This is a genomic window from Chryseobacterium sp. CH21, from assembly GCF_004119445.1.
Classification (GTDB): Bacteria; Bacteroidota; Bacteroidia; order Flavobacteriales; family Weeksellaceae; genus Chryseobacterium.
On the sequence record NZ_QICI01000036.1, the window covers coordinates 57,672 to 115,342 of the forward strand.

Annotated in this window: 50 protein-coding genes, 1 tRNA gene and 2 pseudogenes (1 of these 53 only partly in view); 21 read left to right on the plus strand and 32 right to left on the minus strand. The window is 35.6% G+C overall.

The annotated features are described in order from the left end of the window. The first annotated feature begins 545 nt into the window (after window positions 1-545). Complete coding sequence (locus BOQ62_RS06330; protein ID WP_129038034.1) at window positions 546-830, plus strand: hypothetical protein; 285 nt, start codon at window positions 546-548, stop codon at window positions 828-830. 88 nt (window positions 831-918) lie between these two features. On the opposite strand, the gene gap is transcribed toward BOQ62_RS06330, so the two are convergent. The 4 genes and pseudogenes from gap to BOQ62_RS06350 form a co-directional block, all read right to left on the minus strand. Then, window positions 919-1,923 carry a type I glyceraldehyde-3-phosphate dehydrogenase gene (gene gap, locus BOQ62_RS06335; RefSeq protein ID WP_047096698.1) on the minus strand — a complete coding sequence of 335 codons (1,005 nt, stop codon included), beginning with the start codon at window positions 1,921-1,923 and terminating at the stop codon, window positions 919-921. Window positions 1,924-1,955: 32 nt separating this feature from the next. Beyond that, window positions 1,956-2,941 (minus strand): annotated as a pseudogene (gene pfkA / locus BOQ62_RS06340) (6-phosphofructokinase). Window positions 2,942-3,024: 83 nt separating this feature from the next. Next, a complete protein-coding gene (locus tag BOQ62_RS06345; protein WP_129038035.1) occupies window positions 3,025-3,903 on the minus strand; it encodes a DUF4846 domain-containing protein in 879 nt (292 codons plus the stop codon). Between the two features lie 65 nt (window positions 3,904-3,968). Next, a complete protein-coding gene (locus BOQ62_RS06350; protein ID WP_129038037.1) occupies window positions 3,969-4,319 on the minus strand; it encodes a winged helix-turn-helix transcriptional regulator in 351 nt (116 codons plus the stop codon). 95 nt (window positions 4,320-4,414) lie between these two features. Here BOQ62_RS06350 and BOQ62_RS06355 point away from each other — a divergent pair, with 95 nt between their 5' ends. Both BOQ62_RS06355 and BOQ62_RS06360 read left to right on the plus strand, forming a co-directional pair. Next, window positions 4,415-5,053: a peroxiredoxin-like family protein gene (locus tag BOQ62_RS06355; RefSeq protein ID WP_129038039.1), complete on the plus strand. Its 639-nt coding sequence runs from the start codon at window positions 4,415-4,417 to the stop codon at window positions 5,051-5,053. Beyond that, window positions 5,050-5,850 (plus strand): DNA alkylation repair protein, encoded by an 801-nt coding sequence (locus BOQ62_RS06360; RefSeq protein ID WP_129038041.1) that lies wholly within the window; start codon window positions 5,050-5,052, stop codon window positions 5,848-5,850. The genes BOQ62_RS06355 and BOQ62_RS06360 overlap by 4 nt, the downstream gene beginning before the upstream one ends. 321 nt (window positions 5,851-6,171) lie before the next feature. Here BOQ62_RS06360 and BOQ62_RS06365 read toward each other — a convergent pair whose 3' ends face one another. From BOQ62_RS06365 to BOQ62_RS06370, 3 genes are all read right to left on the minus strand, one after another. Next, entirely contained in the window at window positions 6,172-6,642 is a 471-nt protein-coding gene (locus BOQ62_RS06365) for a TIGR03915 family putative DNA repair protein (RefSeq protein WP_262708311.1), read from the minus strand. A 46-nt stretch (window positions 6,643-6,688) separates the two neighbouring features. Then, a complete protein-coding gene (locus BOQ62_RS23010) occupies window positions 6,689-6,928 on the minus strand; it encodes a hypothetical protein (protein WP_228413768.1) in 240 nt (79 codons plus the stop codon). 166 nt (window positions 6,929-7,094) lie between these two features. Continuing rightward, window positions 7,095-8,354 carry a putative DNA modification/repair radical SAM protein gene (locus tag BOQ62_RS06370; RefSeq protein WP_129038043.1) on the minus strand — a complete coding sequence of 420 codons (1,260 nt, stop codon included), beginning with the start codon at window positions 8,352-8,354 and terminating at the stop codon, window positions 7,095-7,097. Window positions 8,355-8,510: 156 nt separating this feature from the next. Here BOQ62_RS06370 and BOQ62_RS06375 point away from each other — a divergent pair, with 156 nt between their 5' ends. From BOQ62_RS06375 to sucC, 5 genes and pseudogenes are all read left to right on the plus strand, one after another. Next, a complete protein-coding gene (locus BOQ62_RS06375) occupies window positions 8,511-9,839 on the plus strand; it encodes a hydroxymethylglutaryl-CoA reductase, degradative (protein WP_129038045.1) in 1,329 nt (442 codons plus the stop codon). A gap of 166 nt (window positions 9,840-10,005) precedes the next feature. Then, complete coding sequence (locus BOQ62_RS06380; protein ID WP_129038047.1) at window positions 10,006-11,076, plus strand: hypothetical protein; 1,071 nt, start codon at window positions 10,006-10,008, stop codon at window positions 11,074-11,076. Window position 11,077: 1 nt separating this feature from the next. Beyond that, a pseudogene (locus tag BOQ62_RS06385) lies at window positions 11,078-11,463 on the plus strand (DUF423 domain-containing protein). Window positions 11,464-11,465: 2 nt separating this feature from the next. After that, window positions 11,466-12,743: a chloride channel protein gene (locus BOQ62_RS06390; protein ID WP_129038051.1), complete on the plus strand. Its 1,278-nt coding sequence runs from the start codon at window positions 11,466-11,468 to the stop codon at window positions 12,741-12,743. A 131-nt stretch (window positions 12,744-12,874) separates the two neighbouring features. After that, on the plus strand, window positions 12,875-14,065 hold the full coding sequence (gene sucC / locus BOQ62_RS06395; RefSeq protein ID WP_034694875.1) for an ADP-forming succinate--CoA ligase subunit beta: 1,191 nt from the start codon (window positions 12,875-12,877) through the stop codon (window positions 14,063-14,065). A gap of 465 nt (window positions 14,066-14,530) precedes the next feature. Here the strand turns inward: sucC and BOQ62_RS06400 are convergent, their stop codons facing one another. Continuing rightward, window positions 14,531-15,418: a mechanosensitive ion channel family protein gene (locus BOQ62_RS06400; protein ID WP_129038053.1), complete on the minus strand. Its 888-nt coding sequence runs from the start codon at window positions 15,416-15,418 to the stop codon at window positions 14,531-14,533. Window positions 15,419-15,513: 95 nt separating this feature from the next. Here BOQ62_RS06400 and BOQ62_RS06405 point away from each other — a divergent pair, with 95 nt between their 5' ends. After that, window positions 15,514-16,149: a peroxiredoxin gene (locus BOQ62_RS06405; protein ID WP_129038055.1), complete on the plus strand. Its 636-nt coding sequence runs from the start codon at window positions 15,514-15,516 to the stop codon at window positions 16,147-16,149. Window positions 16,150-16,244: 95 nt separating this feature from the next. Here the strand turns inward: BOQ62_RS06405 and BOQ62_RS06410 are convergent, their stop codons facing one another. From BOQ62_RS06410 to BOQ62_RS06420, 3 genes are all read right to left on the minus strand, one after another. Beyond that, a complete protein-coding gene (locus tag BOQ62_RS06410; protein WP_047379061.1) occupies window positions 16,245-16,835 on the minus strand; it encodes an outer membrane beta-barrel protein in 591 nt (196 codons plus the stop codon). 267 nt (window positions 16,836-17,102) lie between these two features. After that, window positions 17,103-17,618, minus strand: coding sequence for a hypothetical protein (locus BOQ62_RS06415; protein ID WP_129038057.1), 516 nt, complete (start codon window positions 17,616-17,618; stop codon window positions 17,103-17,105). A gap of 95 nt (window positions 17,619-17,713) precedes the next feature. Then, window positions 17,714-19,987, minus strand: coding sequence for a TonB-dependent siderophore receptor (locus BOQ62_RS06420; RefSeq protein WP_129038059.1), 2,274 nt, complete (start codon window positions 19,985-19,987; stop codon window positions 17,714-17,716). A 180-nt stretch (window positions 19,988-20,167) separates the two neighbouring features. On the opposite strand from BOQ62_RS06420, the gene BOQ62_RS06425 reads away from it, so the two are divergent. After that, the gene (locus tag BOQ62_RS06425) at window positions 20,168-21,223 is read left to right on the plus strand and encodes a Gfo/Idh/MocA family oxidoreductase (protein ID WP_129038061.1); all 1,056 of its coding nucleotides are present in this window, start codon (window positions 20,168-20,170) and stop codon (window positions 21,221-21,223) included. A 157-nt stretch (window positions 21,224-21,380) separates the two neighbouring features. On the opposite strand, the gene BOQ62_RS06430 is transcribed toward BOQ62_RS06425, so the two are convergent. Then, complete coding sequence (locus BOQ62_RS06430; protein WP_129038063.1) at window positions 21,381-23,273, minus strand: ABC-F family ATP-binding cassette domain-containing protein; 1,893 nt, start codon at window positions 23,271-23,273, stop codon at window positions 21,381-21,383. 206 nt (window positions 23,274-23,479) lie between these two features. Here BOQ62_RS06430 and BOQ62_RS06435 point away from each other — a divergent pair, with 206 nt between their 5' ends. Next, the gene (locus BOQ62_RS06435) at window positions 23,480-23,992 is read left to right on the plus strand and encodes a 5' nucleotidase, NT5C type (RefSeq protein WP_129038065.1); all 513 of its coding nucleotides are present in this window, start codon (window positions 23,480-23,482) and stop codon (window positions 23,990-23,992) included. Window positions 23,993-24,066: 74 nt separating this feature from the next. Here BOQ62_RS06435 and BOQ62_RS06440 read toward each other — a convergent pair whose 3' ends face one another. After that, a complete protein-coding gene (locus BOQ62_RS06440; RefSeq protein WP_129038067.1) occupies window positions 24,067-24,930 on the minus strand; it encodes a glycoside hydrolase family 25 protein in 864 nt (287 codons plus the stop codon). Window positions 24,931-24,994: 64 nt separating this feature from the next. On the opposite strand from BOQ62_RS06440, the gene BOQ62_RS06445 reads away from it, so the two are divergent. From BOQ62_RS06445 to deoC, 5 genes are all read left to right on the plus strand, one after another. Continuing rightward, window positions 24,995-26,257 (plus strand): NAD(P)/FAD-dependent oxidoreductase, encoded by a 1,263-nt coding sequence (locus BOQ62_RS06445; protein ID WP_129038069.1) that lies wholly within the window; start codon window positions 24,995-24,997, stop codon window positions 26,255-26,257. Next, window positions 26,254-26,925: a tRNA (guanosine(37)-N1)-methyltransferase TrmD gene (gene trmD, locus BOQ62_RS06450; RefSeq protein ID WP_129038071.1), complete on the plus strand. Its 672-nt coding sequence runs from the start codon at window positions 26,254-26,256 to the stop codon at window positions 26,923-26,925. The genes BOQ62_RS06445 and trmD overlap by 4 nt, the downstream gene beginning before the upstream one ends. Window positions 26,926-27,286: 361 nt before the next feature. After that, window positions 27,287-28,222, plus strand: coding sequence for an endonuclease/exonuclease/phosphatase family protein (locus tag BOQ62_RS06455; RefSeq protein WP_129038072.1), 936 nt, complete (start codon window positions 27,287-27,289; stop codon window positions 28,220-28,222). A gap of 27 nt (window positions 28,223-28,249) precedes the next feature. After that, window positions 28,250-28,720, plus strand: coding sequence for an Lrp/AsnC ligand binding domain-containing protein (locus BOQ62_RS06460; protein WP_047096673.1), 471 nt, complete (start codon window positions 28,250-28,252; stop codon window positions 28,718-28,720). 4 nt (window positions 28,721-28,724) lie between these two features. Further along, window positions 28,725-29,468, plus strand: coding sequence for a deoxyribose-phosphate aldolase (gene deoC / locus BOQ62_RS06465; protein ID WP_129038074.1), 744 nt, complete (start codon window positions 28,725-28,727; stop codon window positions 29,466-29,468). Between the two features lie 49 nt (window positions 29,469-29,517). Here the strand turns inward: deoC and dusB are convergent, their stop codons facing one another. Then, entirely contained in the window at window positions 29,518-30,513 is a 996-nt protein-coding gene (dusB, locus tag BOQ62_RS06470; RefSeq protein ID WP_129038076.1) for a tRNA dihydrouridine synthase DusB, read from the minus strand. Between the two features lie 197 nt (window positions 30,514-30,710). On the opposite strand from dusB, the gene BOQ62_RS06475 reads away from it, so the two are divergent. After that, window positions 30,711-32,678, plus strand: a complete 1,968-nt coding sequence (locus tag BOQ62_RS06475) for a T9SS type A sorting domain-containing protein (RefSeq protein ID WP_129038078.1) — start codon at window positions 30,711-30,713, stop codon at window positions 32,676-32,678. Window positions 32,679-32,751: 73 nt separating this feature from the next. Here the strand turns inward: BOQ62_RS06475 and BOQ62_RS06480 are convergent, their stop codons facing one another. Next, the gene (locus BOQ62_RS06480; protein WP_129038080.1) at window positions 32,752-35,979 is read right to left on the minus strand and encodes a hypothetical protein; all 3,228 of its coding nucleotides are present in this window, start codon (window positions 35,977-35,979) and stop codon (window positions 32,752-32,754) included. A gap of 151 nt (window positions 35,980-36,130) precedes the next feature. Between BOQ62_RS06480 and BOQ62_RS06485 the strand changes: the two genes are divergently transcribed. From BOQ62_RS06485 to BOQ62_RS06495, 3 genes are all read left to right on the plus strand, one after another. Further along, window positions 36,131-36,922 (plus strand): T9SS type A sorting domain-containing protein, encoded by a 792-nt coding sequence (locus BOQ62_RS06485; protein WP_129038082.1) that lies wholly within the window; start codon window positions 36,131-36,133, stop codon window positions 36,920-36,922. Window positions 36,923-36,965: 43 nt separating this feature from the next. Beyond that, window positions 36,966-37,850: a lamin tail domain-containing protein gene (locus BOQ62_RS06490; RefSeq protein ID WP_228413770.1), complete on the plus strand. Its 885-nt coding sequence runs from the start codon at window positions 36,966-36,968 to the stop codon at window positions 37,848-37,850. A 158-nt stretch (window positions 37,851-38,008) separates the two neighbouring features. Beyond that, on the plus strand, window positions 38,009-38,818 hold the full coding sequence (locus BOQ62_RS06495; RefSeq protein ID WP_129038086.1) for a T9SS type A sorting domain-containing protein: 810 nt from the start codon (window positions 38,009-38,011) through the stop codon (window positions 38,816-38,818). 64 nt (window positions 38,819-38,882) lie between these two features. On the opposite strand, the gene BOQ62_RS06500 is transcribed toward BOQ62_RS06495, so the two are convergent. From BOQ62_RS06500 to BOQ62_RS06535, 9 genes are all read right to left on the minus strand, one after another. Continuing rightward, complete coding sequence (locus BOQ62_RS06500; protein WP_228413772.1) at window positions 38,883-41,705, minus strand: aminopeptidase; 2,823 nt, start codon at window positions 41,703-41,705, stop codon at window positions 38,883-38,885. A gap of 53 nt (window positions 41,706-41,758) precedes the next feature. After that, complete coding sequence (gene pyrF / locus BOQ62_RS06505; RefSeq protein ID WP_129038088.1) at window positions 41,759-43,138, minus strand: orotidine-5'-phosphate decarboxylase; 1,380 nt, start codon at window positions 43,136-43,138, stop codon at window positions 41,759-41,761. A gap of 121 nt (window positions 43,139-43,259) precedes the next feature. Beyond that, window positions 43,260-43,601, minus strand: coding sequence for a YkvA family protein (locus BOQ62_RS06510; RefSeq protein WP_129038090.1), 342 nt, complete (start codon window positions 43,599-43,601; stop codon window positions 43,260-43,262). A gap of 83 nt (window positions 43,602-43,684) precedes the next feature. Further along, window positions 43,685-44,224 carry a TlpA family protein disulfide reductase gene (locus BOQ62_RS06515; RefSeq protein ID WP_062676250.1) on the minus strand — a complete coding sequence of 180 codons (540 nt, stop codon included), beginning with the start codon at window positions 44,222-44,224 and terminating at the stop codon, window positions 43,685-43,687. 9 nt (window positions 44,225-44,233) lie between these two features. Next, complete coding sequence (locus tag BOQ62_RS06520) at window positions 44,234-44,797, minus strand: thioredoxin family protein (RefSeq protein WP_129038092.1); 564 nt, start codon at window positions 44,795-44,797, stop codon at window positions 44,234-44,236. A 17-nt stretch (window positions 44,798-44,814) separates the two neighbouring features. Then, complete coding sequence (gene aroC, locus BOQ62_RS06525; RefSeq protein WP_129038094.1) at window positions 44,815-45,885, minus strand: chorismate synthase; 1,071 nt, start codon at window positions 45,883-45,885, stop codon at window positions 44,815-44,817. A gap of 50 nt (window positions 45,886-45,935) precedes the next feature. After that, on the minus strand, window positions 45,936-46,235 hold the full coding sequence (locus BOQ62_RS23015) for a hypothetical protein (protein ID WP_228413774.1): 300 nt from the start codon (window positions 46,233-46,235) through the stop codon (window positions 45,936-45,938). A 157-nt stretch (window positions 46,236-46,392) separates the two neighbouring features. Then, window positions 46,393-47,505 (minus strand): LIC_10190 family membrane protein, encoded by a 1,113-nt coding sequence (locus BOQ62_RS06530; protein ID WP_228413776.1) that lies wholly within the window; start codon window positions 47,503-47,505, stop codon window positions 46,393-46,395. A 117-nt stretch (window positions 47,506-47,622) separates the two neighbouring features. Continuing rightward, a complete protein-coding gene (locus BOQ62_RS06535) occupies window positions 47,623-48,177 on the minus strand; it encodes a YMGG-like glycine zipper-containing protein (RefSeq protein ID WP_129038096.1) in 555 nt (184 codons plus the stop codon). Window positions 48,178-48,421: 244 nt separating this feature from the next. Here BOQ62_RS06535 and BOQ62_RS06540 point away from each other — a divergent pair, with 244 nt between their 5' ends. Beyond that, entirely contained in the window at window positions 48,422-48,862 is a 441-nt protein-coding gene (locus BOQ62_RS06540; RefSeq protein ID WP_129038098.1) for a hypothetical protein, read from the plus strand. Between the two features lie 1,151 nt (window positions 48,863-50,013). Here BOQ62_RS06540 and BOQ62_RS06545 read toward each other — a convergent pair. The 8 genes from BOQ62_RS06545 to thrA form a co-directional block, all read right to left on the minus strand. Continuing rightward, a complete protein-coding gene (locus BOQ62_RS06545) occupies window positions 50,014-50,283 on the minus strand; it encodes a hypothetical protein (protein WP_129038100.1) in 270 nt (89 codons plus the stop codon). Window positions 50,284-50,560: 277 nt separating this feature from the next. Then, window positions 50,561-50,631: transfer RNA gene (locus tag BOQ62_RS06550), tRNA-Cys, on the minus strand. A gap of 58 nt (window positions 50,632-50,689) precedes the next feature. Then, on the minus strand, window positions 50,690-51,196 hold the full coding sequence (locus BOQ62_RS06555; protein WP_129038102.1) for an RDD family protein: 507 nt from the start codon (window positions 51,194-51,196) through the stop codon (window positions 50,690-50,692). Window positions 51,197-51,239: 43 nt separating this feature from the next. After that, window positions 51,240-52,604 (minus strand): DUF4403 family protein, encoded by a 1,365-nt coding sequence (locus BOQ62_RS06560; protein WP_129038103.1) that lies wholly within the window; start codon window positions 52,602-52,604, stop codon window positions 51,240-51,242. A gap of 36 nt (window positions 52,605-52,640) precedes the next feature. Continuing rightward, window positions 52,641-53,009: a dihydroneopterin aldolase gene (gene folB / locus BOQ62_RS06565; RefSeq protein WP_129038105.1), complete on the minus strand. Its 369-nt coding sequence runs from the start codon at window positions 53,007-53,009 to the stop codon at window positions 52,641-52,643. 4 nt (window positions 53,010-53,013) lie between these two features. Then, window positions 53,014-54,318 carry a threonine synthase gene (gene thrC / locus BOQ62_RS06570; RefSeq protein ID WP_129038107.1) on the minus strand — a complete coding sequence of 435 codons (1,305 nt, stop codon included), beginning with the start codon at window positions 54,316-54,318 and terminating at the stop codon, window positions 53,014-53,016. 15 nt (window positions 54,319-54,333) lie between these two features. Then, complete coding sequence (locus BOQ62_RS06575) at window positions 54,334-55,260, minus strand: homoserine kinase (RefSeq protein ID WP_129038109.1); 927 nt, start codon at window positions 55,258-55,260, stop codon at window positions 54,334-54,336. Window positions 55,261-55,271: 11 nt separating this feature from the next. Then, window positions 55,272-57,671, minus strand: the 3' portion of a protein-coding gene (gene thrA / locus BOQ62_RS06580; protein WP_129038111.1) for a bifunctional aspartate kinase/homoserine dehydrogenase I. Its footprint extends 48 nt past the window's final position; the window shows 2,400 of its 2,448 coding nt (coding positions 49-2,448); its start codon lies off the right edge, out of view; the stop codon is at window positions 55,272-55,274.

Here is a 57,671-nt window from a genome sequence, read left to right on the forward strand (position 1 = left end):
GTATTGTAGTTTTAAATAAAACTAATGACCATTTCAAAAAAACTTTAATCTGAAAAATAAATAACCATGAAAACAAAAATTGTATTACTGTTTCTGCTTGGATGGGTGGGGATGGTTTTTGGACAAAATTTAATAAATGAGAGTAGAATATTATTGAATCCAACAGATTTGTTTCAATATAGTGCTTCCTCAGCCTCAAAGAAATCAACATCTACTGTTCCTATTATCGGGAATTCAAAATTGTAGGTGAAGAAAATGAATATTATAGGATTTATTTTTGGCCTTGGAAAGAAGGTTCTGACAATTATAATAAATATAATATTGACATTATAACAAAGGAGCAGAAATATTTTTTAATTGAAAAGAGATTAATTGATAATTATTCCTCGAAGATCTATAATCGTTTTGCTCCAGCCTGGGGTACGTTTACTTATCCTTTTAAATGGAGACCAAATGATGGTAGTTTTGAACCTACATTTGCCCTGACTATTGCTGGTGGTATAAAATTTAATCCTTGGTGGACAAATAAGCATGTTTTATCATTATTGGTTGGAGTTGGTCCTTCATCTGTAAATCTAGACAAATACAATACTACAATATTAGAAAAACCTCTTGAGAACAAAATAACAGTTGCTGCAGTTACTTTTTCACTGAATTTAATGTATCAATATGAATTTGTGCAATTTGGTATTTCAGGGGGAATTGATAATATATTTGACAGTAATGTATATAATTGGAAAAACCAAGGAAAACCTTGGGTTTCTTTTGGGGTTGGTATAGGTATTTTTAAAGATAATGATAAAACAGCAACACCAGCATCAAATCCTTAATATATAAGAATATTATTATCTGAAACAATAAAAAAACCTTCCCATCAGGAAGGTTTTATATTACTCATTGCTTATCGCTCATTACTTATTATAAAGAAGCAGCGTGTACAAGCATATCTACTAACTTGTTAGAGTAACCCATTTCGTTGTCATACCAAGAAACAAGTTTCACGAAGTTAGGAGAAAGCATGATACCAGCATCTTTGTCGAAGATAGAAGTTCTCTTATCTCCTACGAAGTCCTGAGATACTACTGCCTCTTCAGTATATCCTAGGATCCCTTTCAATTCACCTTCAGAAGCAGCTTTGATTACTGAACAGATTTCTTCATAAGAAGCAGCCTTTTCAATTCTCACAGTTAAATCTACTACAGAAACATCAACAGTTGGTACTCTGAAAGACATACCTGTTAATTTTCCGTTTAGTGAAGGGATTACTTTTCCTACTGCTTTAGCAGCACCTGTAGAAGAAGGGATGATGTTGTTTAGAGCAGCTCTACCACCTCTCCAGTCTTTCATTGAAGGACCGTCAACAGTTTTCTGAGTAGCTGTTGTAGCGTGTACTGTTGTCATTAAACCTTCTACGATTCCGAAGTTATCGTGGATTACTTTAGCTAAAGGAGCTAAACAGTTTGTAGTACAAGAAGCGTTTGATAAGATTTTGATATCATCAGTAAGTTCCTTGTGGTTTACACCCATTACGAACATTGGAGTATCATCTTTAGAAGGAGCAGAAAGGATTACTTTCTTAGCACCTGCAGTAATGTGTTTTGCAGCGCTTTCTTTATCTAAGAATAAACCTGTAGATTCTACTACATAATCTGCACCAATTTCATTCCACTTTAGGTTGCTAGGATCTTTTTCAGCAGTTACTCTGATTTTTTTCCCGTTTACTACAAGATCATTTCCTTCTACAGAAACTTCACCTGGGAAAATACCGTGTACAGAGTCATATTTTAACATGTAAGCCATGTATTCTGCATTGATTAGGTCATTGATTCCTACAACTTCAATGTTGTCTCTTTCAGTCATTGCTCTGAAAACAAGACGTCCAATTCTACCAAAACCGTTGATACCTACTTTAATTGTTGACATAATAGTTTGTTTTTATTAGATTATAAAAATAATTAGATTGCTAAAATTTCTGAAATCAGTAAAAGATCCTTATTGATTTCGTTATGTTTTTTAATGGCTTCTTCTATCGGTGTATACGTCAGATCATTAGAACGCATTCCTGCCATTACATTGGTTTGTCCTTCCATAAGTCCGGTTACTGCTCCATAACCTAGTCTGCTTGCCAAAACTCTGTCTGCACAGCTTGGAGAACCTCCTCTCTGCATATGCCCCAAAATGGCTACACGAATATCATAGTCCGGGAAAGTCTGTTTTGTTTTTTCTGCAAGTTCGTAAACATTAGCCAGTTTTTCACCTTCTGCTACGACTACGATGCTGGATGATTTTCCTGTTTTTCAGCATTTCTGAATTTCACGAAAAGCTCATCAATACTGTCTTTCTTTTCAGGAATTAAAATATCCAGAGCTCCGGCAGCCAATCCACTGTTTAGTGCAATAAAACCAGCATCACGACCCATTACTTCCACAAAGAAAACTCTGTTGTGGGAAGTTGCCGTATCACGGATTTTATCAATAGCATCCATGGCAGTATTCAAAGCAGTGTCATAACCGATGGTATTATCCGTACCGAAAATATCATTATCGATTGTTCCCGGGATACCGATCACTCTGATTCCGAATTCTTCATTAAAGATTTTTGCACCGGTAAATGTTCCGTCTCCTCCAATACATACCAACCCGTCTATTCCAAGTTTTACGCAGTTGTCGTACGCTTTCTGACGGCCTTCTTTTGTTCTGAACTCAGCGGATCTGGCAGATTTTAGAATCGTTCCACCCTGGTTGATTATATTTTTTACGGAACGGGCTCCCATTCTCAGGAAATCATCGTTGATAAGGCCATTGTAACCTTCTCTTACTCCGTAACATTCGATATTATAGTAATTGGCGGTTCTTACTACCGCTCTTAATGCCGCATTCATACCCGGAGAGTCACCTCCTGAAGTAAGAACTGCAATCTTTTTTACAGCACTCTCTTTCATCAAGTAAAAAATTTCGAACACAAATTTACAAAAACAAGTTCAGATTATCGTAGTAACTTTCCAATAGTTTTGAATATAAATTATTAAAAGGTTCTGAAGTTTGTAGGTTTAAAAAAATATCGCGCAGTTTTCGTTTCCGAAGCATTCACGTCAAGGTCGTACCAAGGCGTAAAATAGGGATTAAATGGATTAGAGAGCACATGAACCGACTGAGCGGGTGTGAAACCTTCACTTAATAAGAACAGTCTTTTGCCTTCCGGATTTTTGCAGACTCCTGAAATAAAAACGATATGTCCCGGACTGCCTGGCGTGATCAGAATATCTCCTGTTTTCAGATCAGAATTCTTCGTTACTGGCTTTGTTTCTTTGTTTAATGAAATGGTTCCGGCATAATTAAAAATCAGATCCAGATAATTTCTGAAACTCTGGTAAGAATCATCAAAAGCAGCCGTTTTTCTGAAGCTGACCGAATTTCCACTCACAACAGCTCTCATTCCACTTTTATAATCGTTCCAGCTGAGAAGATCACCGCTTGTAAAATGAAACTTAATTTCGTCGAATTGTTTCGTGTTATAAAGATATTCTGCTCTTATTCGAATAGCGGCATCAGCACACTGCTGTAAATCTTTATTTCCAGTATCGATATCAAAAATAGCTTCATGAAGATGCTGGTTAGAAATAGGAGTTCCTTCATATTTTATAATCTGGCTGCCGTAAGGTTTCAGCTTAAAATGTTCAATAAAATATCCGAAAGAATCCGGTTTTTCTTCAATCCATTCATAACCTTCCGGAGGAGAAAATCGTTCCCTGATGGTATTTTTTTCTTTATTGATTTTTAAAGCATTTTCTGTAATTAAATGCTCGTTCTTATCTGGCTCAGGCAACAGACGGTCTGATAATTTTTCTTTTGTACAGCCTGCGAGCATTAAAAATGCAGTGATTCCGGTGATAACTTTTTTCATGTGTTTTTTTAGTTCACACAAATATCATTTTTTTTAGCTTACCTGCCAATATATTATATGAAAACTTATTGTGTCAATAGCTCATCTTTTTCTGGAATCAATAATTTTCCCCAGTCATTCAGTTGCCAAAGAATTTTCACAAGCTGTTCACCAAGTTCTGTCAAAGTGTATTCTACCCTTGGAGGAAGTTCATTGAAAGATTGTTTGGTTAAAATACCATCTTCTACCATTTCACTCAGCTGCTGATTGAGAACTCTCCGGTCAACTTTAGCAATACCCCGCAGAAATTCACTGGGCCGTTTTTTTCCTTCATTGATCTGCCAGACGATAGGAATTTTCCATTTACCACTGATGGTATTCACTGCAACTTCCAGCGGACAAATTTTATTTTCTTCAACTTTTCCCTTTGTTTTCATAAAATTGACTTTTTTATCCCTATGGGCGAAAAATATGCGGTATTGCCTATTCTTAAAGGCTTTTAGACCTTTGTAAAAATAATAAATTAAAAACAATGAATACACTGGCCATGCAGATTGAACAATTGAATCATGAACTATCATCCCAGCTTCCACAAGAGGTTTTAAGCGCATTCGAAAGTTCTGTTGAAGATTTAAAAACAAAGAATATAGAAGAAAATAGTATTCAGATAGGGGAAGAAATGCCCGGATTTTCTCTGCCCAACGTGTATGGCAAAAAAATAAGTTCCGGAGAAATCCTCAAAAACGGAAAAATGATTCTGGCTTTTTACAGAGGTCGCTGGTGCCCCTATTGTAATCTTGAATTAAAATTTTTGCAGGAAAGGATTTCAAAAATGCATGAGAAAAATGCAGTTTTAGTAGCTATTTCTCCACAAAGTACTGATCAGTCTCTCATGATGGCGGAAAAAAACAATCTTGAATTTGAAGTATTGACTGATTATAACAATGAGTTTGCTAAAAAACTTGGAATTGTATTTCAGCTGCAGGATTTCGTATTGCCTTATTATCAGAATTTAGGGATTGATCTTTCGCTTTTCAATAAAAACAATGAAAACACGTTACCTGTTCCGGCTGTTTTCGTTGTAGATGAAAATAGTAAAGTGGTATATAAATTTTTAGAGGTAAATTACATAAGTAGAGTAGATGTTGAAAAATTAATACAATCATTATGACAGAAAAACGAAAAGGAGCCCGTTCCATCAAAGATATTCCAACTGATATTTTAGAACAGCTGAATAAGGGAGAAATTGAAACCGCCAATCTCACAGAATGGCTTGCAGTAGATCAAAGGTTGCTATTAGAAAACTTACTGTTGCAGAATAATCGCAAAGAATATTTAAAACCCATTTTAGAAAATGTAGACCAACTGAAAAAACAAACGGTGAATACCATTAATGAAACCATTGGTGTTGGACTTCTTCATCTGGCCATAAAAAATAAAGATGATGAATTTCTTCAAAAACTTGCAACCCATCCAGCAGATCTTGTACGGTGTTGGGGAGCTTATACCATTGGCCGAAACCATAATTTAAAATTGTCTGAAAAACTAGACAGAATTCAATCTTTTGCTTCGGACTCTCATTTTGGTGTGAGAGAAATCTGCTGGATGGCGGTACGTCCGGATATTACTAAAAATCTGGAGGAAAGTTTATCTATTTTGTCAGCATGGACAAAGCATGATCATGAGAACGTGAGACGTTTTGCCAGCGAATCTACAAGACCAAGGGGAGTCTGGTGTGAGCATATTAATGTTTTAAAGCAAAACCCAGGACTGGGACTGGAAATTTTAGAACCTTTACGATCCGATTCTTCCAGATATGTACAGGACAGTGTTGGCAACTGGCTGAATGATGCCAGCAAATCACAACCCGAGTTTGTTGTAGAAATCTGTGATGAATGGCTTCGGGAAAGCCCGACAAAAGAAACACAGTATATCGTAAAGAAAGCTCTGCGAACCCTTAAAAAGTAAGAGTTATCCACAAAAGGCAAATGTCTATTTGTTTTTTACTACATATACTACAGATTTTCATGTATTTAAATGATTTTTTCAAACCCATTATTCTTAATGGGAAAGTAATTTTCTGCTCAATTTTCTTTAAAAAGTGACATTGAAAAAATTTCAATATTAACGGAATGTTAACTGAAAAAAGTTATCCACAATATGAGTTTTCGATGAATGTGAGTTATATATTTCACGAAATGAGCGGGTTAAATAAATAGCTTCACAGAAGAACCGAAAATAATCTATTTTTTAGTCGAAATAAAAAGTTATCCACAATATGGAATTTGATTACCATTTTTCAGTCAGATATTTCCAGTATCTTTTCGGAACATGTTGAATATGGAGTTTCATATTTTTTCTTTCCACGATATTGGTTTTCGTGAAATAACGTTGCCAAAGCACTTGATAACTTTTTTCTTCATCATGGAACTTTTGCTGATAATGATTGAGATCAATTTTTTCATCGGGGTAGAAAAATTCACAATCGTCCAGATCATATAGCAGTCCATAGTTTCTTCGCAGATCGTAGATCATCCATTTCTGATCCTGATATCGGTCCTTAAAATGTTTTCTGATTAAAGGAAGAACATTGAAGTCGGGATCTATTTTGGAGAAAAAAACACCATCCTGCATTTTCTCAAAGCGGACAAAAGCAGTCATCCTATGCCTTTCCCGGTCTACCGATTTGCATATTTTTGAAATTTTTAAAACATCAGAATCAGCAAAATTTTCAAGAATATTATTTTCAGGATTTTTCACAGACTGCCTTACCGTAGATAAGATGAGGTTTTCCAGATCCGGATCTTCAGATAAAAAACTTTAAAAGTTGATAAACGCCTTGTTTACCGATATTCTGTTCCAGTTTATTCAGAACTCTTTCAGATTTGTCATTCTGGGTAATAACTTCGTGAATCTCTGCAAAAATATTTTCCTGATAGAACCTTTCCCTACTTTTAATCTCTACCTCTTTATATCGGTATTCGAAAACTTCAAATACTGCAGTGAAAAGACCATCGAAACTTCCATCGTAGAGTAGGGTTGTCATGTATTGAGTTTAAAAATTAAAAAATCAGTTGTGTCATTCTGAAAAATTAAAATGAAGTGAAGAATCTGGTTGATTGAAGAGATTCTTCCTTCGTCAGAATGACAGCAATGTTGCATTATAAATTTGTGATCATTTGTGAAAATATTAGTGTCATTTGTGTTTAAAATCAAAACAAAGTCAGCTGTTGCGAAAACTGGTTGTGAAATTTGGATGAGCTTCCGCCTACTAACAACTTCCTGAAGTTTTTATCCGTTAAATATCTCAGATAGGCATTTCCCGCATTAAAATCAATGAAATATTTTGCCCGGTTAACAGCCGCACCCAGTTTTTTCAAATGATCCATCGTTAAGATCTGAAAACGCCTTGCACTCACAATTTTCTGAGCCGTTTTCACTCCAATCCCCGGAATTCTTAAAATCAATTGATATTCTGCGGTCTGGAGATTAATAGGAAATTGATCAAGGTTTCGCAAGGCCCAACTTAATTTAGGATCTACTTCCAGATCAAGGAAAGGAACACGGGGATCTAAAATCTCTTCTGCTTTAAAACCATAAAATCTCATAAGCCAATCCGACTGGTACAATCGGTTTTCCCTAAGCATAGGAACTTCCGTTGTTAAAGAAGGCAGTCTCTGATCTTCCAAAACCGGAACATATCCGGAATAATACACTCTTTTCAGATTAAAATTTTTGTAAAAATGATCAGCAACTTTGATAATTTGTAAATCGTTTTCATTAGTTGCACCCACAATCATCTGCGTAGACTGTCCCGCCGGAGCAAACTTGGGAACTTTTTTCAGAATTTTCTTTTCATCTTTATATTGAATGATCCCTTTTTGGATATAGCGCATCGGGCTGATCATATCCTGTCTGTTTTTTTCTGGAGCCAGTAATTTTAATCCGCTTTCGGTCGGGATTTCAATATTTACCGATAACCGGTCTGCATACAAAGCAGCTTCCTGCATCAGATCATCACTTGCCCCCGGAATGGATTTTAAATGAATATACCCGTTAAAATTTTCTTCCAATCGTAACTTTTTGGCAACTCTTACAAGCCTTTCCATCGTGGTATCGGCATTTTTGAAAATTCCTGAGCTCAGAAATAAGCCTTCAATATAATTTCTGCGATAAAAATTGATGGTAAGATCTACCACTTCTTCCACTGTAAAAGCAGCTCTTTTAATATCATTGGAACTTCTGGATACACAGTAAGCACAATCATAAATACAATGATTGGTCAGCAGAATTTTAAGCAAAGAGACACATCTTCCGTCTTCCGTATAGGTATGGCAAATTCCGCTTGCAGAACTGTCTCCCAAAGCTCCTTTTTTATTCTTCCTCGTGCCTCCGCTTGATGAACAGGAAACATCATATTTCGCTGCATCAGCAAGGATTTCAAGCTTTTCTTTAAGGCGGTCAAAATTCATATTTTAAAGCGGTTGATCTGTTTTGTATCAATATTGTAATTTAATATTGTTCAAATTTAGTTCCAAAATTGATAAAAGTCAATCTTTTTTCATAGAAGTTATCAACAAAAAAGAGTCTCAAAATCATTATATTTACGGCTCATTAAAGTTTATATCATGAATCATAAACCAATCGAAGGTTTTTCCAAGCTACCAAAGCAGGGGAAAATCGAATGGCTCGTAAACGAATATCTTGAAGGAAACCAGGAATATCAAAATATATTAAAACAATACTGGAATGATAATGCAAATCTTCAGAAGCTTCACGAAGAATTTTCTGAAAATACCATCTCCAATTTTTATATGCCTTACGGAATTGCTCCGAACTTTTTGATCGACGGAAAACTATTGGCACTTCCAATGGCTGTTGAAGAAAGTTCTGTAGTGGCAGCTGCTTCCAAAGCCGCTAAATTCTGGATCGACAAAGGAGGTTTCAAAACAACCATTATCAACACAGAAAAGTTGGGACACACCCACTTTATTTTTAGTGTGGAACCCCACAAATTATTACATTTCTTTAATTTCAGTTTAAAGAAAAAATTATTTGAAACAACGGAAGATATTACTTCCAACATGAGAAAGCGTGGTGGAGGTATTCTTAATATCAGTCTGGTGGATAAAACAGCAGAAATGCCGAATTACTATCAGCTGAAAGCAAGCTTTGATACCGTAGACTCAATGGGGGCGAACTTTATCAATTCTTGTCTTGAGCAGTTTGGAAAAACGCTGAGACAGGAAGTAGCTACCAGCGAGGATTTTACGCAGGAAGAAAAGAATTCACTGCAGATTGTAATGAATATTCTTTCCAACTTTACCCCTGACTGTATCGTAAGAGCTGAAGTTTCATGTAAAATGGAAGATTTAAAAGATGACAGCGGAATTTCTCCTGAAGAATTCGCTGCTAAATTCAAACAGGCTGTTACCATTGCAGAAATTGAACCTTACCGCGCAACCACTCATAATAAAGGAGTAATGAACGGAGTAGATGCTGTTGTCATTGCTACCGGAAATGATTTCAGAGCTACAGAAGCCTGCGCACATGCTTATGCTGCAAGAGACGGACAATACAGATCTTTGACCCACTGTACAACAGATAACGGTGTTTTCAGATTCTGGATTGATCTTCCTATTTCTGTAGGAGTAGTAGGAGGGCTGACCAATCTTCACCCTCTGGTAAAATTCTCTCTGGCTCTTCTTGGAAAACCTTCTGCACAGGAATTGATGAGCATTCTTGCCGTTTCTGGTCTTGCACAGAATTTTGGAGCACTACGTTCTTTGGTAACTACAGGGATTCAGAAAGGACATATGAAAATGCACTTGTTGAATATTCTGAACCAATTAGGAGCTACCGAAGAAGAAAAGCAGCACTTTGTAACGTATTTTAAAGATAAGACGGTGAGCCACCATGAGGTGATCAATGAATTTAACAGAATGAGAGGAAACTAATGTTACAGATCATTTTGCCCATTGTATTCCTTCTTTTTGGATTTTTTCTGAAGAAAACAAACAACGAAGGTTTCAGAAGTTCCAAGAGATTCGCCAATATGTTTATCATACTGGGGATTTCTACCTTGGTGGCCAAGTTCATTTTAATGTACTTAAAATCAAAATAGTGAAAAAGAGTATTGTATTTTTCTTATTGATTTCAGGGTTAAGTTTTTCACAACAGCAAAAAGTGAAAATAAGTAATCTGCAGCCTAAAACTGAAGATACCGTTTTTCCGGTTGTTTCTTATTCGGAAAATCCCAGGGTAGAAAATAAAATCAATACATTTCTGCAGGTAGATCAGTTGGAATATGTTCCGGGATCTGGCGGAAATCCTTTTAAACTGGCTTCTACAGCAACCAATTCCTATTCCAATTATCTTTATTTTTATCGTTGGGATAAGATTGAAACTCCCAAGAATATTCTCAGTATTGCCATAGATGGTGAAGCTTCAGGCGCTTATCCGGAAGGCTTTTTGATCTGGAAGAATTTTGATCTGAGAACAGGAAACTTTATCAATGCCAAAGATTTATTTCAACCCAGCTCAGTGAAGACTGTTGAGGGGATTATTCAGAAAAGAGTAAAGAAAAGGATTTCTGATTTTCTTGTTAAACTGAAATCTGAGAAAAATCCTGCGGAGGAAACTCAGGATCAGATCGCTATGTATGAAGACTGTTTTACGGAACATAGTTTAGATGGTATCAGGTATTTCTTTGGAAAAGATAAACTGACTTTTGTTGCCGGAAGATGTTCTAATCATGCCATGAGAGCTTTGGATGAGCTTGGCAGTCATGAAATAGAATTTTCCTACAAAGAGCTGGAAAAATACTGGAGTCCTTACGCAAGAAATTTAATTTCCGGTTCTGAAAAAACAGAGATAACCAGTCTTACTAACAAATTGTATAAGGGAAAGATCGATGGAAAGTATTCCATTACTGTTTTGATCAGTGAGGTATATGACGATGGTTCTTTTTCTGCAAAATACTGGTATGATAAAAATAAAAAGCTGATTGAGTGGAACGGAAAAATAAAAGGTAATCATATCTCCATCATAGAAAACGATTATTATAGCGAAGAGACCAACCAGTGGATTTTCAAAGCCTTGGTGGAAGCGGATCTGCAAGGCAGGAAAATTATGGGAACCTGGCAGGATTATAAAACAAAAAAATATTTAACCCTAGAATTAGAAGAGTTATAAAATGAAAACAATTACTTTAGTTTTGGAGCAGTTTACGGAATGGTGTCTGTAATCTTGGGTGCATTCGGAGCACACGCTTTAAAGAAGATATTAGCTGTGGAAAGACTGGAAAGTTTTGAAACAGGAGTAAGATATCAGATGTATGCAGCTTTTTTCCTGCTGATCATTGGGTATATCTTAAAATTTGAAACTTCTGCTGAGAAATGGACTTCCATTTTAATGATTGCAGGAACCCTTTTATTCTCAGTAAGCATCTATTTCCTGAGCATGCAGGATTATCTGGGAATGAATCTTAAATTTTTAGGCCCTATCACTCCGCTTGGTGGTTTGATGATGATCTTAAGCTGGGGAATGCTGATCTTATATTTTGCTAAAAACAGAATTTAAGAATGAAAATTAATAGAAGAAGACATCTAATACGAACATTCAATCTCTTAGACCAACCTATCAGATTCAATCCGTTTGTGTTCAGCCGTACTTTTTTTATGTGGGCTGTTACAGGTCTGGTAGGCGGTGTCATCGCTGGAGGATATTGGATCGTACTGGAACATTTTACAGAGTTTTTAGCTGAATTTCAAGGCTGGCAGGTGATTCCAACCATGGCAGTCTGTGGATTGCTGGCAGGATTGGTGATTCATTTCATTGGAGATCCGGGAGAAATTCATTTGATTGTTAATAATATCAGATTCAATAAAGGGAAACTGGAACCTAAGAACAATCCATCAATGATCCTTTCTTCTCTTTTTTGCGTAGCATCTGGAGGAAGTTTAGGTCCTGAAGCACCATTGGTACAGGTTACAGGATCTACGGGAACGTGGCTTGGCAAGATTTTCAGACTGAAAGGTGAAGAGCTGAGGTCTTTGAGTATTGCAGGGATGGCTTCAGGCTTTACGGCGTTATTTGGGGCTCCGCTTGGAGGAAGTCTTTTTTCTCTGGAAATTTTACATCACAAACATGCGGTAGAATATTACAAAGCTATTATTCCGGCATTGGTAGCAAGTTGTTTCAGTTATCTGATGTTCGCATTGATTATTCATTTGGGAATCGGGGCAACATGGGATTTGAAGGCTTACCATTATACCGGAGTATACGATTTTGCCTATGCAACGGCTTTTGGAATTGTGGGAACTTTATTCGGATGGATTTTTATTTTTGTAGTCAAATTTTTCAAAAAGATTTTTGAATACAGAAAATTCCCGATTTATATTAAAACCTTAGTAGGAGGAATTATTTTAGGAATTATCGCCTATAATTTTCCTATTACGAGATACTTTGGACATAACGAGATCAATCAGTTGATCGGAGGTAGTTTCGGACTGAATTTTTTAATTTTGATCCTTGTTTTTAAAATACTGGCCATCGCTATTACAGTGACTTCCGGATGGAGAGGAGGATTTATTATTCCTCTGTTTTTTGTAGGAACAACATTGGGATTAATTATTCATAATCTATTTCCAACTGTAGATACTACACTGGCCATTGTAAGTTGTATGGCAGCAATCAATGCGTGTGTAACGAGAACTCCAATGAGTACAACAATCATTTTGGGAACACTTACAGGGTTTACCTATTTTGTCCCGATATTATTTGCGAGTCTTACCGGATATTTCCTGGCTCCGAAAATTCCGTTTATCGGATCTCAGTCTGAGAAATTAGCGGAAGAATAGGGGAAAACAGAAAGATATGTTAAAAATCAAGTCCATCAGACTTTAATTTTTAAGTCAATAAACTTGAACTTCCGTGTCTTTTTAGTAAATTTGTCAACCTTTAAATATTAAAATAAAATAATAAAAATAATATGAATCTTCACGAGTATCAATCAAAAGAGATTTTATCAAAGTATGGAGTAGCTATCCAACGTGGTTTCGTTGCAAACAACGTAGATGAAGCTGTAGCAGCTGCTGAAAAATTGACTGCTGAAACCGGAGCACAGGCTTGGGTTGTAAAAGCACAGATTCACGCAGGTGGTCGTGGTAAAGGTGGGGGTGTTAAGTTTTCTCCAAACATGGATAAGCTTAAAGAAAACGCTCAGAATATCATCGGAATGCAGTTGGTAACTCCACAAACTTCTGCTGAAGGTAAAAAAGTACACTCTGTTTTGGTTGCAGAAGATGTTTATTATCCTGGAGAATCTGAAACTAAAGAATTTTATGTTTCTATTCTTTTAGACAGAGCTGAAGGGAAAAATACAATCGTATATTCTACTGAAGGAGGTATGGATATTGAGCACGTTGCTGAAGTAACTCCTCATTTGATCCACAATGAATTGATTGATCCTGCTATTGGTCTTCAAGGATTCCAGGCTAGAAAAATTGCTTTCAACTTAGGTCTTGAAGGAAATGCATTCAAAGAATTTGTGAAATTTATTTCATCTCTTTACAATGCTTACACAGGAATTGATGCTTCTCTTTTCGAAATCAACCCTGTATTAAAAACTTCTGATAACAAGATTATCGCTGTAGATGCTAAAGTAACTTTGGATGACAACTCATTGTTCCGTCACAAAGACTTAGCTGAGCTTAGAGATACAAGAGAAGAAGATCCAATGGATGTTGAAGCTGGTGAAGCGGGTCTTAACTTCGTAAAACTAGACGGTAACGTTGCTTGTATGGTAAACGGAGCTGGTCTTGCAATGGCAACTATGGATATCATCAAATTATCAGGTGGTAACCCTGCAAACTTCCTTGACGTAGGAGGTACTGCAGATGCTCAGAGAGTACAGACTGCTTTCGGAATCATCTTAAGAGATCCAAACGTAAAAGCTATTTTGATCAACATCTTCGGAGGTATCGTAAGATGTGACAGAGTTGCTCAGGGTGTTGTAGATGCTTACAAAGCAATGGGTAGCCTTCCGGTTCCATTGATCGTAAGATTACAGGGAACTAACGCTGTAGAAGCTAAAAAATTAATTGACGAGTCTGGTCTTCCGGTACACTCTGCAATTACTTTAGAAGAAGCTGCAAACAAAGTAAAAGAAGTTTTAGCGTAATCTAAAATTTTAAGATAAATAAGAAAACCGTTTCATTTTTTGGAACGGTTTTTTTGTTTCAAACCTGAAGACAGAAAGTTTTTTTAAGATTTTTCTTGGATTAAATTTTCCCGCAGATTACACAAATTACACAGATTTTTTATTAATATTTATTCCATCTGTAAAATCAGCGTAAGATATGTGTTGGGTACAATTTTATCGGAGGTAAAATCTTTGCGTCTTAAAATATTAAATAGCAATGTGGAGGAATTGCGCCTTTGCGAAAATCCAACCTTTAAATGATACTTTATCTGTAAAATCAGAGTGAAACTTTAAAAACTTTAAAAAAAATGTTTTTGCAAATTCCAAACCTTATAGGTTTTTAAAACCTATAAGGTTTATGTGTAAATATCTTCCGTCAATTACCAAAAGAAGACCATTTCAATAGCTGAAATGGTCTTTATATGTTTTATATGTGAGTAGTTCTTATTTGTCCTGATGAGTTTCAGGTAAAATATTTTCACCGCTGGTAATACTGATGCTTGTAGGTGTTACCAACTGAATTTTATCAGTATCAAAACGTTCTTTAATCCCTAAATAAGCCTTGCTCCTTACCTGTGCAAGATTAGAACCTACCTTTATCCAAAACTTCACCTGAAGGTTAAATGCCCCTTGTTTAAGGTCTGTAAAAATCACTTCTATAGTGTCCAGCTTATCCACATTATCAAGATTTTTAATCACATCAAGAATGCTTTTCTGTGCTTTGCTAATATCTTCATCTGCCGGAATTTCAAAATTTAAAATAATCCTGCGCTGTGGGGAAGCTGTAATATTGTAAAAAGGTGCATTAAAAACAACCTGATTGGGAATATAGGCCTTCTTGCCATCATCAGTAAGAAGTTTTGTGGTTAAGAAACCAATTTCCTGTACCGTACCGGAGTGTGCTCCGATGGTAATATAATCTCCTACTTTGTAAGCTTTGTCAATACCAATCAGCATTCCTGAAAAAATACTGGAAACAAGGTCTTTCAAAGCAACCCCGGCAATAACCCCCGCAACTCCTAAACTTCCGATAAACTTCCAGAGAAAGCCACTGAAGCCCATTATTTCAAGAGCGATAAAGGTTCCCATCAGCATAATGAGGAATCTGAAGATACTGATTAAAGTAACTAATGAGCTCTCTTTATGGCTTTTCGGGAAAAATTTATGGAACAATTTTACAGCTCCTTTACTTAAATATTTACTCGTAATCAGGAAAAATGTAAACACTAAAACTCCGACAATCAGTTTGGGAGTAAGCGCAGCAAATGTTACATACCAACTTTCCAATACCTTATAAACTACGTCTACATACCTGAGGCCCGTTTTCTCCATGAATAAAAATTTTAATTAAATATATAAATTTTCATCAAAAAATTTGCCATTTCCAAAAAGTCTACTAAATTTGTAGACTATAAAGAAAGAACAGTATGTCAATCAAACTAGGAGATACAGCACCCAATTTTCAGGCAGAGTCATCTGTAGGTGACATTAATTTTTATAACTATCTGGGAGATTCCTGGGGGATTTTGTTTTCGCATCCTGCAGATTATACCCCGGTATGCACTACAGAACTGGGCTATACTGCAAAATTGCAATCTGAATTCGATGCCAGAGGAACCAAAGTGATTGCGTTGAGTGTAGATGGAGTAGAAGATCATCAAAACTGGGTGAAAGATATTAATGAAACTCAAAACACTAATGTTCAGTTTCCTGTTATTGCTGATAAAGACAGAAAAGTTTCAGAACTGTATGATTTTATTCATCCGAATGCTTCTGTAACGGCAACTGTACGTTCTCTTTTGATTATTGATCCTTCCAAAAAAGTAAGACTGATTATTACCTATCCGGCCTCTACAGGAAGGAATTTTGACGAGATCCTTAGAGTGCTGGATTCTTTACAGCTGGTGGATAATTATCGCGTGGCAACGCCTGTGAACTGGGAATATGGAGAAGATGTTATTGTTCCTCCTACCATTTCCACAGAAGAGGCCCGAAAAATATTCCCGAAAGGTGTGACGGAAATAAAGCCGTATTTACGATACACTCCTCAACCCAATACATGATTTATTTGATTTTTTATAGTTTAGTTTTAATTTGTACGAAAATCGCCTCGAAAATATTTCGAGGCGATTTCATTTTTTTATAAGTATTTCAGTGATTACTTAACGTCGTTGATGATTTGCTTAGCTTTAGATGTTGGAAGATAAATCTGGAATCCTAAACCAAATGTAATTTTGTTAGTATATCCACCGCTTCCGAATCCTGCGTTAGCATCATATTTCACTAAACCTTCCAGTCCTATGTTTGGAGTAATAAAGTAAGAATAACCAGGTCCAAATCCGAAGTTAAGTCCGTTAGATGAAGAACCTCCTTTAGAGATTGACATTCCTCCAACACCTACATTACCTTCGAAGAACCATCTTCCGTGGTGTAGTAAGTTGTTTACACCTTGTTCTCCTGGGTTAAGATAGTAACGTCCTAATGCTCCTACATTATAAGTAAAAGTAGTTGGTGCATCTTTAGCTCCTTTGAAACCTAAATCTACATATCCCCCAACTGCAATATTATCTTCAATGAAATAGGCTCCTTTTGGCTGAATTGCAAAGTCGTATCCTGCTCCCTCATTTAAACCAAAATTTGCTCCTGCAAGGTTACCCCCTACCATCCAATTACCTTTTTGAATCTGAGCGTTGGCAGTTGCTGTTAAGCCTGCTACGGCTAATATCCCTGTTAAAATAAGTTTTTTCATAATTTATTATTTTAATAATTAAATGTTTATTATTCACGAATTATAGAAAAAACAATAAATGTGCCAGACTCTTAATTTTAGGTAATTTTTCTAAATAAACGTTAACATAATCAAGAGTATATATATTATTTTTTTAACATAATCTTTGAGAATTCTGTAAACATAAAGAAAATAAAACAGAGGTTTTAAAATGAAAATGATAAAATTAGTTGCCAGATCATTAACCCTCCAAAATGCTGTTTTTCTTTGTGTAATTTCCTGATTATTTTAAATAAATAAAAGAATAAGAGAGATAATTAATCCTGCAATAGTAAATTTGATACCACGTTTGAAGGCTTTTGTTTTAGGATTAAACATCCAGAAACTGGAGATCACAAAAAAGAAAAGAGAAATTCCAAAGAATACGCTTAAAGGCGATATAGCATCTTTAGACTGCGATTTGTGAAGAGAAACCATTTTATCCAGTACAAAAGGCAATTCCTTTTTGGTATATTTTGCTTTTCCGGTGGCACTGTCATAAGTTCCTTGTTTAAAGTAAAGCACGCTTCCTTCTGTTTTTTCCACTTCAAGACCTTTCATTTTAAGCTCTTTTTTAAGCTCTTTCTCTGTAAGATTGGCAGCGATGTTTTTTTCGTATTTCTTTTCGTTCTTTAGAAAATCGGTGTCTCTGTACACCAGAAGAATTCCACTTAACGAATATACAGCCATAATACCTGCAAGGAAATATCCCAGATAACGGTGTGTGATTCTCATGAAACTTCTTGTGTCTTTAATCTTATCCATATCTTATTGTTTTGTTTTTGTTTTAAAATTTCAAAAGTGGAAAATGCAAAAATGCAATTTCCACTTTTAATGAAAGAATTATTATATAAAGAATTCTAAAGTCTGTATGTAAGTGTGAAATAGTAGTTTCTAGGTGTGATTGGATTCACTGAATAATTCTCGTGAACATTGTAGTTTACGACATCAAACAGGTTACCCACTCTTCCTTGAATAGAGAATTTGTTCCACTCGTAGCCAACGGATACAGAAACAGTGGTGTAATCTTTTAGATCAAACATTCTGCTCACGTTGTTTCTACTTGTGTTGGTAGATTTTGTATCATTCCATCCAGCGATTCTGTCTCCGATGTAGTAAACTCCAGCTCCTATTTTCAACCCTTTTACATAGTTTGTAAATTTATAGAAAACGGAAGCGTTGGCTGTTGTAGCCGGTGTTCTTACCAGTCTTTGGTTTTCAACGTATCCTTTTTCAGGAGTGTCAGTATAAACGGAATTGTTATAAGAGAAACCTCCGATGATGGATAGGTTTTCTGTAGGGTTTCCTGTAATGTCAAGCTCCACACCACGGCTTCTCATATTTCCTGCAAATTCTTTAAGATTCGTATCTGTTGAATTTACCGGAGCTCCGTTCGGAGTAGAAGCAAACCAATAAGTCTGATAGTAATTATTGTACATAATCTGGTAAGCCGTTAAATTAACAGCCAAAGCATTGTTCCAGAAATTCTTTTTAACCCCAATTTCGTATTGATCAACGGTTGATGGCTTTATGCTTTGTTTTGATAAATTATTTAACTGATTTTGAACTTGTGAAGCAGATTGGTTGGTATTTACTGTACCAAATTGATCTGAAGTATATCCTGCATTGGAAGCAAATGAATTTGTATACGTTGCAAATACTGAAAGGTTTTCATTGGGTGCATAAACCAAACCTACTTTTGGAGAAAATGCATTATCAGAAGTTGAAGAATTCGCTACTGCAATTTTATCATTTAATGTGAAACGAGTGGTCAATGTAGGCATATTTTCTACATAAGACCATCTTAAACCTGCAATAACTTTAATTTGTTTTGTTAGGCTGATAAAATCCTGTGCATATATTCCGATTCTTCTTGTGTTAATTCTATTTCTTGTATTAAGAGTAGAATTTGGCATGTTAATGCTTCCCCATGTTGAAGGATCATCTAAATATAAAATATTAGAAGTTGCAGCTAAAGTATAGGTATAAGCATCTGCCTGACTGTAATCTGCATCAGAACCAATCAAAACTTTATGGTTGATTTTTCCTGTATTGAACTCACCATTGATGTTTACCTGTGCAGAAGTATAGTTTTGTTCGTTGTATGTTTTACCAAAAGGTCTGTTCCATGATAGTCTGGTAGCAGCTGGTGAGCTGTAGCCCCATTGTACTCTTTCAGAAGAGAAATAATCTTTAGTATAGTTTTGGTAAGAAGCAGTAGCATTCAAAGACCATCTTTCGTTAAATTGATGATTAAACGTTACGTTGGTAGAAGCTTGCTGTACATTTTGATATTGCCAGTCAGTTCCGAAGAAAACATTTCTGGAAATATTATCATTCAATCTGTAGCTTTGGTCTTTTTCAGTAATAGATCCAAGGCCGAAATCTGGAGTGAAATTATTTTTAAGATAATCTGCCTCAACAATTAATTGAGATTTATCACTTAAATTGAATAAGAATGAAGGGTTGAAATAATATTTTTCAGATTGTACAACATCTCTGAAACTTTCAGCATACTCATAAGTTCCGTTTATTCTGAAAGCAACATTCTTAGATAATGGGCCGTAAATATCTACTGTTGGTTTATAAGAATTCCAGCTTCCGCCATTTAATCCTATACTTCCACCAAAATTGAATTTGGGCTTTTTCGTAATCATGTTGATAATACCACCAGCAGCAGTATTTCCGTAAAGCATTGCGTTTGCTCCTTTTAAAACTTCTACTCTTTCAAGACCACTTACTTCAGGGAAAACTCCACTGTTTATTCTAGAACCATTCTTGAAAATATTGTCATTTCCTAAGATAAAACCACGCCCACCAAAGCTGTCCTGAGAATTTCCTCTTGAAGAGGTAACGTACATTCCGTTTATATTCTGTAGAACATCACTCAATTGTTTTGCCTGCTGCTGTTCAATAATTTCGTGAGTAACAATAGCAATAGGCTGAGGGGTTTCCATGACAGTCAGACTTGATTTTGTCGATAATGGCCTTGCCTGGTTAGGATTTCCGGTTTTATGAAGATTAATATCTTCAATAGTCTGGGTTCTGATTGTATCTGCTTCAGTATTTTTCATCTGAGAACTCACTGAAACAGCGATAAATAACAGCCCTAAAGAAAGTAGTTGTCTTTTCATTTTATTTTTATGTAGAACAGTTTTAAATAAGCCGCAAAAGTAAGTATTTGTTTAGAATAGATAAAAATAAATTTATGATTTAAATCATAAATTGTTAATAATGGCATGGATTATTTCTATACCTCCTTTGGTGTAGGGAATGAAGTGTTTTTTATGAATATATTTGTTAAAAATTTTAATATGCAATTGGTAAAAGCTGGGCTTTGCGCCTTTGGAATGAGCGGAAAAGTATTCCATGCTCCCTTTTTAAAGGAGCATCCGGGATTTTTCATTTCTGCCATAGTGGAAAGAAATAAAGAAGAGTCAAAAGAGAAATATCCGGAAGCAACCATTTACCGTTCTGTGGAAGATATGCTTCAGAATGCAGATGTGGAGCTGGTCATTATCAATACTCCGGTTCAGACACACTATGAATATGCGAAAAAAGCGTTGGAAGCAGGGAAAAATATTATTGTGGAAAAACCTTTCACTGTAAATGTTTCCGAAGCTGAGGAACTGGTGCAACTGGCCAAAGAAAAAGGATTGTTCCTGAGTGTGTATCAAAACCGAAGATTCGACAGGGATTTCTTACAGGTTCAAAAAATTTTAAATGACAGAAAAATAGGAAATATTAAAGAAGCTGAGATCCGTTTCGATAGATTTCGTACCACTGCTAGTGGGAAACTGCATAAGGAAAGTCCGGATCAGGTAGGTTCAGGATCACTCCATGATTTGGGAGCACATCTTGTAGATCAGGCTGTACAATATTTTGGATATCCTGAAAAATTGTTTGCCGATGTCTTTTCAATGAAAGGGAAAGAATTTGCGAATGATTATTTCGAAATCCTCTTATTTTATAAAAACGATCTGAGAGTAAGACTAAAAACATCAGTTTTCAGTAAAGAAGGTCACTATGCGTATACTATTCATGGTGACAGAGGAAGTTTCTTACAGGAAAGAACAGATAATCAGGAGAACGAATTGGTGGCAGGTGCTATACCTGAATATGGAAAAGAATGGACACAGCCACTAAAAGAACCGGATGGAATTTTAAACTTCCTGAATGATCATTCTGAAACAGACAGAATTCTAAATTCCAGTGAAGCCGGAAATTATATGGATTATTACCAGCAGATCTATGAGCACATTGTTTTCGGGTATGCATTGCCATCTCCGGGGGAAGAAGTTGCCCAGAATATGAAAATTATTGATGCTTCCCTGGAAAGTGCAAAAGAAGGAAAGATCATTCAGTTATAAAAGGGTTATTCAATTATAAATGATGAGTTATAAATTATGAATGAATTCAATGAGTTGGAGAGTTTGAGTGTAAAGGAGTTGGAAATTTCTAATCCCAATTACTATTAACCTTAAACCTTAAATTTTGAACCTTGAACTCATTCATAATTCATCCTTATTAAAGGATTTCCTGAAGTTCCAGCCATCTCATTTCATGGTTTTCCAGTTTTTCTGAAACGGATTCCAGATCTGCAGAAAGCTTGGCTATTTTTTCATAATCAGCCTCATTGTTGAGCTGATCCAAAATTTTGGAACGCTGATCTTCCAGTTCAGGCATTTCTTTTTCTATGGTTTCCAGTTCTCTTTGCTCCTTAAACGTTAATTTTCGTTTAGGATTGGAAGATGTAGTATTTTCTGTTGTGGAAACGGCTTCTTTAACAGGTTCAGGTTTTACCGCTGCATTTTTTTCTAATGCTTCCTCACGGCTTCTTGCTTCTCTGTACTCTGAGAAATTTCCTACAATATCTCTGATTTTTCCTTCTCCTTCAAAAGCCAGAACATGGTCTACAATTCTGTCCATAAAATACCTGTCGTGGGAAACAATGATCAAAGATCCCTGAAATTGCTGAAGGAAGTTCTCAAGAACTGTTAATGTAGGAAGGTCAAGATCATTCGTAGGTTCATCAAAAATAAGGAAATTAGGATTCTGATATAAAATATACATCAGGTGAAGTCTTCTCTTTTCACCACCCGAAAGTTTGGAAATAGGAGAGTACTGCGTCTGATCATCAAATAAGAATAATCTTAGGAACTGTGATGCAGAAAGACTTCTTCCATTAGCTAAAGGATAAAATTCTGCAATCTCTTTAATGAAGTCAATCACACGTTCATCCTCCTTATAAGTAAGCCCTTTCTGAGCGAAATAACCAAAAGAGATCGTTTCTCCCGTTTCAATTTCACCCTTATCAGCCTTTTCAAAACCTTGAATAATATTAAGCAGGGTAGATTTTCCTGCCCCGTTTTTTCCAATGATTCCTACCTTTTCACCACGCTGAAACTGGTAACTGAAATCTTTTAAAAGGACTTTCGGACCAAAACTTTTATCAATATTTTTAAGTTCAAGAATTTTATTTCCCAGACGTTTCATCTCAAAATCCAGTTCAAGTCCATCTTTTCTGGTGTCGGTTTTGGCTACTTTTTCAGTTTCGTAGAACGCATCAATTCTGCTTTTAGATTTTGTAGTTCTGGCTTTGGGTTGTCTTCGCATCCATTCAAGCTCCTTTCTGTAAAGGTTGTTGGCCTTATCAATAGTAGCATTAAGATTCTCCTCACGAATCATTTTGTTTTCAAGATAAGTAGCATACGAACCATTGTGAACGTATAGATTCCTGTCTTCCATTTCCCAGATAATGTCACAAACGCTGTCCAGAAAATATCGGTCGTGGGTTACAAGCAATAAAGTGATTTTTGCTTTGTTCAGATAGTTTTCAAGCCATTCTACCATGTCTACATCAAGGTGGTTGGTAGGTTCGTCCATGATAAGAAGGGTGTGTCTGTGTTCAGCTCTTGTTTCCGTTAAAAGTTTAGCCAGGGCTACACGTTTGATCTGCCCTCCGGAAAGGGTTCCCATTTTGGCTTCCAGATCAGTAATTTTAAGCTGGGAAAGAATCTGTTTCATTTCATTTTCCAGATCCCAGGCTTTATGAACTTCCATATCAGCCAATGCTTTCTCTATAAAATCATGATCCGTAGAGTGAAGTGATTTATGGTAATTCTTAAGAGCGAGAATAGGCTTGGAATCCAATGTCATCATGAATTCCTCAATGTTGAGCTTAGGATCATAGTTAATTTCCTGGTCGAATAATACCACCTGGATATCTTTATTGATGATTGCAGTTCCGCTGTCTGCAATTTCTTTACCCATTAATATTTTCAGAAGGGTAGATTTTCCACTTCCGTTTTTGGCAACAATAGCAATTTTATCTCCTTCATTGATGTGAAAAGAAATGTTTTCAAACAAAACTTTAATGCCGTAAGATTTGGTAAGATTTTCTGCAGAAACGTAATTCATTGGAAATTAATGGTTTGATTTTAATTTTGAATGGAACCGCAAAAGTACGAAAATGTAGCCTAAAATTTTCCGTAACAGCTTTTATAAAAATGAAGATTTATGATTTTTTAATAGACTGTGTCCATCATCTGAAAAAACTAATCAGTAAATTTGAGATGCTAAAATTTACATAGTATAAATATTAATACAAAAATCTGATTGAAGTAATGAAAAAAGTTATTGTCGACATGGATGGGGTAATGGCGGATGTATATCATCAGCTGGTACAATTTGAAAAAAGAGATACAGGAAGAGAAATTGAAATCAGTGATTTGGCAGGAAAGCCTGAAATAGAATCTTTTCCCAACGGAAAAAAACATGTGAATGAGGTGGGATTTTTCAGAACTTTACCTCTGATGAAAGGAAGCCGTGAGGCCATGGAATATCTGAATAATAAATATGATCTTTATATTGTATCCGCAGGAATGGAGTTTCCGAACAGCTTAAGAGAAAAATATGACTGGCTGGCAGAACATTTTCCATTCATTACCTGGGAGCAGATTGTTCTTTGCGGAAGTAAAAAAGTTGTGGCAGGAGATGTGATGATTGATGATTATCCTAAAAACTTAGACCATTTTAACGGACAGAGACTTATATTCACTCAGCCTCACAATGAATTTATCGAAAATGAATCGTACGAAAGAGTGCATTCGTGGGAAGAAGTGATGAATATTCTTTAAAAGCTGGAAGGAGGAAGCTGGAGACTGGAAGCTATTAATGTGATTGCATCAACTTCCATCACCCTTTCTTTTCCCTAATCCAGTGTAAGTCTCTTCAATGACCAGGAATTACCATTGTAAATATCAAGATCCACTTTGGTATTGATGCCATGAACAATTCCGTTTTCTGTAAACTGCCAGAAATCCCACTGGTCATCGGGAGAAGGGGTTGGTACATCATTGTAATTGGCCAGCCATAAAGGATAGCCTTCAAACTCGCTTTTCAGGAAATCTTTATAATAATGATAATAGGTATAAATGATAGGTTTCTCACCATAAGTTTCCTCCACAATTTTACACCATACTTTCAGATCTTCAATTAATTTTTTATTGGTTTTACGCTTTGGTATTTTTTCAATATCAAGAATAGGAGGAAGGTCACCGCTTTCCAGTTTTACATTCTCCAGAAAATTATTTGCCTGAATGACAGGATCTTCATCTGCTCTGTAGAAATGGTAGGCACCCCGAATAAGATCGTGCTTTTTAGCACTTTCCCAAAACTCATCAAAATGCTTGTCGGCACTCCGGTTTCCCATAGTAGCACGCATCACTACAAACTCCAGCGGAATAGTTTTATTACCAATGCTTAAGCTGTCCCATTTGATGTCTTCTCTGTTTTGATAATGAGAAATATCAAAACCATAAGTTTTATCAAGATTACTGCTTAATATTCTCTGGATTCTTAAAGATTCCTTTTCGGTGTTATGAAGTTTTTTGTGTCTGAATTTATTAAAGTACAACGCATAATAGTAGCTTACGGACTGCTTCAGATAAAGGCCTGTCCCCACCAATGCTATGATTAATATAGCCAATATTACCCATCTTCGGAAAAAATAGTTCTTCCGTCTTGTTTTGTGGATTTGTTTGGCAGTTTTTTTGGTGTACTTTTTAGGTGTCATAAAGTTTTGCAAACTAACTTTTTCACTACGAAATGCTAAAATAAAATCAGTAAATTTGTGTATTATGGAAACACGCGAAAAAATCATCATTATTGGAGGAGGATTTGCGGGGCTGCAGCTTGCAAAAACATTGAATAACAAGAACAAAAAGGTCATTGTTCTGGATCGGATGAATCATCATATGTTTCAGCCGCTTTTTTATCAGGTAGCCTCAGGAAGGATAGAACCTTCCAACATTTCTTTCCCTTTCAGAAAGATTTTTCAACAATCCAGAAACACACAGTTCCGTATGACGGAGGTCAAAGAAATAGACCCTGCCAACAATAAAGTCATTACTGACGAAGCAGAATTTACTTATGATAAACTCATTATTGCTACGGGCTGTAAAACTAACTTTTTCGGAAATAAAGATCTGGAAGGAAAAGCTTTCGGGATGAAAAATACTCAGGAAGCCATCAGCATCAGAAATCATGTCCTGATGACCTTTGAAAAGCTGATCATTGAAAAAAGCCGAAGTGATGACGGAAACTGGAATATCGTTATCGTGGGAAGCGGACCTACCGGAGTAGAGCTGGCAGGTGCTTTTGCTGAAATGAAAAAAGATATCCTTCCAAGAGATTATCCATACATGAATTTTGACCATCTGAAGATTATTTTAGTAAGTTCTACGGAAAAACCACTTGCTGTAATGAGCAGTGAGGCTCAGGAGAAATCTGAAAAATACCTTAAAGACCTTGGGGTAACTTTTATGAGCGGAGAAGTAGTTACGGATTATGACGGAGATAAAGTTCATTTGAAAAGCGGTAAAGAAATTCCATCCAATAATGTCATCTGGGCAGCTGGCGTTACAGGAAATGTTGTGGGAGGTTTTCCGGAAGACAAATTAGTACGAAACAGATATATTGTAGATCGATATAATAAAATACAAGGCTACGATAATATTTATGCCATCGGGGATATTGCCTACATGGAAACACCAAAATATCCACAAGGACATCCTCAGGTAGCCAATGTGGCCATTAATCAGGCAAAAAATTTAGGTAGAAATTTATTAAAGAAAAATCAGAGTGAATGGGCTGAATATGAGTATAATGATAAAGGTTCATTAGCAACTATTGGGAAGCACAGAGCCGTTGTTGATCTACCATTTATAAAATTCCAGGGATTTTTGGCGTGGTATTTCTGGATGTTTCTCCATTTAATGCTAATTTTGAGCGTTAGAAATAAGCTGGCCATATTCTTCAACTGGATGTGGAGCTATATCAATAAAGATTCTTCTTTAAGATTAATTATTATACCTACTAAGAAAAACGGAACATTACAATGAGAATTGACATAATAAGCGTACTTCCGGAATTGATGGAAAGTCCGTTCCAAGCTTCTATTTTAAAAAGAGCAATGGATAAAGGACTGGCAGAAGTACATTTTCATCAGTTGAGAAACTGGGCTATCAATAAGCACAGACAGGTTGATGATGAACCCTACGGAGGTGGAGCAGGAATGGTAATGATGATAGAGCCGCTGGATAAATGCATCTCAGAGCTTAAGTCCCAAAGAAATTATGATGAAGTAATCTATCTGACACCGGATGGCATTACCTTAAATCAGAAAATAGCCAATACCCTTTCTATAAAAGAGAATTTGATTTTTCTTTGTGGGCATTACAAAGGAATAGACCAAAGAGTAAGAGATCTTCATATCACAAAAGAAATTTCGATTGGAGACTACGTTCTTACAGGAGGTGAGCTGGCGGCTTGCGTTCTTGCAGATTCTGTGATAAGACTGCTTCCCGGAGTTTTGAATGATGAGCAGAGTGCTTTGACAGATAGCTTTCAAGATGATCTTCTTTCACCACCCATTTATACCAGACCTGAAAGTTATAAAGGATTAGATGTTCCTAAAATTTTATTGAGTGGAAATTTGGGAAAGATTGAAGAATGGCGTCATGATGAGGCGGTAAGAATCACCAGAGAAAAGCGTCCCGATTTATTGTAACCCCAAAATAGAGAGCTTTATTTAATTCCATTTATCATTAGGGTAAATGGAATAATATTTGTTATAGGTCTAACATATGTGGAAGATATTAATGTTTTTGATTTTAAATTGAAGTTTTATCTCGATTATTCTCGATTTTGATTATTGTCTCAATTTTGACTAATGTTGTAAAACTCTCAAATAATTGAAAAATTAATTCAATACAACTGATTTCATTAGTATTTTTTACTATATTTGAATTGTTTTTTGTTGGAAATTGATTTGCTTCTATGGGAGTGAATCTGACATGTATGAAAAAAAATATAAATTTGAGACCCTAAAGAAAAGAACATAATAAATTAAAAGTATAGAAATTAGGTAGATGGAACTGTTCTCTTTTTATAATGTCGAAAATTTATTTTTACCCGATCCGAAACCTGTCCACAAATTAGATCCTACCCGGTCAGGACTGAGGAATTGGGATGAAAAGAGATATAAAAACAAGCTTTTTAAAATCTCACACGTATTTCAGTTAATGAAAGAAGATAATGGTGTATTACCATTTATGATTGGATTATCTGAAGTTTCCGGAAGAAAAGTTTTGGAAGATCTCGTGGAGATGGAGCCCTTTAATTCGCAGTATGGAATTGTACATTACAATTCTATGGATGAAAGAAAAGTGGATGTAGCAATGTTATATGATAAAAATAAAGTAGAGGTAATAGATTCTGAAACCATTACTTTCTTTTTTGAAATAGAAAATAAAAACACAGGAAATTACGACACAACAAGAGACGTACTTTTTTCAAAAATAAAATATAAAGGGGAAATTATTAATGTCTTTATCGCCCACCTTCCCTCTAAGCGAGAAAAAGATATTAATAAACCTAAAAGAGCCTTTATATTGAATGAGGTCCGGGAACGGATTATGAAAATTGTAAATGCTAATGAAGAGCATGTCATATTGTGTGGTGATTTTAACGAAAACCCCGATGATGAAAATTTAGTACAGATTCTCTATGACAATGATCATGAGAAGGTTTTAATGAACCCTTTTCAGAAATTGTTTTCTACAAGAAATTATTCTACTTTTCATTATAAATCTGGATTGTTGTATGATCAGATCATTATGTCAAGATCTTTGCTTGATAATAAGACGCTGGCTTTTCAGGATGCCCATGTATTTAATTCTGAAAAAATCCGCAGCAGAACCAGAAATTTTGAAGGAAGACCTTTCCGAACATATGCTGGTACGCGGTATTTAGGAGGATATAGTGATCACTTTCCGGTTTTTGTAAAATTTAAAAATTTACAGTAAAAAACATAAATAATAAAAAAGTAGAAAATGAAAAATTCGAGCAACACAAGCTATCATTTAGATTCTATTGACAAAGAAATTATCTACATGTTGATGGATAATGCTAAAACTTCTTTAGCCCACATTTCCAAAAATGTTGGTATTTCTACCACTGCAGTGCATCAAAGAATCAAAAAACTCGAACATGCAGGAGTTATTGAAAATTCAATATCATTTCTTAATCCTAAAAAGATAGGATATAAGGTGATTTCCTACATCGGTGTATTTCTGGATCAGCCAAGCCATTATCCGGACGTAGTAAAATCTTTACATGACATTAATGAAGTAGTGGAAGCCCATTATACTACAGGAAATTATACAATATTCCTGAAAGTTCTTTGTAAAGATAATGATCATTTAATGCAGATTCTTAATAAGCTTCAGAAGCTGAAAGGAGTAACAAGAACAGAAACTTTTATATCTTTGGAACAAGGTATTTACAGACAATTGAAAGTATAACGATATGAACATAGCCCAATATTTGGATTCAACCTACCTGAAAACACCCGAACAGTCAGGTATTTCCCATGAAGAAACACTTCAAAAAGATAAAGAACTAGCTCAGGAAGCAATAGATAAAGGTATTTTTGCAGTGATGATTCGTCCCGATTACGTATCTGAAGTTAAGAAATATATTCAGGAAAAAAATTCAAATGTTGCAGTAGGAACTGTGATAGGCTTTCACGAAGGTACATATTCTATTGAAGAGAAGCTTGCAGAAGCATCAAAAGCAATAGAAGACGGCGCAGATGAACTGGATTTTGTTATTAATTATACCGCTTATTTACAAGGAGATATAGCATTGGTAAAAGAAGAATTTGTACAATGTACAAGATTATCTCTTGAACATCACAAAGTAGTAAAATGGATTATAGAAATTGCTGCTTTGACTAAAGAACAAATTGCAGATCTTACTAAGAATATTTCTACCTGGGCAGAAGAGAGTTTTTCTGAAAATGACCTGCCGAAAATTTTTGTTAAATCTTCAACAGGGTTTTATGAAACTACTGATGGCAAGCCTAACGGGGCCACCTTTGAAGGGATAACAATCATGCTTAATAATGCAGGAAAACTTCCTGTAAAAGCAGCAGGTGGTGTAAAAACTCCCGAAGATGCTGAGAAAATGATCAGCATGGGAGTAAAAAGAATCGGAACCTCTTCAGCATTAGCTCTGATTGAAAACAAATCTTCATCCGAAGGATATTAATTAAATTTTAAATAATAAAAAACCATCAGTTTTGCTGATGGTTTTTGTTTTATATCTGTGCCTGATATTCTTCGTAGAATTGTTGCGTTTCCTGAATTAAACTGTTCATCTCTTCCAGAGTGAAAACTTCCAGGAATTTTTTTCTGAATTCTTTAAAGTGAGGGATTCCTCTGAAATAGTTGCTGTAATGCTGTCTCATTTCTACCAATCCTAACCTTTCACCTTTCCATTCTACGCTCCATTCTGCATGTTGCCGAACAGCCAGTAATCGGTCTGATATGGTAGGTTCAGGTAAATGTTCTCCTGTTTTAAAGAAATGTTTAATTTCATTAAATATCCATGGATAACCAATAGCAGCACGTCCTATCATAATTCCGTCACAGGCATATTTTTGTTTGTATTCTAATGCCTTTTCAGCAGAATCTATATCGCCATTTCCGAAAATTGGAATCTCAATATTGGGATTTTGTTTGATTCTGGAAATATGCTCCCAATCTGCTTCACCTTTGTACATTTGAGCCCGGGTTCTGGCATGGATAGTCAAAGCTTTGATCCCTGTTTCCTGCAGGCGTTCCGCTACTTCGTCAATATTAATGGTGTGACTGTCCCATCCTAAACGGGTTTTAACAGTTACAGGCAGATGAGTAGAGCTCACAACGGCTTTTGTAAGACGAACCATTAGGTCAATATCTTTCAAAACACCTGCTCCGGCTCCTTTGCAGACAACTTTTTTTACAGGACATCCAAAATTGATATCTACCAGATCGGGATTTACCGTTTCCACAATTCTTGCGGACATAGCCATTGCTTCTTCGTCTCCACCGAAAATCTGGATACCAACAGGTCTTTCATAATCGAAAATATCAAGCTTTTTACGGCTTTTGATAGCATCACGAATCAACCCTTCGGAAGAAATAAATTCCGAATACATTAAATCTGCGCCATGCATTTTACATAAACGTCTGAACGGAGGATCACTTACATCTTCCATCGGAGCCAACAAAAGTGGAAATTCCGGCAGTTCTATGTTGCCTATTTTTATCATGGTGCAAATTTACGAAATTCTGAAAAAACAATTTTTTTAAATTAAAATAGGGTATCATGTTTTATTTGTGTTTGTTTATTTAAGGGATTTTATGATATTTTGTTTAGTTTTAATTTGATATATATGTTTTATTTTCAATGATTTGTGGTTATTATTGAAAATTATTCTCTATATTTAGTATAATAAAAATTAATGTCATGAGAAAAATTCTATTTTGTTTGATGGTAATTTTGGTTTCATCAAATTTTTATTCACAAGTGAATATCTCTGCTACAGCAGGAACAGCTACAGGAACTTACACTACATTAAAGGGAGCATTCGATGCTATTAATGCAGGAACACATCAGGGAGCCATTTCAATCAGTATCACAGCCAACACTACAGAAACAGCAACGGCAAGCCTAAATGCAAGCGGTGGAGCAACAAGTTATACTTCTGTTGTGATTAAACCGGCAGTAGGAGTTACAGCTACTATTTCAGGTGATATTGCCAGTGCGCCTTTAGTGAGAATACTAGGGAGTAACATTACTCTGGATGGAAGCAATGCTGCTTCAGGAACAACAAAAGACCTTACCCTTACCAACATTTCTGTTACAGCACCGCAGGTACTTACATTTATTGCAACTTCTGCAGCTGCAGCAAACACTAATATTATGGTTAAAAACCTGAATATTGTAAATGGTATCAATACTTCCTCAGCATTTGTAATGTATGATGGAAATACCACTCCTACAGGAGGTTTCTTCAATAATGTTACTATTCAGAATAATTCTGTGAAGAAAGCTTATATGGGAATGTATTTATTTGCTGCCACGGGTGCTGGTAATGGAGCGAATACATTGGTGACGGGAAATGATTTATCGGCTTCAGGTGCAGATGCTATACGCCTTGGCGGGATCTATGTACAGGGTGCTGATGGAGTGACAGTAAGCAATAATACAATTGGAAACTTTGAAACAGCCAATGCTGAGATCAAAAGAGGAGTCTGGCTGGCAACTTCAACGATTAACTGTTCTGTTATTTCCAATACTATTACCAATCTCGGATATGCAGGTACTTCTTCAGGAGGAGCATCGGGAATAACCGTTACCTCAGGGAATACAGGAGCATCACCAACAGCTAATATTATTGTAAGAGCGAACACAATTTCCAATTTTACTTCCAGTGGTACAGGAGGTGTTTTTGCGGGGATTTATGCAGGAGCAGCAACATCCGGATTAATTATAGATAATAATAAAATTAATGGCATAAAAAATACCAACACATTAGGATATGGAGCACAGGGAATTCATCTGGCATCAACAAGCCTTACCTCCAATACATTAGTTGCCAATAATATTGTGAGTGGTGTAGCGGGTTATGGATATGCTACAACCGGAGGAGTGAATGACAACGGAAATGGTCTTGTCATTGTTGCCGGAGGAGGATATAAAATATACTATAATACCGTGGTGATGGACGTAAGTCAGACTATTGCAGGAAGACCGGCTGCTTTAAATATCACCAATGGAGTAACCGGTTTGGGGGGTATTGATGTAAGAAATAATCTTTTTGTCAATACACAGACCCAGGCAGGGGATAAATATGCTATTTATGCCGGAGCAGCCAGTACGGTTTTTTCAACTATTAATTTCAACAACTTTTATTCTTCAGGCACGAATCTGGGATATATCGGAGGTTTGGCGAAAGCTACACTTGCGGATATTCAGGCTGGATTTGGAGGAAATGTAAACTCGCTGAATCTTCTGCCGGTATTTGTTTCAGCTACTGATTTCCATTTGTCTGCGACGGGAAATGCAGCTCTTGATAATAAAGGAACTCCGGTGGCTGAAGTGACATTGGATGCTGGTGGTACTATCAGAAATGTTTTAACACCGGATCTTGGAAGCTTTGAGTTTACAGCTGCTATACTAGCTGTTAATGAATCTGCGAAAAAGAATAGCATAAATGTTTATCCGAACCCGGTTGTAGACTATATTTATATCAATAATGACAGTAGAATCAAAGAGGTGGAAGTATACAATGCTTCTGGACAAAGAATTCTTAGCGAAACAATCAATGCTGAAAAAGGATCTGTAGATATGAGACGTGCACCTGCAGGAGTTTATATCTTAAAAGTAAATGCAGAAAAAGGATCACAGTCACTGAAAATTATTAAAAGATAAAATTAAACTGATAACCAATAAGAATCCCCAATATCACTATTGGGGATTTTTATGTAAATAATAACCGTTGATTTTAGAAACTTGCCTTCACCTGCATACTTCCGATATGAATCGTTCTGTCACCAGAATTTCTTCCTTCGTAATTAAGATTCAGCTGAATAAATGAGTTGATCGCCTGTTGGATGAATACACTCCATACCTGGTTTTTCCCTGGTTTCAGACCATCCAGCATCTGGTTTCCTACAATGCTGAAATTGTTTCCGGTGAAATTGTTGCTGATGAATGAGAAATTTCCACGGATTGATGTTTTTCTACGCTCCCATTGAATAGTTCCTGTAACATCAAACGCTTTAAGAAGTTCCTCACCATCCAGTCTTTGTTTCTGACGGAAAGCCGAAGACAATTCAGCCTGGATGGCATCTGTAAATTTATAAGTTGCCTTAGGCTTTGTTTCAAAATTATTAAGACGGTAATCTCTCGTTCCAAATAATTGTGAAGAGTTTTTGATATCATGAACAGAATTTTCCCAATCTACCCTGAACTCTTTATTGAACCAATATCCTACATTTAGGAAATGAGAGGTCTGCTCACGTTCTTCATTACTGAAATTGGCATTGATAAGGTTATCGTTGGTGATGAATCTGTAGTTTCCGTTCCAACCTGATTTGTCAGTGGGATTGAACTGTACAGAAGCCAGGATATTTTGATTTTTAAGGATCTGATCACTGTTCTTTTCAAAAGGATTCAAAACAAGTACTTTATCTTTTTTATAGAATGAGTTTTGGGAATTCAATGAAATATTGAAATTCCAACGCTTTAAAAATCCATTCTCTGAGTTGAAAACAATGGCTGGATTGACAAATAAAGCCAACTGTAATTTATTTTTATTGGAAGGGATATATCTTACAGAATTCGTATACACACGAATATATTGCGCAAGATCGGAATATTCAGCAATTTCAAATTCATCCAGCTGCTGAACACCGTCTCCGTTATAATCCGTCCATTTGTACACACCCTGCCCATCAGTTACTTTAATGTATTGGAATTCTCTCTGTGCTTCCTGACCATTTCCAAGTTCATAAAAAGCCTGAAGACGCATTCCGTTTCTGAAAAGCTGTTGATTGTATAAGATATTTCCAACCACAAAGTCATTATTTCTGGTTACATCACCTTCAGCTCCGGAGTAGAAAAATTTTCTGTAATGGATTAAAGCATTTAAAGTAGTTCTTTCCGTTTTGATGATCTGGCTTTCTGCCATGAATCCCAAAATATTGTTCATGTTCTGAAGCCTGTTATCACGCACAGAGTCATTATCCCTCATGTATACTTTAGCCAATAACTTTGTTCTTGTACTGTCACCGATTTTCTTTTGCAAAAATATTTCTTTCCAGCTGAAACTTGTGACATCCATAAGCTGAGTGTCGTTGTATTTTTTCTCATTGTGCTCCATGCTTCCACCAATTGCCCAGCTTCCTTTTTTACCCGTAAATTCAGTTGAAACTCCACCACGGATGAATTTAGTATCCTGAAGAGTAGCATTGGTGTTCAGAAAGGATAAATTCCCTTTCGTAAAGAATTTTCCTGTGATCCAGCCAAAATCCAAATCGTTTTTAAGCCCTTTGTAAGAATTTTGTTCATTCAGATAATTGACACGGTAATTTAAAGTAGATTTATTATTCCATTTATTGAGGAAACTGAAAATAAATCTGTTTTGAGTCTTCTTATTAAATTCCTGCGCAAGGTTGAAATCTCTTGAGAATTCCACATCATTGATACGGTCAAGGATATGAAACTGTCTGTCTATATATTGATATTCGAAACTAGGCGTTCCTTTCCATGCGTTCTTTGTAAAACTTTTATTTCCGAAAATACGCCATGCATAGCCCATATTCTGATTAGAATCTTTGGATGAAAATAAATTGACATCATAATTGCTAAGGGAAATATCGGCTCCTATTTTTCCCTCATTCAATAGATATTCTGAGTTTAGAGAGTATACCTGAGATTTTTGTGGGGAAGGGAGTTTTCTTACCGCCCTGTAATCTCCGGCATTAGGCCCTACGTATTCGAAAACACGTCCGTTGTTAGTCGTCTGAGCTATTTTATAATCTCCCAGATTAGCTCCGAAATAAGTAAAAGAAACCTGATACAGTGTTAAGCTGGAATCTGTAGAGAATTCATAGAAGTTTCCGGCGGTGTTTAATTTGTATAAAATTTTATTGACATCATACTCCGTCACTACTCCTGACGGCGCATACATCAGGTTAGGATCATTGCCTGCTTCTGCAAGAATTTGTTCATCCTCTTTGGAAAGATTTAAAGAAAGAGGTGCATTCTTGTTGTCATTTTCCATGAACCAGTTAAGCCCCACTTTGAATTTTTCTCTCTGGTGTTCAACCTTTCCGGTAAATAAATATCTTGAATAATTTCTATTGGCGTAGTTATAAGAAATCGTAATGAAATTCTGTTGGAAAATAGGACGGAAACTGGTAAAAGTAACTTCACCCGTATTATAATTGATGATATAATCCTGGTTTTCTCCTCGTTTCATCAAAATCCCATCAATGAAAACCTGCTCGGAACCGGAGATCAACGTGATAAACTGTTCACCATTCTTACCTGTCAGACGATAAGGTCCCTGGTTACCTTCAACACCCTGAAAACGGATTCTGTGAAATTCACTTCGTGCAACACCGGCAGAAATATCTACTAATGTTTTATTCTCCTTCCCAAATTCTGTCTGGAACTGAAGCCCCATACTCCTTCTCTGGTATTTGGCAAAATAATTTTTAGCTTCTACAAGATCAAGATGCCCGGCCCTGAGGATAGACTTTTCCTTGATGTTAAGCTGCATATAGATCTTGTCAAACTCCTCCAAAGTCTGGGTATAACCATCCGCCTGAATAGGAAGATTATGGTCTGAAATACTTGCTAAAATGGTAACATCTTTGGATAGTCGTCCTGAGATCTGCAGATCCATAGAACTTTGTACAGATTGCCCCTGGTTATTTCCAAAAGTAATCCCACGGATAATGGAACCCTTCGAATTAAGCTCACCTAAAAATCTTTTTTTATCATTTTTTGCCAGTACAGCTTCATCAATAACAATTTTATTGTGTGTTCTTATGAAATCAAGGGTATCTTTTGCAAAGATATCCTGCTCAAGTCTGGCGGCAAGAATACTGTCTCTTTTTATGCTGTCTTCGGGGATGTTGGGATTTTTCCACGAGAATACCTGAGCATTTCCTGAAAATATGCCTAAGAAGAAAAAAATGATTACAAGAGTAAAATTCCGCAAGTCCTCAAAAATAATTCGTAAAAATAGCTAAAAAATGTTAATACTAAGAGGTTTAGAATTATTAACAGAAATTTAATGCAAATATTGTGAAGTCATAAAAAATCATAGTAATTTAGCCCTCGAAATTATTAATAACAGAAAATCTTAAATCATGAAAAAACTTTATTCGTTCGTAGCGGTTGCTATGTTGGCGGCTACTGCCTTTGGACAAACAACTCTTTTGTCAGAAAACTTCGGAACTACCAATAATACATTACCTGCAGGCTGGATAAGTACAAATACTACCAATGGATGGAATGGAAGTACAGCTTCTGTATCTGGTACATATGCCGGAGCATCAGGGGGTGCAAATGCTTTATTTGCTGGAAACGGTTCTAATGGAGCTACTCACACTTTAACTTATTCTTTATCAACAGTTGGGTATAGTAATATCAATATTATCTGGGGAGGAAGAGGAACTACTGCTTTTGCTCAGAATGTTAATTTTCAGTGGAGCACAGATGGCTCTACATGGAACGATGTAACTTACACTTATACCAAAAATGGTAACAGTTGGGCTCTTGTAAACGGAGGAGTAGCTATTCAATTGCCGGTACAGGTAGAGAATGCAACAACGTTAAGCCTTAGATGGTCATCTGTTGCAAATAATTCTGGAAACTATAGAATTGATGATGTGAAAATAGTAGGAACTTCTGCAACATTAGGAACTTCAAACTTAAATATATCTAAAAACGTTTTCGTTAAAAATACAGTTGTAAACAGTGATATTACTTTCGGAGCTAAATCTGATGTTAAAATCTTCAATATTGCTGGTCAGGTTGTCAAAACAGCAACTGTTTCTGAAAACCAATCATTGAATGTTTCGGACCTTAAAGAAGGAACTTACATTGTAACCGGAACGGTAAATGGTAAAGCTGTTTCAGAGAAAGTTATTAAAAAGTAAAATTGCTAATTAACTTATTGTTAAATATATAACGCTGTTCAATTTGAATAGCGTTTTTTTTGTAGTTTTACGATGTATTAAAAAAATTATTTATGAAAAGATCTTTACTATTTTAGGATTGGTTTCGGCAACTGCATTAATGAATGCCCAAATCGTAATTAATGAAATTTATGGTGCTGGTGGAGGAAGTACAGCTTCCATTCTATACAAATATGATTTTGTAGAATTAAAGAATATTGGATCAACAACAGTTACTTTAACAGGGGCTTATTTACAATATGCATCTGCAGCAGGAACTTTCAATGGAGGTAACAGTAATCATGCACTACCAAGTATTACTTTAGCTCCTGGACAGACTTATCTTCTTCAGGAAGGAAGTGTCGGTACTGCTGGTGGTGATCTTCCTACTCCCGATGCTATTGGAACGATCAATTTATCAGGAAGTGCGGGTAAACTTGCTTTGACTTCTGATAATACAGCACCTACTGCTGCTACAAGTGCAAATGTCATTGACTTTTTAGGATATGGAACAACAGCGAGTTATTTTGAGGGAACGGGTCCTGCTCCTGCACCATCAAACACAACCTCAATTGCAAGGCTTGCGGGAGATACAAATAACAATTCTGTAGATTTCACTGGGGGAACGCCTACTCCTCAGAATTCAAGTAATGCAACTTTAGCAGTTGTTGATGTTAAGAACAAAAAAGCAGGAAGTTTTGTAAAAAACTCTTTCGTTAAAAATAACGAGATTGTTTTCGGATCTGATGTAAAAGACGTAAAAGTTTTCAATACGTTCGGACAGCTTGTAAAAGAAGCTTCTGTAAAACAAAACGGAACTGTAAGCGTTGCTGAACTGGTAAAAGGAAACTATATCGTAACAGGTACAGTAAATAACCAACCGGTTTCTCAAAAAGTTCTTAAAGACTAATCTCTTTACAATAAAAATACAAACAGTCGCTTCATTGAAGCGGCTGTTTTTTGTGGGATTATTTGTTGATTTTTAAACCTTTGTATCATGTTTATTTCTTAATTTGGTGGTATTGTTTTTGATATTTTTATTTCAAATCCATTTCTAAAATTAGTACGATGAAAAAAATCTTTACTCTTGCAGGGCTTTTATTAGTAACAGCCTTTTCGAATGCCCAAATTGTGATCAATGAAATTTATGGTGGTGATGTCAACTCAGGTGCTGTATTGAAAAATAATTATATTGTGCTCAAAAATATCGGTACGAACCTGGTTTCTTTGACGGGAGCCAGTATACAATATGGACCTGCTATTGGTGCTTTTACTGAATATCATACACTACCTGATTTGACTTTAGGACCGGAAGAAACCTACTTAATTCAGGAATCAGTAATTGAAGGGGGAACTGAAGATCTACCGACACCCAATTTCATTGCCACTACAATAACGAATTTTGACGGCACACCCAACAAATTTTCCGGTTTGAGGATTTCCAGTGTTTCAGGAAAAATAGCTTTAGCTGGAAATATAGTACAGGTGAGTGGACCTTCTGCATCCAATGTGCTGGATTTTGTAGGGTATGGATCCAATGCAGATCAATTTAAAGGTGATGGACCGGCTCCTTCTCCCACTACAACCACTGCTATCAAAAGAACATTAGTGAGTAATAATGATAATATGGCGGATTTTTCCCTTGAAGGAAGTGTAAGATCCGGCTTTGTGCAAAATCCTTTTATTAAGGATAGTAAAATTGTCTTCGGAACAGAGGTGAAAGACGTGAAAGTTTATGATACCTTCAGACAGGTTGTTAAAAAATCACCCACAAAATTAGCCTCAAGCCTTGATATTGCTGAGTTACCCAAAGGAACTTATATTGTAACAGGAACTATCAATAATATTCCGATTTCACAAAAAATTATAAAAGATTAGTTTTTAATAAAAAAGGACAGCTTATTGATCAGCTGTCCTTTTATTTTTTTGTTTTTGCAGAATCTTAATACCAGCCTCTTCTCGCTGCATTAATAATCGATCCAAGATTAAGAATCAATGTATATCTGATGCGTTTTCCATAATCCTTGAATGAAGGTTCAAATCCTAAAGAAGACTGTATCGGAAAATAAACTTCGAGGAAATCAGGGATAATTCTCACTTTAACTCCAGTATCCCATATGAATTTTGCAGGAAGATCTTTGTTTTTATACACTCCGGCATCGGCATATACATGGAATATTTTCCAGATACTTGAATCTACGTTTGCAGAGGTAATCCATTGGTTTACTGTTCCCGGTAGAAATGATTTAAAACCACCGTCAGCTAATATAAACTGTTGCGAAAGGAGACCACTGCTGGCGCTCTCTCCCAAAAGAGTATAAGAGAATGAATAATTGGAAACCCTTGAAATACCATAGTCGAAAAGGTTGTTTCGGGTATTGTTTCTTAGAAAATATCCGGCAAATAAACGTAAGCTAAGCTTTTGTTTAGGGGCAAATTCCCATCTGTAGAAACCTTCAGCTGTTATTTTATTAAAATCTTCCATTCCCTGAGTGCTCAGACTGAAACTTTTTTCATGAATCATCTGGCTGTCGCTATAGCCATATCCGATACTCCAGAGATTATACTTCTTGTAATCGTCGTTAGCAATCATTAAAGGACTAAGATCTCTCTCAAAATAATTATAAGAGACTCCAATCCCTCTGCTTACCGTACTTCTGGGATTCTTTCTGAAATTGATAGAAGAAGATATAGAAGTCTTTCTGTAAGCCAGATTATAATCATAATGGAAATAAGAACCGGATAGTCCGAAGGTCAAACTTCTGATAATACTTTCTGCGGGCAGAATAGTGTAGGAAACCGCTGCGGAACCAGTCAGCTTTCCTGTTCCGGTACTGTAGGTTGGTGTAACTGAATACAGAAATTTCTGATCAAAGAAAGACTGGTTTTTTAAATTCACTCCCAAAAGGAATTTATCATACGTATTATTAAAACGCACTCTTGGGCTGATATAAATTTCGTTGTACTCCGGATTGGGAATATCTTTTATTAATTTAAGTTTAATTTTTTTTGCATTGGAAAAAATTCCTTTTGCATATAGAAAATTATCTCTGTAATTGGATTCCGGAAAGATGTAGCCGCTGTTTAAAGTGACTTTGTAAATGTTATCTGAAGCAGGAAGTGTCAGGCTGGCCATACGTTCATTTTCTTCAGTATCTATCCAGTAAGCCTTCTTTTCTCCTGTTTTTGTTTCTGTTTCCAATTTTACAGGAATGGAAATATCGGTATTTTTTACAATGTTTATTTGGAGTGAATCGTTTTCTTTTCGAATATTTTTTAATTTGAAATCAACTCTGTTTTTCTGTTTGAAAAAGTTTGAAAGATAAGCTGTTGATTTATTTTTTTCGGAAAGCGAAGTGAGAAAATCTTCAGGATGTATTCTTTTTCCCGAATTCTGGTAAATATAATTTTTTACAATATCATTGAAATTGTCATACCCCATTTTATCTGCTGAATAATTGAACAGACTTCCGGTTTCAAAACTGCTGACAGCCATATCATTGAAATTACTTAAAACAGGGAAATGTTCAGTAATCTTCTGATCAAGATTTTGCAGCATAATATATTGGTAGGAAAGTCCGTAGCGGTCCAGAAGTTTTACTTTGGAGGCATGGAATAATTTTAAAGGCTTAACTCCAAAGATTTTGGTTTCCGGAAGGGTTCCTAAAAGTTTCGTATCAGTATAGAACTTTTTCAGATACTGAATTTCCAGATAAGATTTTAATCCGTTTTTAAACCAATGATCTTTTTCTTTATCTGCAATAACGGTTTCATCAAGAATTTTCTTGGTAATCATTCCAAAATAATCCAGATCCGTTTTTTCTGTATTGGTAAATAACTGGAATCTGAATTTCCAGAAAGTAATATCATTATTTCCAAAAAAGTCTTCTTTAGCTCTGAATTTATCTGAAATAAAAAGACTTTTCGGAAGAATACCCAGTCTCTCTTTAAGGAATTTTAAATGTAGAGGAAGATAAAATTCCAGATTCTGCTTTTCTTCAGGATTCAGGTTATATCCAAATTTGACCTCGGTTTCATCTCCATCAATATTGGTTTTTATGGAAGGATAACCAATAGTAGAAATTAAAAACTCCGGATCAGAATCCAGATTTCCTTTAAAAGAATTCATCTGAACCTGTGGAAGATTACCTTCAACAAAAGTATTGACAGGAATATCAAAGTTGACAGTCCAGAAAGTATTGAAACTTACTGGTTCTTCAATATCGTGATAGTTTCTTTTGGAAATATTGTCCGGATCAAAATGATCCGGAACAATAAAGAAATATTTTAATACTGTATTCTGAGCAGATGTTCCGTATCCCGTAAAAGTTTTATCGGGAAGCTGCATTCTGTATTGCAACTGTAATGTGACACTTTCGCCAGATTTCAGTATGTTTTTCAGAGGAATAAAAAGATTTTCATCTGAGAGGGTACTGACTGGGATGACTTCATTTTCAGAATTTTTGATATTCAATTCAAGAAGTTTACCCAATTGATCACTTTTTGCAAAGTGCAAATCCGTATTCCTGTCTTCCAGTTTTCTGTAGACTAAAGAGGTTCCGCGTCTGTTGTATGCGGAAACCCAATTCAGGAGTTTTACCGTCTGCAGATCTTTTCCGGAATGATTGTAATAAACAATTTCCTGATTGATCTCAAGGTTCTTCTTGTCAGGAGACAGTTTTGCTTCAATATAAATACTGTCTTTCTGTGCAGAGACCTGTGCGACTCCCCAGAACAAAATAAGGCAAATGCTGAGCTTTTTCAAATATTCGTGATAAAGCCCAAATATAACTTATTTTGTATATACTTTATAGGATTTTAACCTTGAATTGTTTTTTTGTCCAAAGAATTAATATACGCATTCCATCCTTCAGTCTTATAAGTGATGGCAGATGCTTCAGGATCATTAGATTTATAAATTCCTCTTCCTACAATAATAAAATCCGTGTGTAGTGTTTTGAAAACATGTTCCGGCGTATTATACTGCTGTCCTTTACCATCTCCTGAATCTGCAAGATTTACTCCCGGAGTGAATAATAAAAGGTCTTCCGGAATTTTGTTTTGAGATACTCCACCAATGACATTTGGATGAGATAAAGCTACTTTTAAAGCTTCTTCACGATAGCTGGCTGTTGTAAGCGCTCCTTTTGAAGACATTCCAACGATGGCTACCACGCCTACATTTTTGAAGCAGTCTAATGATTCAAAACCTCCGATCACCTGTGAAGTGACAAAATCTGCCCAATCTGTAATTTTGAAAACCCCGCTTGTAAACTGAAGTTCCTGTGTATTCCCAATGTCAGCAAATTTTCTGTCTTCCATCAATAAAAACTGATGTTTTGCAGCAATGGCTTTTAGAGGAGTGATTGTTTTTTCATAATCAAAATCAGAAATGATATCGATATGCGTTTTTAAAGCAATCACATGCGGACCTACTTTTTCAGCAAGTTCCAATAGCTCCTGAGTGGTTGTAACATCAGCAGAAGCAATAAGATTTGATTTTTTCGCTAAAGCTGTTTCCAGTAATTTCTTTGAAACAGAATGTTGTGTAGCTTCAAGTTTCTGTTCATAAGATGATCTTGTTTCTTCTTCAAACTGAATGTGATTCCCCTGAAGGAAATCCTGAATTCTTTTTACTTCTTCATCAGATAATTCTCCGGTTTCCTGAAGAATGTCACATACCTCCGAAATATTGAAAAGAGTGTGTACTCTGTAGCCTTTGCCTTCTAATAGCTGCTTTCCTCCCTGCTCTCTATCCAGTACTACTACAATATCAGAAACTTTAAGATCTTCCTGTTCTATTTCAGGAATAGTTTCTAATAAAGATTTTCCTGAAGTGATCACATCTTCTACCAAAAGACAGTTTTGTCCTTTCTGGTAAATTCCTTCGATCAACTTTTTGGTACCGTAGCTTTTGGCTTCTTTTCTTTTAATAATTAATGGAATATAGCTTTCCAGAGACATTGCAGTTGCCATTGGAAGAGCAGCATAAGGAACTCCACAGATTAAATCAAAATTATCTAATGGAAGCATTTCCAATAAATAATTAGCAAGATTTTTTAAAATTTTAGGATCTGAAGCCAAAGGTCTCAGGTCTACATAAAAAGGGCTTTCAATACCACTTTTCAGGGTAAACCTTCCGAATTTGATGATCCCTAGCTTGTAGCACTCTAAGAAGAATTCTTTTTTACTTTCCATTATTTTTTATTAGATATTGCAAATTTAAGCAATTGAAATAAGGCTCAAAAATTTATCGCTCATTTGTAAATAAAAAACCATCCCGGATGGACCAGGATGGTGTGAAAAATATAATAAACTGTTATTTTACGATTTCAGCCTCAATGATTTGGGCTCCACTGTATTTTTGTTCGGCTTCCCATAATAAAAACTTGTCTACCTCTTTAATAAGTTTAGGAATGGTAAGTGACAATACTGCCAGGTCATCCATTACTCCCAATACCGGTATTACAAATTCAGGAAGCAGGTCAATAGGGGAGAGTACATATAAAATTCCCAGTAAAGGAAGAATAATGTCTATGGATTTCATTGGATAAACTCCTTTTCTCCACATTTTAACCATTCTGAAAATATCAGGGATCTTTTTTATAAAGCCCTTATGATTGATGGCTTCTTTTGCAAGATTTAATTTTGAATATTTCATTTTGTGTTAGGATTTAATAAATTTTTCAACGCTATTAAATTCGCAAATCCTGTACCAATAAATTATAAAATTTAGTTAAAATATTATTTGATAATATTGTCAATGAACTGATGCACAGTCTCTGTGTTCCAGTCTTTTGTAGCATCCTCTTTAATAAGGATTCTTCCATGCTTATCCAGAAGGAAAGTGGTAGGGAAAACCTTGGGAAGAATTTTCTCAGAAATAGGGCTTTGAGCAATATATACAGGAACGGTATAGTTATTTTCTTTTAAAAATTTTCTTACATCCTCTTCCTTATCATTCATGGCAATAAGTACAAAATCTACATGATCTTTTCTGGTATCATACAGTTTCTGGATAGAAGGCCATTCTTTTCTGCAAGGCGGGCACCATGTTCCCCAGAAATTAAGGAAGACTCCTTTGTCTTTAAAGTTTTTAAGATTGGTGCTTGGAGCATTGATTCCTTTAAGCTCTATATCGTAATCTTCTTCACTGATGTGAACAGCATTTTCAATGGTAGCTACCGGAAAGAATGTATCCTTAAGAAAGTTTCTTATTCCCGGTACAAATGCAACAACACCAATGATTGCTATGATTACAATATAAATGATACTTTTTTTCATATCTCTTTTTTATAGAAGATCTAAAATTTCCTGAACAGCGTCTTTTCCTCTGTTTTTAGCATAATATATCTGCAGATCATTATAGAAACTATCTTTTGGATATGCTTCAGGATCAGCTTTATATTTCATCAGCAGCTCATATCCGTATTTCGGACGCGGTCCCCATGAATTTTTTACATTCAGGTCTTTGTCAAGGATAATTACTTTAGGAATAGATTCGGTACCATTAGTCAAAAACTGATTGATTAAACTTTTATCACTGTCTCTCAGAAAAACTCTTACCTCGTTATGTCCTTCAAAAAATCTGAAAAGAGCAGGCACTGTTGCGCTTGCATCACCACACCATGCTTCGGAAATGATTAAAATTTTTCCGTCAAAGTTTTTGGCAGCAAGTTCTTTCAGCTGATCTTCATCCGGAACGTATTTTTTTACCGTTCTGTCCATTCTCTGAAGACCCAGTTCGTAATATTGTTTATAGTCAAGTTCCTGTTGGTTGGCAGGATTTTCTAATCTTTCTTTTGCAATCTGAAGGTATTCTTCAAAAGAAATTCCTTTATCCCAGTAATTTTTCATTACTAAAAATATTTATGTTAAAAATTATTGATGTTTCTTGTTTTGTTGATCAAAAACAGGTCTGCCAGTACAAATGCAGCAAGACTTTCCACTACAGGAACCGCTCTTGGAACTACACAAGGGTCGTGACGTCCTTTTCCTTCCACGATTACCGGATTTCCATCTTTGTCAATACTGTCCTGAGGTCTCAATATCGTAGCTACAGGTTTGAATGCTACACGGAAATAGATGTCCATTCCGTTAGATATTCCTCCCTGAATTCCTCCTGAAAGATTAGATTTTGTAGTGAAATCTGTGTTGAAAGCATCATTATGCTCTTTTCCTGTCATTTTGGCACCGCAGAAACCGCTTCCATATTCAAAACCTTTGCAGGCATTAATATTCAGCATTGCTTTTGCCAGCTCAGCCTGAAGTTTTGAGAAGATAGGTTCACCAATTCCTACAGGAACATTTTTAATCACACAAGTGATGGTTCCTCCAATGGTGTTCCCTTCTTTTTTGATCTCTTTGATTCGTGCAATCATCCTTTCAGCCGTTTCAGCATCAGGACAACGAACATCATTGCTTTCTGTTTGGGAGAAATCCAAAGCCTGATATGGTTTTTCACAGAAAATATCACCTACGGAAGAAACGTAAGCGTTGATCTCAATGTCTGGTAAAAGCTGTTTGGCAAGTGCGCCTGCAACTACCCAGTTCATTGTTTCTCTTGCAGAAGATTTTCCACCACCACGGTGATCCCTGAAGCCAAATTTCTGGTCATAGGTGAAATCTGCATGGCTCGGACGATATGCCCCTGCAATATGATCATAATCTTTCGATTTCTGATTTTCGTTTTCAATGATAAAACCAATTGGCGTACCTGTTGTTTTTCCATCAAAGATTCCGGAAAGAAACTTTACTGTGTCACTTTCTTTTCTTTGTGTAACGATTGCTGACTGGCCGGGCTTTCTCCGATTCAGTTCGTACTGAACCTGATCGAGATCTACCGCTAAACCTGCCGGAAAATTATTGATGATACCGCCATAAGCCACTCCGTGACTTTCTCCAAATGTTGTAAGACTAAGAAGATTACCTAATGTGTTGAACATGATACAAAATTACCTTTTTTTCTTCAGATAATAAAGTTTCTGGATTTGTTCTATTTATCAGTGTTTTTGATAGTATTGATAACCTTTTGCGCTTCCTTTTCTTCTTCCGAAGTCATTTTTTTCCAGATAAACCCCTTTTTAAGGTCATTTTTGTCTAAAAGCTGGGGGAAAATACCTGCTTCCACATAATCAAAAATATAATTAGGGTTTACTGCAGGAATTGGAGTATCAAAACTGTAAGGATAATGATGGGAGATATTAAATTTGAAATTCCCGACTTTATATGTTTCAAACTGATGATACTCGTAGGTTGAAGGCTGATAAAGCTGTTTTTTTTCAAATCCTGTCATAAAACTTCCAACCCTGAAGCTTGGAATATATTTTTGAATGAATTCCGGAAAAGATAATATTGAAATAAAAAATAAACTTAAAGCTGAAAAGAGAACAATAGATTTTTTCCGATCAAAATATTCGTAAAACAAGACAAAGAATATTACAAAAAAATATCTAAAAAAATCGGTATTGGGCGGAGAAAGTAAGAATCAATGCACTTTTTATCAATAATGAGATGCAGATCAGTGTCATCAGTTTTTTCTTTTTTATCCAGGCAAATGCAGAGAAAATACCCAGGCTCAGAACAAAAAGAATATTAATTTTGGATTTGATTCCTTCCAGTGAAAACCAGTTTTTGATATAATCTATAGTTGAAAACTTTTGAATTTCTTCATACGTGTACTGCATATCGTAAGTTTTCATGATGGCAAATTGCGAAGAAATTTTTAGCACTTCGGAATTAGGTTTCCAGGATACTCCCAAATCACCTATGGCTACAGGAAAAACAGGATAGCCGAATACCCATATGTTTTTCACAAAGAAAATTAAGAGAATGATAATTCCTAAAAATAAAGGTCTGAAGCTGTTCTTAAAAATAAATACCGAACTTAAGAATGTTAGTACAGGCAGCCATATCATTGTTGGTTTTATGGCAAAAACAAAAATTGAAAAGGCAAAAAGGAGAGTAGTGTTTCTGTTTCCTGCCAGAATTTCATTTAAAATAATCAACGAAAAAATAATGACAGGAAGATCCGGGCTTGGAGATTGTGAAAACAGCAGTAATAACGGCAGGAAACATAGATGGATCCAGTTTTTCCTTTCAATGATATAAATGCTGTAGATCATGAGGAGTGTGGAATTGATTCTCAAAAACGGATCAGAGAAGTTGGAAAACCCTGCCTGAAAAATATGCCACAGTGACATTTGTCCCAGCGTCAGATCTATATTTGAAACTCCTTTTACCAGTCCGTATTCTGTAAGCCATTGAAGCGTAGGAATATAATACCCGAAATGATCTAATATATAAGGATAGAAAGAACCAGCGAATATTATAATAAGAGAGATTACGCTCAATAATGCAAAATCTTTCTTTGAAAACTGATAGAATTCCCAGTAGAGTTTATTTTTAAAGAAAAAGAGTAATCCAAATAGTATTGAAGGTATTTCTACATAAATATTTAAAGGAATAAAAAAAGAAATAATTGTCCAGATCAAACTTATTCCTAAGATTCCGGATAAAATTTTTCCGGAAACTTCCTGAAATAAAACTCCCCATATATTTTCCATGATTTTTCCCCACCCCATGAGGACAGGAACGATGAAAATGGAAGAAAGAAGAATCAATATCATAAAAAAAGATTGCTTAAAAGTAAGCAATCTTTATATTTATTGTGAAAATATTTATTAACGGGGTTGTACTCTTCCGTCTTTTCTATCCTGTGATCTACCAATGGTATACCCTGTAGCACCTCCTACAACACCACCAATTACAGCTCCCAGTCCTCTGTTTTTCTTGGCAATCAGCGCTCCGGCAGCAGCACCACCTACAGTACCAATAACAGTTCCTTTGGCAGCTTTACTCCATCCTTTTTTCTGGGTCGTTCCCTGTGAAGTACTACTTCCGTTATTCGCATAACTTCCATTGCTGCTTCCTCCGGAATTGGAATTGGAGCTTCTGTCTCTATATATTGTTCTTGTTTCTCTGATTACTTTTGGTCTTGAATTATTTTCAGCAGCAATTCTAGCTTTTTTGCTTTCTGATATACTGTCCGCTTTTTTCTGAGCTTCATAGACCATTTTTTCCTTTTCAATAGCCAGCTTTTGTTTTTCTATTTCAAGTTGTCTGGCCTGAAATTCAAGTTTCTGTGCTTCCAGTGATTTTTCTGCAACGCTGTCGTCTTTCTTGCAGGCCGTCATTAATAAGACGGATAAAAAACCTGCTAATACTATCTTTCCCATAATTCAAATTTTAATACATAAAGCCAAAACGACTTTAATTTTAGTTTTATTTTCAATTATGAAGCCAAATTTTAGTTAATGAGTGTTAAAATTGTTGTTAAATCACCAAATTAACTTTTAATATCACTTGGTTTTATATTGCTGGTAAGGGATTTCGGGAGTATTTGTAAATTTTAATTCACTGATAGTTTTTATTGAATTCATATAAGTTGATTATTTTTGAACTACCAAATTACTTTTTAATATGAAAAAATCAATTTTTACAGTGTCAGCATTAATTGGATTGCTGGCTGTTACAACGTCGTTTTCCTCAGGGGAAGTAGTAGAGGGTAATACACCCCGTTCAGTAGTGTCGGATAAGATTCCAAAGACCCAGACTTACAAAATTCGTTATGGTCTTCTTTCCAAAAGTGGAACGAAAATTCTTTCGGGTAATTATGATGTTGGAAGTTTTATTGCTGAAAACATGACTACAGGAGAGGTGTATGATACGTATTATAGTGGTGGATTCCAGTCGGTTCCTCAATATTATGATGGACTTCCTGCGGGAACTTATACATTTTCTGCGATGCAGGGCCAAGGCGGCTGGGTAGGGTATGGAACAGTAGTTGCTACAGTTTCTGACGCACAGGTAGATTCTGACGGATATATTACGGTATATATTCCAATCGTTTGGGAGGAATAGGCTTGTGAACCCCAAAATATTTAGCTAAATTTACCCTTCCAGAAATGAAGGTTTTTCTTTAGATATTCAATGGATATCTGTGATCTTTATTTATTTTTATGCAAGTATCATAATGGCATAAAATTGAGATTGATTTAATCTTCAGGATGCAGTTTGACTCTTACAGACGTATTCATTCTTCAGTTCCAGGTTTGTATTATATTTTTCTATTGAAGAAAGATAATAAAACGGTTGTGAAGAATGATTTCACAATATTCTGTTTGGATTTTTCTAAATAGATTTTTTTCATCATTTGTGTTTTTTAGGCCTCCGTAAGGAGGCCTTTTCATATAAGTTTATTATAATGTGAAAATTTATGATTCTGCTCATATAATAATTGAGCAGCATATAGTAGATTTGATTAAACATTTTCATTCCATATTTTATCAAAAAGACTTCTCGAAACGGGAGGTCTTTTTTTGAGAAATATTGTCTGCGAACCAAGGGATCCACTATTTGAAAGAATTAATAATTTTATGATTATAGTCATAAAATAAAAATAAAGACTGGTATATCTTTGGTGATAGAATCAACAGATAAAATAATTTTTATCTCTGATATAAAATTTTTTTTCATCATTTGTGTTTTTTGAGGCCTCCATTTTTTGGGGGCTTTTTCATATGATGAAACTCATAGTTTAAATTTCATAAGTTGTTTTATGGCCAAATAGTATATCCCGGATGATACATATTTTGTCATTTGATTTAGGGAGAAGAAATTATGTCAATGGAGAGTTGGGTTAGTTTTTTGAAGGTTAATAAAGTATATGTTTCTTTAATATGAATTTAATTTTATGAAACTGTAAATTATTTTTTTATTAATATTTTTATTCTGATGTTAGAAATGTCTTAATTAATTATAAATAATTATGAAGTGGTTTTTAAAGCATCTGTAAAATCGGTTTAAAATGCTGAAATCGTAAAAATGATATTACAAGGATAAATCAGTTTTTTTTATCAAAATTGAAATTCTTGGCACGATTTTTCGATATAGAAATGTAACTCATGTTTAATTTGAGTTTTCATGGTTATTAGTTTTTATCCTCGGAATTTCCGAGGATTTTTTTTTGAATTGAAATAAAAAATCCCCGCCAACATGGCAGAGATATTTTATTAAGGTAAGTTTGATAAATCATCTAATTTACTTTCTAAAGACAGAACTTCAATATTGTTATACTGATCTGCTTTATCAAGTAAATGTCCGAGATAGATGACGATAGAGTCTATATTCCTTCTTGAAATAAAAATATTTTCTCTTTGAATTTCCTCTTCTATTTCTTCCACATAATCTATTTCATCATCATCAGCTTTGTCTTGTATTTCTTTTTCATACTGTATTGCTGCAAGTATCAGGCTTTTTTCTTCAGGGGTGAACTGTATCATCAGTATTGGATTTTAGTATTATTTTTCTATAGATTCTTTGATCCTTTTTTAACGGTGTATTTTATTAATCTGTAAAAACCATAAATACTGCCAAGCATCAATAAGGTTAATATAATTGTTGAAATGATAATGTGTGTTGATGATATTAATAAAAACATGGTTAATTATTTATTAAAGATATAGTGGTTATTTTTTCATAAATATAATAATATATGGGTGATAATGAGGTAAGAAACAAAAACAAAAAAACCTCTAAATTATTTAGAGGTTTTTTCTGAGGTACCTAGCGGATTCGAACCGCTGTAGATGGTGTTGCAGACCACTGCCTAGCCGCTCGGCCAAAGTACCATTTTTACCATTTTTGAGGTGTGCAAATATAGCAAAATTTCTTTATGAACAAAAGTTTTTAAGCAATTTCTTTCTTTCCAAGAGCTTCTATTTCGCTTTTTGCTTGAATTTCAGCCTGATAATTTTTGATGTTAATGACTCTTGTTTCGCTCCATTTGTCATGCCAGCCGCTTTCGCCGAAAAAAGAAAGAGAATCAAAAGGAACCATTCGGGAAAATATGCGTCCCACTATTTGTAGTGAGGTAGGTTGATTTCCATCTATACTGATCACTTTTGTTCCGGTAATATACTTTGCAATTGTCTTTCCAAGATAATATTCCATGAAAAAGAAATAAGCGAAAAATACAAAAAAGTAAGAAATAATGATAGATACGGCTACACTTGTATTGTTATCAATATCTTCTTCACTAATTATTTCTCCAAAAACAATAGAGTAGAACAATGCAAAAGCAAAGAAAAAAATATAAAATATAATCTGAATAAAGATTCTATCAAGGAAATAATTAAGGAATCTTGTACCTGTAGGTGCCTTGTGTCTATCTACAACAACTAGATATTTTCTCATGGGGAAGGTTATTAGTTTTTTAGTTTAGTTTTTATTGATGGTGTTAAAATCCGTTGACCAATAATTTTAAAGAAGCATTCGTATCAATAACAGCAGTGATTCCTGTATTGCTGAGCAAAATTTTACTTGGCTTAAGATTGAACACTTTTCCGTTCATCTTTAAACCTTTATAATATTCTTTATTAAAAGCCTCTTCGATACTTTTTCTTGAAGTTTCTTCCAGTTCCTGAGTAGGAATACCGTATTCTTCTTCAATCATTTTTACGATTTTCCCCTGAAATAACAGGGAAGCTGTTTTTTGAAGGATATTGGTCGTTTTTAGTTTAAATTTCGTTTCAGATAAAACAATTTTTCTTTTAGTTTCATCATACACCGGAATTCCTGAAATAATAGATGTCCCTTTGATATAGCCATCGGTCTGAGCTTCAATAACCACCCTATCATCAACACCATATACTCTGATATCGGTTACCTTCACTTTAGAATCACGTACATCAAACTCCTTGTTCAGGAACGTTTTTCTTGCCATATTACTTGCTTCCGTAAAAGGGATATTGGCTGTTGTCTGCAAAATAAACTTATCTGCAACAGTAGGAGTGGAGTTAAAATTAGCAACACTTGTCACGGGTGAAGAAGCTGCAGGTTTATTCCCTGTAAAAGTTTCAGAATAAATATCCACACCAAGCGTAGCATTGATCTGATTTCCATAAAATTTCAAAGGAGTAATATTAACACCCACAGGGCTTACTTTAAGCCATGTGTTATATTCTTCCGAAATATTGAAGGGCTGCAGAAAAGTATTCCACGCCATTAAAGCATATTGCTGGAAATTCAACTGTGTCGCCATTTGCTGATCAATTGTTTTACAGAATTTTTCCTGTTGCTCTTTTAAGCTTTTTTCAACAATAGAGGTGATGGGAATCTGTATTCTTCCATAATCAAGCACAGGTTTGGTTACCCATCTGAAACCATTGGGCTGAGTATTTGTAATAATCGTCCAGTTATTTTTAAAAGTAACGGTGGTATTAAAAGACATTACTGTTTCAAAAGTGGTATTCTGATACGTATATACTCCCAAAGTACCAATTCCCTTTTCTGCCCATATTTTTAAAGGAACTTCGATCAGTAAATTCTGGCTGGTTCCTCCTACAAGGCGGATCGGTCTTGTTTTCCATACTTTCACTTTGAACTGATCATTGTTGTTATCTGTATAAGAATCATCCTGATATACCAGATCTTTTACAGAAGCATTGATCATATTGCTCAGTTCCGAAAGAGGGATGGTCACAGGCATCGTAATGCTGGATTTGATCTTAGGAAAGTTATAGGCTGCCAATTGATTATCAACGCCGGTTTGCCCAAAAGTGCTGATCCCTATTGCTAGAAATAATATTTTAACGAATTTCAATTTGTATGTTTTTTTTATGAAACGAAAATAAGCATTTTAATTTTCCGGTTTAAAGCTCTTTTCAAGCTCTATGCTGGCACCTTTCATTTCTCCTAGCATTGGCGGAGCTGTTTTCGTTATTTTTAATTTAATATAATCGACCTGTGGAAAGCTGTCATGAATTTTGGTGATGATTCTTCCGGCTACATGTTCCAGTAATTTGGATTTTATTTTCATTTCGCCGTGAAGGATGTCATTGATATCTGCATAACTTATGGTGTCATGCAAATCATCGGATGTGGCTGCTTTCCACAGATCGGTATGAAGTTCTGCATTCAGAATATAATAGGTACCGATGATATTTTCTTCAGGAAGTACACCATGGTATGCATATATTCGTACATCTTCAAGATATATTTTGCTCATTGCTTCAGATTTTATGAAGCAAAAATCGTCTTAATTCTTCAAAATCTGAATTTATTTCTACAGTTTTTTTCTCCTTTTTCATAAGCTCATTTAATGTTTCCGGAATTTCAATCTGAGTATGAATTGCTTTTTCCACTGCATCAGGGAATTTTACCGGATGTGCAGTACCCAGGATGAATCCTTTTTGCTCAGGATTTTCTTGCAAGTACTGTTCCATTGCAGCAAAGGCCACAGCGCTGTGAGGTTCCAGAATATAGCCGTATTTCTTATAGACTTCTGTGATGGTGCTCATCGTTTGATCATCATCAATCGAATAAGCTGATATTTTATTTTTTAACGTTTCAAACTGATGCCCGAAGAGTTCCAGGATTCTCACAAAATTGCTGGGATCTCCTACATCCATTGCATTGGATAGGGTAGCAACCGCTTTTTGTGGTTGGTAGTTTTGGGTTGTAAAATAATCCGGAATGACATGATTGGCATTACAGGCCGCAATAAAATGACTAGCAGGCAAACCTCTGAAATGGGCCAGCAGTCCGGCGCAAATATTTCCGAAATTTCCACTTGGTACACAGATTATCGGTTGTTCCTGATGATGCTGCATCCATTGTTTTAATGCTATTAAATAATAAATCTGCTGAGGAAGCCATCTTGCAACGTTGATAGAATTAGCAGATGTCAAAAATAACTGACTGTTGATTTCCTCATCCGAAAAGGCTTGTTTTACAAGGTTCTGACAGTCATCGAAGCTACCGTTGACTTCTAATGCAGAAATATTTTCGCCTAATGCCGTAAGCTGTTTCTCCTGAACCGGACTTACCCTGTTCTTTGGATACAATATAACTACATCAATCTGTGGAATTTTATAAAATCCGTGAGCAACAGCTCCTCCTGTATCTCCTGAAGTGGCTACAAGAACAGTAACTTTTTTCTGTTGGTCTTTCAGGAAATAAGACAGACAACGGCTCATGAATCTAGCACCAATATCTTTAAAAGCCAGGGTAGGACCATGAAATAATTCCAATATAGCTATCTGTTCATTGATCTTGATCAAAGGGATATCAAAACTGACCGTTTCTGCAACAATTTCTTTTAAGATTTCTGAAGGAATTTCATCTCCTGCAAAGTCTTTCATGCATTGGTATGCAATTTCTTCATTGGAATACTGGTGAAGATTTTGAATGAATTCATCTTCAAATTGGGGAATGCTTTCGGGGAAAAATAATCCTTTTTCTTTTCCCTGACCTTTTATAGTTGCTCCTCTGAAATCAATTTTTTCTGAATGGTCTTTTAAATTATAATATTTCATTTCTGTTTTTTATGATTAAGCTTCTTCAACGATTTGGATTCCCGCCGGATTTATTTTTGAAACGTACACCAGACTTTCTATTTCAATTGCATCATAAGCTGATTGCATCATCTTAGCAATTTTTTCTGCGGTTTCTTTTTGCTCAGACAGCATAAAAATAGAAGGTCCTGAACCGGAAATTCCTCCTCCTAAAGCACCCAATTGCAGACTTTTTTCTTTGATTTCGTTAAATTTCGGAATCAAAATACTGCGGACAGGTTCTATGATGACATCGTTAAGGCTTCTGCCAATCAGCGGAAAGTCATCTTTTTGAATCCCTGCCACCAGTCCGGCTATATTTCCCCATTGCTCCACAGCACTTTCTAAGGTGATATTTTTCTTTAAAATCTGCCTGGCATCTGAAGTTTTGACTTCCACTTGCGGATGTACGGCTGTTACAAATAAATCAGGACTATTTAAAGGAATAATATCAATCGGGCTAGTAGATTTTACCAAAGTAATTCCACCATAGATGCACGGTGCGATATTGTCTGCATGGCGTACTCCTGAAGCAAGCTCTTCTCCAAACATGGCAAAATGAACCATTTCCTCTTTCGAGAGTTTGTTTCCTAATAAAACATTAGCTCCAAAGGCGGCTCCGGCGGCACTTGCCGCACTGGAGCCGAGCCCGCTGCCTGGCTTAATATGTTTATGGATAATGACTTCAAAACCGTTTTTCATATTAAAATATTCCTGAATTTTTAACAAGACAACTCCAGCAACATTTTTAGAAGGTTCTTCCGGAAGCCCGAAAGTGTCAGAATGTTTTATAATAATTTCAGGGGTTTCCAATAAGCGGAATTCCATCTCATCATAAGGATCATGGACTGCCATTCCTAAAATATCAAATCCGCAAACCAAATTGGCAACAGTAGCGGGAACTTTTAATTTTACTTTTTTCATAACTGTATTTTTTAAATAGAACGAATAATGTCTGCAAAAACTCCACTTGCTGTCACTTCAGCACCGGCACCGGCACCTTTTACAACTAAAGGCTGTTCGGAATATCGTAGTGTTTTAAAAATAACGATATTGTCTTTGCCGTAAAGATGGAACAGATCACTTTCCGGAGCGATATGCTGTAATCCTACTTTTGCTTTTCCGTTTTCAAATTGTGCGACATATTTTAATATTTTACCTTCGTTTTTTGCTTTAATTAATAAGTTCTTAAAATGTTCTTCATACGCAGTTAGTTTATCGTAGAAGCTCTCAACGTTTCCTTGCATACATTCTTCAGGGAGAAAACCGATGTTTTCAATTTCATCAAACTGAAGGGGATGTCCTGCTTCCCTTGCCAGAATTAAAATTTTTCGTGCGACATCTGTTCCGGACAGGTCAAGTCTTGGATCTGGTTCTGTATAACCTTCTTTCTGAGCCTGAGCTACTACTTCAGAAAATGTTCTGCTTCCATCATACTCATTAAATACGAAATTCAAAGTTCCACTCAGTACAGCTTTAATAGATTGAATCTTGTCTCCACTTTTAATGAGATCGTTGATGGTTCCTATTACCGGAAGTCCTGCTCCTACATTGGTTTCAAAATAGAAGTTGCAGCTATGGTTTCGGGCTGTGTTTTTTAATACCTTATACTTTTTAAAATCTGAAGAAGCTGCTATTTTATTACAGGCAACGATATTAATACTTCTGTTTAATAAGCTTTCATACACTTCAGGAACATCAGGACTTGCCGTTACATCAACGAAAACAGAATTTCTAAGGTTTCTTCTGATAATTTCATCAGCGAATTCCCTGGCAGAGGCTTTCTCACCCTTCTGATCCCAGATAAGACAGTTTTCTTTTGATAGTCCCTGATCGGAAAATACCATATAACGACTGTTGGAAATTCCTGCAATTCTCAGATTGATTAAAAAGTTTTCTTTTAAATAGCCATTTTGATCATAAATCTGCTGAATCAGTTTTGAGCCAACATTTCCGGTTCCACAAATGTAGAGGTGAATTTGTTTAACTTCAGATTCAAAAAATTCTTCGTGGAGTACATTTACTGCTTTTTTACTGTCTTTTTCTGAAATGACAATACTGATATTTCTTTCCGATGATCCCTGAGCAATCGCTCGTATGTTGATTCCGTTATTTCCGAGACATCCGAACATTTTTGCACTCACACCACTTCTGCTTTTCATGCTTTCTCCTACCAAAGCCACAATGGAAAGCTCTGTTTCAATTTTTACAGCATACACTCTTTCCAGATTGATATCATCGGCAAAAGAAGAATTGATGGCATATTCTGCACGCAAAGCTTCTTTTTCTTCAATAGCAATGGTGATAGAATGTTCTGATGAACCTTGAGTAATCAGGATTACATTTATTTTTTCATGACTCAGACACTGGAAAAGTTTTGCTGAAATACCAGGAATTCCTACCATACCGCTTCCTTCCAATGTGAGCAGAGCAATATTGTTCATGTTTGAAATCCCTACTGCGATCTGTTTTTCATTGTCTGAAGATTTCAGCTGATGTGAAATGAAAGTTCCCTGTGCATCAGGATCAAAAGTATTTTTGATGATCAGGTCTATATTTTTTACCATCACAGGCTGAATGGAAGGAGGATAAAGTACCTTTGCTCCAAAATGAGACAGTTCCATTGCTTCATGGTAAGATATTTCTGAAATAGGTTTAGCATTGGAAACAAGACGTGGATCGGCAGTCATCATTCCGCTTACATCCGTCCAGATCTGAAGTTCTTCTGCATGAACTGAGGCCGCAATGATAGATGCAGTGTAATCAGAACCTCCTCTTCCTAATGTTGTTGCATTATTTTTTTCGTCATTGGCTATAAAACCAGGACCTATGATGATGCGGTTCTGATTTTCATTCAGAAAATTGAGAATATTTTTTTCTGTGCATTCAAAATCTACTTTTGCGTGGGTGAAATTACTGTCCGTTTTGATCAGCTCTGCAGAATTCATCCACATGCAGTCTAATCCTTCATGCTGGAGTCTTGCTGCTATAATTTTTGATGACAGAAATTCCCCATAAGAAGCTATCTTATCTTTTATCCTGTCTGTCAGCTCACCAAGTACAGCGATTCCGTTGCAGAGGTCTTCGATATCGTTGAAATGCTTTTTTACAAAGCTTAACCATGAACTTTGTTCTGTGATTGGGAAAAGCTCTTTCACCAGACTGATATGTTTTTCTTCAAGATTCTGAACAGTCTGAATATAGCTCTCATCTTTTACGGATGCATATTCTGCCACTTTGATCAACTGATCAGTAACGCCGTGTAGAGCTGATAGAATAACAACAACTTTACTTTTTGAAGATTCGCTTTTTATGATGTTTTCCACCAGTAAGAT

Bases quoted from the DNA above. Each gene is read 5' to 3' on its own strand.
- gap (WP_047096698.1), bottom strand. From the start codon at position 1,923: ATGTCAACAATTAAAGTAGGTATCAACGGTTTTGGTAGAATTGGACGT.
- BOQ62_RS06345 (WP_129038035.1), bottom strand. From the start codon at position 3,903: ATGAAAAAAGTTATCACCGGAATCACTGCATTTTTAATGCTCGCAGGC.
- BOQ62_RS06350 (WP_129038037.1), bottom strand. From the start codon at position 4,319: ATGAAAACAAAGGGAAAAGTTGAAGAAAATAAAATTTGTCCGCTGGAA.
- BOQ62_RS06355 (WP_129038039.1), top strand. From the start codon at position 4,415: ATGAATACACTGGCCATGCAGATTGAACAATTGAATCATGAACTATCA.
- BOQ62_RS06360 (WP_129038041.1), top strand. From the start codon at position 5,050: ATGACAGAAAAACGAAAAGGAGCCCGTTCCATCAAAGATATTCCAACT.
- BOQ62_RS23010 (WP_228413768.1), bottom strand. From the start codon at position 6,928: ATGACAACCCTACTCTACGATGGAAGTTTCGATGGTCTTTTCACTGCA.
- BOQ62_RS06370 (WP_129038043.1), bottom strand. From the start codon at position 8,354: ATGAATTTTGACCGCCTTAAAGAAAAGCTTGAAATCCTTGCTGATGCA.
- BOQ62_RS06375 (WP_129038045.1), top strand. From the start codon at position 8,511: ATGAATCATAAACCAATCGAAGGTTTTTCCAAGCTACCAAAGCAGGGG.
- BOQ62_RS06390 (WP_129038051.1), top strand. From the start codon at position 11,466: ATGAAAATTAATAGAAGAAGACATCTAATACGAACATTCAATCTCTTA.
- sucC (WP_034694875.1), top strand. From the start codon at position 12,875: ATGAATCTTCACGAGTATCAATCAAAAGAGATTTTATCAAAGTATGGA.
- BOQ62_RS06400 (WP_129038053.1), bottom strand. From the start codon at position 15,418: ATGGAGAAAACGGGCCTCAGGTATGTAGACGTAGTTTATAAGGTATTG.
- BOQ62_RS06405 (WP_129038055.1), top strand. From the start codon at position 15,514: ATGTCAATCAAACTAGGAGATACAGCACCCAATTTTCAGGCAGAGTCA.
- BOQ62_RS06410 (WP_047379061.1), bottom strand. From the start codon at position 16,835: ATGAAAAAACTTATTTTAACAGGGATATTAGCCGTAGCAGGCTTAACA.
- BOQ62_RS06415 (WP_129038057.1), bottom strand. From the start codon at position 17,618: ATGGATAAGATTAAAGACACAAGAAGTTTCATGAGAATCACACACCGT.
- BOQ62_RS06420 (WP_129038059.1), bottom strand. From the start codon at position 19,987: ATGAAAAGACAACTACTTTCTTTAGGGCTGTTATTTATCGCTGTTTCA.
- BOQ62_RS06425 (WP_129038061.1), top strand. From the start codon at position 20,168: ATGCAATTGGTAAAAGCTGGGCTTTGCGCCTTTGGAATGAGCGGAAAA.
- BOQ62_RS06430 (WP_129038063.1), bottom strand. From the start codon at position 23,273: ATGAATTACGTTTCTGCAGAAAATCTTACCAAATCTTACGGCATTAAA.
- BOQ62_RS06435 (WP_129038065.1), top strand. From the start codon at position 23,480: ATGAAAAAAGTTATTGTCGACATGGATGGGGTAATGGCGGATGTATAT.
- BOQ62_RS06440 (WP_129038067.1), bottom strand. From the start codon at position 24,930: ATGACACCTAAAAAGTACACCAAAAAAACTGCCAAACAAATCCACAAA.
- BOQ62_RS06445 (WP_129038069.1), top strand. From the start codon at position 24,995: ATGGAAACACGCGAAAAAATCATCATTATTGGAGGAGGATTTGCGGGG.
- trmD (WP_129038071.1), top strand. From the start codon at position 26,254: ATGAGAATTGACATAATAAGCGTACTTCCGGAATTGATGGAAAGTCCG.
- BOQ62_RS06455 (WP_129038072.1), top strand. From the start codon at position 27,287: ATGGAACTGTTCTCTTTTTATAATGTCGAAAATTTATTTTTACCCGAT.
- BOQ62_RS06460 (WP_047096673.1), top strand. From the start codon at position 28,250: ATGAAAAATTCGAGCAACACAAGCTATCATTTAGATTCTATTGACAAA.
- deoC (WP_129038074.1), top strand. From the start codon at position 28,725: ATGAACATAGCCCAATATTTGGATTCAACCTACCTGAAAACACCCGAA.
- dusB (WP_129038076.1), bottom strand. From the start codon at position 30,513: ATGATAAAAATAGGCAACATAGAACTGCCGGAATTTCCACTTTTGTTG.
- BOQ62_RS06475 (WP_129038078.1), top strand. From the start codon at position 30,711: ATGAGAAAAATTCTATTTTGTTTGATGGTAATTTTGGTTTCATCAAAT.
- BOQ62_RS06485 (WP_129038082.1), top strand. From the start codon at position 36,131: ATGAAAAAACTTTATTCGTTCGTAGCGGTTGCTATGTTGGCGGCTACT.
- BOQ62_RS06495 (WP_129038086.1), top strand. From the start codon at position 38,009: ATGAAAAAAATCTTTACTCTTGCAGGGCTTTTATTAGTAACAGCCTTT.
- pyrF (WP_129038088.1), bottom strand. From the start codon at position 43,138: ATGGAAAGTAAAAAAGAATTCTTCTTAGAGTGCTACAAGCTAGGGATC.
- BOQ62_RS06510 (WP_129038090.1), bottom strand. From the start codon at position 43,601: ATGAAATATTCAAAATTAAATCTTGCAAAAGAAGCCATCAATCATAAG.
- BOQ62_RS06515 (WP_062676250.1), bottom strand. From the start codon at position 44,224: ATGAAAAAAAGTATCATTTATATTGTAATCATAGCAATCATTGGTGTT.
- BOQ62_RS06520 (WP_129038092.1), bottom strand. From the start codon at position 44,797: ATGAAAAATTACTGGGATAAAGGAATTTCTTTTGAAGAATACCTTCAG.
- aroC (WP_129038094.1), bottom strand. From the start codon at position 45,885: ATGTTCAACACATTAGGTAATCTTCTTAGTCTTACAACATTTGGAGAA.
- BOQ62_RS23015 (WP_228413774.1), bottom strand. From the start codon at position 46,235: ATGACAGGATTTGAAAAAAAACAGCTTTATCAGCCTTCAACCTACGAG.
- BOQ62_RS06530 (WP_228413776.1), bottom strand. From the start codon at position 47,505: ATGGAAAATATATGGGGAGTTTTATTTCAGGAAGTTTCCGGAAAAATT.
- BOQ62_RS06535 (WP_129038096.1), bottom strand. From the start codon at position 48,177: ATGGGAAAGATAGTATTAGCAGGTTTTTTATCCGTCTTATTAATGACG.
- BOQ62_RS06540 (WP_129038098.1), top strand. From the start codon at position 48,422: ATGAAAAAATCAATTTTTACAGTGTCAGCATTAATTGGATTGCTGGCT.
- BOQ62_RS06545 (WP_129038100.1), bottom strand. From the start codon at position 50,283: ATGATACAGTTCACCCCTGAAGAAAAAAGCCTGATACTTGCAGCAATA.
- BOQ62_RS06555 (WP_129038102.1), bottom strand. From the start codon at position 51,196: ATGAGAAAATATCTAGTTGTTGTAGATAGACACAAGGCACCTACAGGT.
- folB (WP_129038105.1), bottom strand. From the start codon at position 53,009: ATGAGCAAAATATATCTTGAAGATGTACGAATATATGCATACCATGGT.
- thrC (WP_129038107.1), bottom strand. From the start codon at position 54,318: ATGAAATATTATAATTTAAAAGACCATTCAGAAAAAATTGATTTCAGA.
- BOQ62_RS06575 (WP_129038109.1), bottom strand. From the start codon at position 55,260: ATGAAAAAAGTAAAATTAAAAGTTCCCGCTACTGTTGCCAATTTGGTT.